The sequence below is a fragment of the Brevibacterium sediminis genome (assembly GCF_024895295.1).
GTDB lineage: Bacteria > Actinomycetota > Actinomycetes > Actinomycetales > Brevibacteriaceae > Brevibacterium > Brevibacterium sediminis.
The window spans coordinates 228,050-285,163 of record NZ_JAHQRN010000003.1 but is presented as its reverse complement, the minus strand read 5'-3'; the positions used below and the strand labels follow the sequence as shown (position 1 = coordinate 285,163).

General features: G+C 65.5%; 52 protein-coding genes (2 of these 52 only partly in view). 12 read left to right on the top strand and 40 right to left on the bottom strand.

Annotated elements, in window-relative coordinates; genetic code table 11:
• From KTJ89_RS08620 to KTJ89_RS08610, 3 genes are all read left to right on the top strand, one after another.
• On the top strand, positions 1-977 hold the 3' portion of the coding sequence (locus KTJ89_RS08620) for an S-(hydroxymethyl)mycothiol dehydrogenase (RefSeq protein ID WP_139909079.1). It extends 115 nt beyond the left edge of the window; only the last 977 of its 1,092 coding nucleotides appear in the window; the start codon falls outside the window, past its left edge; its stop codon occupies positions 975-977.
• Positions 977-1,648: an MBL fold metallo-hydrolase gene (locus tag KTJ89_RS08615; RefSeq protein WP_172171513.1), complete on the top strand. Its 672-nt coding sequence runs from the start codon at positions 977-979 to the stop codon at positions 1,646-1,648. The genes KTJ89_RS08620 and KTJ89_RS08615 overlap by 1 nt, the downstream gene beginning before the upstream one ends.
• Before the next feature lie 171 nt (positions 1,649-1,819).
• The gene (locus tag KTJ89_RS08610; RefSeq protein ID WP_259357398.1) at positions 1,820-3,232 is read left to right on the top strand and encodes an amino acid permease; all 1,413 of its coding nucleotides are present in this window, start codon (positions 1,820-1,822) and stop codon (positions 3,230-3,232) included.
• A gap of 171 nt (positions 3,233-3,403) precedes the next feature.
• On the opposite strand, the gene KTJ89_RS08605 is transcribed toward KTJ89_RS08610, so the two are convergent.
• The 4 genes from KTJ89_RS08605 to KTJ89_RS08590 all read right to left on the bottom strand — a co-directional run bounded on the left by KTJ89_RS08605 (position 3,404) and on the right by KTJ89_RS08590 (position 6,647).
• Entirely contained in the window at positions 3,404-4,567 is a 1,164-nt protein-coding gene (locus tag KTJ89_RS08605) for a hypothetical protein (protein ID WP_259357397.1), read from the bottom strand.
• A gap of 84 nt (positions 4,568-4,651) precedes the next feature.
• The gene (gene ispF / locus KTJ89_RS08600) at positions 4,652-5,137 is read right to left on the bottom strand and encodes a 2-C-methyl-D-erythritol 2,4-cyclodiphosphate synthase (RefSeq protein WP_259357396.1); all 486 of its coding nucleotides are present in this window, start codon (positions 5,135-5,137) and stop codon (positions 4,652-4,654) included.
• Complete coding sequence (locus tag KTJ89_RS08595; protein ID WP_259357606.1) at positions 5,134-6,153, bottom strand: IspD/TarI family cytidylyltransferase; 1,020 nt, start codon at positions 6,151-6,153, stop codon at positions 5,134-5,136. The genes ispF and KTJ89_RS08595 overlap by 4 nt, the downstream gene beginning before the upstream one ends.
• A gap of 11 nt (positions 6,154-6,164) precedes the next feature.
• Entirely contained in the window at positions 6,165-6,647 is a 483-nt protein-coding gene (locus tag KTJ89_RS08590; RefSeq protein WP_025779034.1) for a CarD family transcriptional regulator, read from the bottom strand.
• 352 nt (positions 6,648-6,999) lie between these two features.
• On the opposite strand from KTJ89_RS08590, the gene KTJ89_RS08585 reads away from it, so the two are divergent.
• Positions 7,000-7,563, top strand: a complete 564-nt coding sequence (locus KTJ89_RS08585) for a hypothetical protein (protein ID WP_259357395.1) — start codon at positions 7,000-7,002, stop codon at positions 7,561-7,563.
• A 138-nt stretch (positions 7,564-7,701) separates the two neighbouring features.
• Here the strand turns inward: KTJ89_RS08585 and KTJ89_RS08580 are convergent, their stop codons facing one another.
• Both KTJ89_RS08580 and KTJ89_RS08575 read right to left on the bottom strand, forming a co-directional pair.
• A complete protein-coding gene (locus KTJ89_RS08580; RefSeq protein ID WP_039208435.1) occupies positions 7,702-8,385 on the bottom strand; it encodes a response regulator in 684 nt (227 codons plus the stop codon).
• Positions 8,382-9,803 (bottom strand): ATP-binding protein, encoded by a 1,422-nt coding sequence (locus KTJ89_RS08575; protein ID WP_259357394.1) that lies wholly within the window; start codon positions 9,801-9,803, stop codon positions 8,382-8,384. Before KTJ89_RS08575 ends, KTJ89_RS08580 begins: the two co-directional genes overlap by 4 nt.
• Before the next feature lie 267 nt (positions 9,804-10,070).
• Between KTJ89_RS08575 and phoU the strand changes: the two genes are divergently transcribed.
• Positions 10,071-10,733, top strand: a complete 663-nt coding sequence (phoU, locus tag KTJ89_RS08570; protein ID WP_139468122.1) for a phosphate signaling complex protein PhoU — start codon at positions 10,071-10,073, stop codon at positions 10,731-10,733.
• 99 nt (positions 10,734-10,832) lie between these two features.
• On the opposite strand, the gene KTJ89_RS08565 is transcribed toward phoU, so the two are convergent.
• Positions 10,833-11,777 (bottom strand): EamA family transporter, encoded by a 945-nt coding sequence (locus tag KTJ89_RS08565; protein ID WP_259357393.1) that lies wholly within the window; start codon positions 11,775-11,777, stop codon positions 10,833-10,835.
• 71 nt (positions 11,778-11,848) lie between these two features.
• Between KTJ89_RS08565 and KTJ89_RS08560 the strand changes: the two genes are divergently transcribed.
• On the top strand, positions 11,849-12,766 hold the full coding sequence (locus KTJ89_RS08560; protein ID WP_259357392.1) for a LysR family transcriptional regulator: 918 nt from the start codon (positions 11,849-11,851) through the stop codon (positions 12,764-12,766).
• Between the two features lie 83 nt (positions 12,767-12,849).
• On the opposite strand, the gene KTJ89_RS08555 is transcribed toward KTJ89_RS08560, so the two are convergent.
• Positions 12,850-13,593: a phosphoglyceromutase gene (locus tag KTJ89_RS08555; protein ID WP_139468119.1), complete on the bottom strand. Its 744-nt coding sequence runs from the start codon at positions 13,591-13,593 to the stop codon at positions 12,850-12,852.
• A 167-nt stretch (positions 13,594-13,760) separates the two neighbouring features.
• Here KTJ89_RS08555 and KTJ89_RS08550 point away from each other — a divergent pair, with 167 nt between their 5' ends.
• The gene (locus KTJ89_RS08550) at positions 13,761-14,801 is read left to right on the top strand and encodes a bile acid:sodium symporter family protein (RefSeq protein WP_259357391.1); all 1,041 of its coding nucleotides are present in this window, start codon (positions 13,761-13,763) and stop codon (positions 14,799-14,801) included.
• Positions 14,801-15,508 carry a GNAT family N-acetyltransferase gene (locus tag KTJ89_RS08545; RefSeq protein ID WP_310650280.1) on the top strand — a complete coding sequence of 236 codons (708 nt, stop codon included), beginning with the start codon at positions 14,801-14,803 and terminating at the stop codon, positions 15,506-15,508. Before KTJ89_RS08550 ends, KTJ89_RS08545 begins: the two co-directional genes overlap by 1 nt.
• 13 nt (positions 15,509-15,521) lie before the next feature.
• Here the strand turns inward: KTJ89_RS08545 and KTJ89_RS08540 are convergent, their stop codons facing one another.
• From KTJ89_RS08540 to KTJ89_RS08510, 7 genes are all read right to left on the bottom strand, one after another.
• The gene (locus KTJ89_RS08540; RefSeq protein WP_259357390.1) at positions 15,522-15,902 is read right to left on the bottom strand and encodes an iron chaperone; all 381 of its coding nucleotides are present in this window, start codon (positions 15,900-15,902) and stop codon (positions 15,522-15,524) included.
• Positions 15,899-16,480 carry a YbjN domain-containing protein gene (locus tag KTJ89_RS08535; protein WP_259357389.1) on the bottom strand — a complete coding sequence of 194 codons (582 nt, stop codon included), beginning with the start codon at positions 16,478-16,480 and terminating at the stop codon, positions 15,899-15,901. Before KTJ89_RS08535 ends, KTJ89_RS08540 begins: the two co-directional genes overlap by 4 nt.
• A gap of 50 nt (positions 16,481-16,530) precedes the next feature.
• Positions 16,531-17,955, bottom strand: coding sequence for a glycosyltransferase (locus tag KTJ89_RS08530; RefSeq protein ID WP_139909091.1), 1,425 nt, complete (start codon positions 17,953-17,955; stop codon positions 16,531-16,533).
• Between the two features lie 153 nt (positions 17,956-18,108).
• Positions 18,109-18,918 carry an alpha/beta fold hydrolase gene (locus KTJ89_RS08525; RefSeq protein ID WP_259357388.1) on the bottom strand — a complete coding sequence of 270 codons (810 nt, stop codon included), beginning with the start codon at positions 18,916-18,918 and terminating at the stop codon, positions 18,109-18,111.
• Between the two features lie 73 nt (positions 18,919-18,991).
• A complete protein-coding gene (locus KTJ89_RS08520) occupies positions 18,992-19,303 on the bottom strand; it encodes a DUF2516 family protein (protein ID WP_092010787.1) in 312 nt (103 codons plus the stop codon).
• A gap of 109 nt (positions 19,304-19,412) precedes the next feature.
• Positions 19,413-19,895, bottom strand: coding sequence for an AzlD domain-containing protein (locus KTJ89_RS08515; RefSeq protein ID WP_139468114.1), 483 nt, complete (start codon positions 19,893-19,895; stop codon positions 19,413-19,415).
• A complete protein-coding gene (locus KTJ89_RS08510) occupies positions 19,892-20,668 on the bottom strand; it encodes an AzlC family ABC transporter permease (protein WP_139468113.1) in 777 nt (258 codons plus the stop codon). The genes KTJ89_RS08515 and KTJ89_RS08510 overlap by 4 nt, the downstream gene beginning before the upstream one ends.
• A gap of 66 nt (positions 20,669-20,734) precedes the next feature.
• Between KTJ89_RS08510 and KTJ89_RS08505 the strand changes: the two genes are divergently transcribed.
• Positions 20,735-21,388: a helix-turn-helix domain-containing protein gene (locus tag KTJ89_RS08505; protein WP_139468112.1), complete on the top strand. Its 654-nt coding sequence runs from the start codon at positions 20,735-20,737 to the stop codon at positions 21,386-21,388.
• A gap of 12 nt (positions 21,389-21,400) precedes the next feature.
• On the opposite strand, the gene KTJ89_RS08500 is transcribed toward KTJ89_RS08505, so the two are convergent.
• The gene (locus tag KTJ89_RS08500; protein WP_139468111.1) at positions 21,401-22,549 is read right to left on the bottom strand and encodes an FUSC family protein; all 1,149 of its coding nucleotides are present in this window, start codon (positions 22,547-22,549) and stop codon (positions 21,401-21,403) included.
• 85 nt (positions 22,550-22,634) lie between these two features.
• On the opposite strand from KTJ89_RS08500, the gene pepN reads away from it, so the two are divergent.
• Positions 22,635-25,745, top strand: a complete 3,111-nt coding sequence (gene pepN / locus KTJ89_RS08495; RefSeq protein WP_259357387.1) for an aminopeptidase N — start codon at positions 22,635-22,637, stop codon at positions 25,743-25,745.
• A 363-nt stretch (positions 25,746-26,108) separates the two neighbouring features.
• On the opposite strand, the gene KTJ89_RS08490 is transcribed toward pepN, so the two are convergent.
• The 3 genes from KTJ89_RS08490 to KTJ89_RS08480 form a co-directional block, all read right to left on the bottom strand.
• Entirely contained in the window at positions 26,109-27,197 is a 1,089-nt protein-coding gene (locus tag KTJ89_RS08490; protein ID WP_139468109.1) for a C40 family peptidase, read from the bottom strand.
• A 318-nt stretch (positions 27,198-27,515) separates the two neighbouring features.
• Positions 27,516-28,631 (bottom strand): LLM class flavin-dependent oxidoreductase, encoded by a 1,116-nt coding sequence (locus KTJ89_RS08485; RefSeq protein ID WP_139909098.1) that lies wholly within the window; start codon positions 28,629-28,631, stop codon positions 27,516-27,518.
• A 163-nt stretch (positions 28,632-28,794) separates the two neighbouring features.
• Positions 28,795-30,747, bottom strand: a complete 1,953-nt coding sequence (locus KTJ89_RS08480; protein ID WP_259357386.1) for a DUF222 domain-containing protein — start codon at positions 30,745-30,747, stop codon at positions 28,795-28,797.
• Positions 30,748-30,837: 90 nt separating this feature from the next.
• On the opposite strand from KTJ89_RS08480, the gene KTJ89_RS08475 reads away from it, so the two are divergent.
• On the top strand, positions 30,838-31,110 hold the full coding sequence (locus KTJ89_RS08475) for a hypothetical protein (RefSeq protein WP_180345573.1): 273 nt from the start codon (positions 30,838-30,840) through the stop codon (positions 31,108-31,110).
• Between the two features lie 549 nt (positions 31,111-31,659).
• On the opposite strand, the gene KTJ89_RS08470 is transcribed toward KTJ89_RS08475, so the two are convergent.
• On the bottom strand, positions 31,660-32,319 hold the full coding sequence (locus KTJ89_RS08470; protein ID WP_259357385.1) for a helix-turn-helix domain-containing protein: 660 nt from the start codon (positions 32,317-32,319) through the stop codon (positions 31,660-31,662).
• Positions 32,320-32,428: 109 nt separating this feature from the next.
• On the opposite strand from KTJ89_RS08470, the gene KTJ89_RS08465 reads away from it, so the two are divergent.
• Positions 32,429-33,457, top strand: a complete 1,029-nt coding sequence (locus KTJ89_RS08465; protein WP_259357384.1) for an NAD(P)/FAD-dependent oxidoreductase — start codon at positions 32,429-32,431, stop codon at positions 33,455-33,457.
• Positions 33,458-33,523: 66 nt separating this feature from the next.
• Here KTJ89_RS08465 and KTJ89_RS08460 read toward each other — a convergent pair whose 3' ends face one another.
• The 20 genes from KTJ89_RS08460 to KTJ89_RS08365 all read right to left on the bottom strand — a co-directional run.
• The gene (locus KTJ89_RS08460; RefSeq protein WP_101543775.1) at positions 33,524-33,919 is read right to left on the bottom strand and encodes a universal stress protein; all 396 of its coding nucleotides are present in this window, start codon (positions 33,917-33,919) and stop codon (positions 33,524-33,526) included.
• Between the two features lie 133 nt (positions 33,920-34,052).
• Positions 34,053-35,486 (bottom strand): APC family permease, encoded by a 1,434-nt coding sequence (locus tag KTJ89_RS08455; protein ID WP_259357383.1) that lies wholly within the window; start codon positions 35,484-35,486, stop codon positions 34,053-34,055.
• A 105-nt stretch (positions 35,487-35,591) separates the two neighbouring features.
• Positions 35,592-36,293 (bottom strand): type 1 glutamine amidotransferase, encoded by a 702-nt coding sequence (locus KTJ89_RS08450; protein ID WP_259357382.1) that lies wholly within the window; start codon positions 36,291-36,293, stop codon positions 35,592-35,594.
• On the bottom strand, positions 36,290-37,516 hold the full coding sequence (locus KTJ89_RS08445) for a dipeptidase (protein ID WP_259357381.1): 1,227 nt from the start codon (positions 37,514-37,516) through the stop codon (positions 36,290-36,292). The genes KTJ89_RS08450 and KTJ89_RS08445 overlap by 4 nt, the downstream gene beginning before the upstream one ends.
• Before the next feature lie 112 nt (positions 37,517-37,628).
• Positions 37,629-38,786, bottom strand: a complete 1,158-nt coding sequence (locus KTJ89_RS08440) for a DUF819 family protein (RefSeq protein ID WP_259357604.1) — start codon at positions 38,784-38,786, stop codon at positions 37,629-37,631.
• A 220-nt stretch (positions 38,787-39,006) separates the two neighbouring features.
• Entirely contained in the window at positions 39,007-39,315 is a 309-nt protein-coding gene (locus KTJ89_RS08435) for a DUF3870 domain-containing protein (RefSeq protein ID WP_139468103.1), read from the bottom strand.
• A gap of 48 nt (positions 39,316-39,363) precedes the next feature.
• Positions 39,364-40,164, bottom strand: coding sequence for a serine hydrolase (locus tag KTJ89_RS08430; RefSeq protein ID WP_139468102.1), 801 nt, complete (start codon positions 40,162-40,164; stop codon positions 39,364-39,366).
• Between the two features lie 94 nt (positions 40,165-40,258).
• Entirely contained in the window at positions 40,259-41,389 is a 1,131-nt protein-coding gene (locus tag KTJ89_RS08425) for a S66 peptidase family protein (RefSeq protein ID WP_259357380.1), read from the bottom strand.
• The gene (locus KTJ89_RS08420) at positions 41,382-43,037 is read right to left on the bottom strand and encodes an ATP-binding cassette domain-containing protein (protein ID WP_259357379.1); all 1,656 of its coding nucleotides are present in this window, start codon (positions 43,035-43,037) and stop codon (positions 41,382-41,384) included. The genes KTJ89_RS08425 and KTJ89_RS08420 overlap by 8 nt, the downstream gene beginning before the upstream one ends.
• Positions 43,037-44,020, bottom strand: a complete 984-nt coding sequence (locus KTJ89_RS08415; RefSeq protein ID WP_259357378.1) for an ABC transporter permease — start codon at positions 44,018-44,020, stop codon at positions 43,037-43,039. The genes KTJ89_RS08420 and KTJ89_RS08415 overlap by 1 nt, the downstream gene beginning before the upstream one ends.
• Positions 44,020-45,180, bottom strand: coding sequence for an ABC transporter permease (locus KTJ89_RS08410; RefSeq protein ID WP_259357377.1), 1,161 nt, complete (start codon positions 45,178-45,180; stop codon positions 44,020-44,022). The genes KTJ89_RS08415 and KTJ89_RS08410 overlap by 1 nt, the downstream gene beginning before the upstream one ends.
• A gap of 126 nt (positions 45,181-45,306) precedes the next feature.
• Positions 45,307-47,127 carry an ABC transporter substrate-binding protein gene (locus KTJ89_RS08405; RefSeq protein WP_259357376.1) on the bottom strand — a complete coding sequence of 607 codons (1,821 nt, stop codon included), beginning with the start codon at positions 47,125-47,127 and terminating at the stop codon, positions 45,307-45,309.
• A gap of 183 nt (positions 47,128-47,310) precedes the next feature.
• Entirely contained in the window at positions 47,311-48,822 is a 1,512-nt protein-coding gene (locus tag KTJ89_RS08400) for a type III PLP-dependent enzyme domain-containing protein (RefSeq protein ID WP_259357375.1), read from the bottom strand.
• A 167-nt stretch (positions 48,823-48,989) separates the two neighbouring features.
• Positions 48,990-50,894 (bottom strand): PucR family transcriptional regulator, encoded by a 1,905-nt coding sequence (locus tag KTJ89_RS08395; protein WP_259357374.1) that lies wholly within the window; start codon positions 50,892-50,894, stop codon positions 48,990-48,992.
• A 150-nt stretch (positions 50,895-51,044) separates the two neighbouring features.
• Positions 51,045-51,824 carry a response regulator transcription factor gene (locus KTJ89_RS08390; RefSeq protein ID WP_229663972.1) on the bottom strand — a complete coding sequence of 260 codons (780 nt, stop codon included), beginning with the start codon at positions 51,822-51,824 and terminating at the stop codon, positions 51,045-51,047.
• Positions 51,824-53,317 carry a sensor histidine kinase gene (locus KTJ89_RS08385; RefSeq protein WP_139468095.1) on the bottom strand — a complete coding sequence of 498 codons (1,494 nt, stop codon included), beginning with the start codon at positions 53,315-53,317 and terminating at the stop codon, positions 51,824-51,826. The genes KTJ89_RS08390 and KTJ89_RS08385 overlap by 1 nt, the downstream gene beginning before the upstream one ends.
• 104 nt (positions 53,318-53,421) lie before the next feature.
• Positions 53,422-54,786 (bottom strand): 4-aminobutyrate--2-oxoglutarate transaminase, encoded by a 1,365-nt coding sequence (gene gabT / locus KTJ89_RS08380; protein ID WP_259357373.1) that lies wholly within the window; start codon positions 54,784-54,786, stop codon positions 53,422-53,424.
• Positions 54,787-54,993: 207 nt separating this feature from the next.
• A complete protein-coding gene (gene ygfZ / locus KTJ89_RS08375; protein ID WP_259357372.1) occupies positions 54,994-56,205 on the bottom strand; it encodes a CAF17-like 4Fe-4S cluster assembly/insertion protein YgfZ in 1,212 nt (403 codons plus the stop codon).
• Position 56,206: 1 nt separating this feature from the next.
• Positions 56,207-56,809 carry a heme-binding beta-barrel domain-containing protein gene (locus KTJ89_RS08370; RefSeq protein WP_180345572.1) on the bottom strand — a complete coding sequence of 201 codons (603 nt, stop codon included), beginning with the start codon at positions 56,807-56,809 and terminating at the stop codon, positions 56,207-56,209.
• A 170-nt stretch (positions 56,810-56,979) separates the two neighbouring features.
• Positions 56,980-57,114 carry the end of an ammonia permease gene (locus tag KTJ89_RS08365; RefSeq protein ID WP_229663971.1) on the bottom strand. The gene runs 669 nt beyond the window's last position, so 135 of the gene's 804 nt are visible here — the last part of the coding sequence; the start codon falls outside the window, past its right edge; the stop codon is at positions 56,980-56,982.

Genomic DNA, 57,114 nt, shown 5'->3' with positions numbered 1-57,114 from the left:
GCGGCGTCTGCCACACAGACTTCCACTACCGCGAGGGCGGGATCAGCGATGACTACCCGTTCCTGCTCGGCCACGAGTCCGCCGGAATCGTCTCCGAGGTCGGCGAAGGAGTCACCGAGGTCGCGGTCGGGGATTTCGTCATCCTCAACTGGCGCGCCATCTGCGGCGACTGCCGCGCCTGCAAGCGCGGCGAACCCTGGTACTGCTTCGACACCCACAACGCTTCACAGAAGATGACCCTGCCCGACGGCACCGAGCTCGAAGCCGCTCTGGGCATCGGATCCTTCGCCGAGAAGACACTCGTCGCCGCGGGTCAGTGCACGAAGGTCCCCGAAGCGGACCCGGCCGTCGTGGGTCTGCTCGGCTGCGGAATGATGGCCGGGATCGGAGCTGCCATCAACACCGGTGAGGTCACCCGCGGCAAGACCGTGGCCGTGATCGGCGCCGGCGGTGTCGGCTGCGCGGCGATCGCCGGTTCGGCTCTGGCCGGGGCAAACACGATCATCGCCCTCGACATCGATGAGAAGAAGCTGTCCTGGGCCAGCGACTTCGGTGCCACGCACACGGTGTCGACGAAGGGCATGAGCGAGGACGAGGTCGTCGCGGCGATCCAGGAGCGCACCGGAGGCTTCGGCGCCGATGTCGTCATCGACGCCGTCGGACTTCCCGCCACCTGGCGGCAGGCCTTCTACGGCCGCGACCTCGCAGGCACCGTCGTTCTCGTCGGTGTGCCGACTCCGGAAATGGAGCTCACGGTTCCGCTGCTCGATGTGTTCGGCCGCGGCGGCAAGCTCAAGTCCTCCTGGTACGGTGATTGCCTGCCCGACCGCGACTTCCCGATGCTCGTCGACCTCTACCAGCAGGGACGTTTCCCGCTCGAGAAGTTCGTGTCCGAACGCATCGGCATCGGCGATGTCGAATCCGCTTTTGAGAAGATGGCCAAGGGCCAAGTCCTACGATCGGTGGTGGAACTGTAATGACAGCTATTGAGCATCTCGTCACGTCTGGCACGTTCTCCCTGGATGGAGAGACGCACGACGTCGACAACAACGTGTGGATCATCGGCGATGATTCCGAGGTCATCGTCATCGACCCGGCCCATGATGTCGATGCGATCGCCGAGGCGGTCGGATCCAGAGACGTCAAGGCCATCCTGCTCACGCACGGTCACGACGATCATGTGCGCGTCGTCCGCGACTTCGCACAACGGGTGGGCAACCCCACCGTGTACCTCAATCCCGATGACTATGTGCTGTGGGATATGACCTTTGAGAACTACCGTCCCGACGGACAGATCGCCCACGGCGACACCTGGACCGTCGGCGGAATCAAGCTCAAGGCCCTGCACACTCCCGGCCACTCCCCCGGTTCGACGTGCTTCTTCGTCGAGACCGGTCTGCCGGCTCCGGCATCGGCCGGTGCCGGTCGGGCCGTCGGTCCGGTGCTGTTCTCCGGAGACACCCTGTTCAACGGCGGCCCCGGAGCCACGGGACGGTCGCATTCGAGCTTCGAGACCATCATCGAATCGATCCGCGACGTGCTCTTCCCGCTGCCCGAGGCGACCGTCGTGCTCACCGGGCACGGCGATTCCACGTCGATCGGCGCGGAGAGCCCGGCCCTCGAGGACTGGATCAAACGCGGACACTGAGCCGCCGCAGGCCGGGCTCAGACCGCTCGCCGACTAAGACGCAGATCGCATAGCCGACCTGCCTGCGGTCAGGCTGTGACCGACCAGCGCAACTCGCAGACGCGGGTCGCGACCCACACGGGTTCGCGACCCGCGTCTGCGCATTCCGCCCCTGCCGGATAGACTCGTCGGGTGCCTGAATCACAGTCTTCGCAGCCCGCCGAGTCAGCGTCCGCCTCGGCCTCGGGTTCTTCTGATACCTCGTCCAACGGCCTCAAGGTGGGGATGAAGCCCCGCCACCTGGTGATGATGAGCCTCGGCTCGGCGATCGGCGCCGGTCTCTTCGTCGGCTCCGGTGCCGGAGTGCAGGCGGCTGGTCCCGCCGTGCTCATCTCATACGTCGTCGCGGGTCTCATCGTCATCTTCGTCATGCGGGCGCTGGGCGAACTCGTCGCCGCCGACCCGAATCCGGGTGCGTTCTCGCACTATGCGGGCAAGGCCATGGGCCCGGCCGCGGCCTTCGCCGTCGGTGCTCTGTGGTGGGTCCAGCTGTGCCTCGTCGTCGCCGCCGAGGCCACCGCCGCCGCGCAGATCGCCGCTTCCTATATTCCGGCAGTCCCCCAGTGGGTCATCGCCTTGGCGATCATGCTCGTCTTCACGGCCATCAACCTCACCACTTCGGGCAGCTTCGGTGAGTTCGAGTTCTGGTTCTCACTCATCAAGGTTGCCTTCGTCGTCCTCTTCGTCGTCCTCGGTGCCGCATACCTGTTGGGGTGGACCCCGGCCGAACCGCCCGCGCAGATCTTCGCCGACGGGTTCATGCCCACCGGCATCTCCGGCATCGCCGCCGGACTGCTCGTCGTCGCGTTCGCCTTCGGCGGCATCGAGATCGTTGCGGTCGCCGCGGCCGAGACCGCGAACCCCGAACGCAGCGTCTCCCAGGCGATCAAGACGATCGTGTGGCGCATACTGTTCCTCTACATCGGGTCGGTGGCGATCATCGTCCTCGTCCTGCCGTGGACGGACGACCGCCTGGCGGAGTCCCCCTTCGTGGCCGTTCTCGAGACCGCGGGACTGCCGTTCATCGCCTCGCTGCTCGCCGCGGTCATCGTCATCGCGCTGCTGTCGTCGATGAACGCGAACATCTACGGAGCGTCCCGAATGTCGTTCTCGATGTCGCAGCGGTCCATGCTGCCGCGCGGGCTCGGCCGCACCAATCGCCGCGGGGTGCCCGTGCCTGCGGTGCTGGCCACCTCGGCGTTCGGCTTCGTCGCCGTCGCACTCAACTATTTCTGGGCCGCCGAAGTCCTCGGGGTCCTGCTCAACATCGTCGGCTCCACGCTCATCGTCACCTGGGTCGCCACCCTCGTATCGCAGATCGTTCTGCGTCGTCGCGCCGAGGCGGCCGGCCAGTCCCTGCCGCTGCGCATGTGGGGCTACCCCTGGCTGTCGTATGTCACCTTGGCCGGAATCGCTGTGATCATCGGACTCGGCCTGACCGTCGAATCCGTGCGCTTCCAGATCGTCGGCACACTCATCTTCGTCGTCGCGCTCTACCTCATCGGCCTCATCGTCACGAAGCGTCACCCGAACGCGAAGGTCTGAGCCCGCCGTTCACCGCCACCGAGGCGGCTGTCGGCTTCCGTGCCCGGACCGCGGCAGTCCCCCACCCCCGGACCGCGGCAATCTCCAGCGGCCGGACCGTTGCGATCTCCCTCGCGGCCGGTTGCTCAGTCGCAGCCTTCGTCCAATGCGGGCATCTGAACTCGTCGAGCCTCAATCGTCAAGTGCGTCCAATGCAGCAACGAGCTCCCGCAGGGCGTGGGCTGGATCTGCCGATTCCGCCCAGCCGGCGAGCATGTCCCGCGACTGGCCCACGTGCCGGGCAAAGTGCCTGCCCGCATAGTTCGTCACGTCGATCGGCACGATCCTCTCGACTGCTTCGAGCACGACGTGCGCGGCGGAACCGAACACGGGAACCTGCACCCCGAGGCGGGTCCGCACGGCCTCGCTCGCAGCCTTCGCAGGGCGGTCAAGGTGTGATTTCAGTGCGACCCAGCTGCCGTTGCGGACGCTGAGTTCGGCGACGAAGGGAATGAACACCGCCGGCGGCAGAAGCACGGCCTCCATCGGCACCGGCAGTACGAGTCGACCCAGCCTGCTGACAAGCGCACGCACCGCGGTCGACGGTCCTGCGACGAAGAACCGGGGCGCACCCGCAGGTGCCCAGAACGTCACTTCATGCCCGGGTTCGGCCTTTCTGCCGACCACTCCGTCGAGACCGCCGGTTGTGAGCACACCTCCGTCGGCTTCCTCGGCCCGGTTACCCTCTGTACGCACACCTCCGTCGGCATCCCCGGCACGGCTGCCCTCAGCGCGCACAACCTCAGCCGGCGCGCCTGGGTCCAGGCGTTCGGAGAGGAACGCGGGTCCGAATATGACTGCTTGAGTGCCGGGGAAGACTGCTCGTGCTCGATCGAGGTCTCCCTCGACCTGGCTCGTCGTCGCAATGAACGCGGGCGAGATGTCCCGAATCGCCGAGACCACCTCTGCATCGAGATCATCCGGCCTAGTCGTGAGCACGATGAGGTCCCAGCTCCCATCTGCGGCAGCAGCAGCCCAGTCTGAGATCGTCACCCGTCGAGTCGCAGCTACGCGAGTCACCGACCAGCCATCGATCGAGCCCGCACGCCGGCCTTCAGCTCCCCCGATCTCGCCCTCGTTGCTGCCTCCGGCTCGTCCGCTTCCTTGCCTGCAGCTGCCGTCTCCAACTCCCACCTTGCGCGAATGGGTCGGGTCGAACACGCTCACACGTCGCGGATAGGTCGCCCGCCCATTGGGACCAGCGGTGCGGGAGACGACGGCGACCTCATGGCCATCGGTGAAGAGCGCGGCCCCGGCGATGCCGATGGCGCCGGCTCCTTGGAAGAGGACTCTCACTGCTTGTTCCTTCCTCGGCGCACCTGGCTCGGTTCGAACAGAGAAGTGCGTCTGACTCGATTCTGGTGGTTCAGAGCTGTTGAATCAGTTCGGATGAATCAAGGCGGTGGCGATGGCGGCGATTCCTTCGCCTCGCCCGGTCAGTCCGAGTCCGTCAGAGGTGGTGCCCGAGACCGACACGGGTGCGCCGGCAGCAGCCGACAGCACCTGTTGGGCCTCTGCACGGCGCGTGCCGATCTTCGGTCGATTGCCGATCACCTGGACGGAGATGTTTCCGATCTCGAAACCCGCCGCGCGCACGATGCGGGCCGCCTCGGCGAGCAGCACCGAACCCGAGGCACCGGCGAATTCCGGACGATCGACCCCGAAGTGCTCACCGAGGTCGCCGAGCCCCGCGGCGGAGAACAGCGCGTCGCAGCAGGCGTGGGCGGCCACATCGGAGTCCGAGTGCCCTTCGAGTCCTCGTTCGCCCGGCCACAGCAGTCCCGCGACCCACAGTTCGCGTGCGGGATCGGCGGCGAAGGCATGGACATCGACGCCGGTGCCGATGCGTGGAATGATCTGATTCATCGCGTCTCCTTCGCCGAATCCGGCGCGCCCGGTCCGGGGACGACAGCTCCGGCACGCATCCGGGCGAGCTGTTCCGCGAGGACGAGGTCGAGCGGATAGGTGATCTTCAGCGCCTCTTCGTCACCGTCGACGGCGACAACCTCAACGCCGAGGCGTTCGACGAGCCCCGCATCGTCCGTCGGCAGCACTCTGCCCTGCCGGCCTTCCCCGGCCGTCGGACCTGCCTCTGCAGTCGAGCCCGCGCCGTCGGTTGGGCAAGCGTCATCGGTCGTGACAGTGCCATCGGCCAAGCCAGCCCTTTCTGACGCGCCGACCCAGTCGGCAGCAAACTCGTCATGGGCCCGCCTGAGCACCTCGGCGCGGAACCCTTGAGGCGTCTGGACCCGTCGCAGCTCGGCCCGGTCGAGGTCGCCCCGCACCACTGCACGCCCGCCGGCGCCCACAGCGACGGCAAGATCTCGATTGCCTGGTCGATCCGCGGTGGTTTCAGCGCCAGAATCGCCGTGGATCGACCAAACAATCCCATCGGAAGCGCGCTCCGCACCCGTGCCTGCACCTGAGCTCGAATCCGCACCGACGGTCTCGTGCGAAACGACCCTCCGCACGGTGTCGACCATCGGCAGAACCGGAACGACCGCCTCGGCGCCGGATTGCAGCGCGGCGACCACTCGGGTGAACACATCAGGCGGGGTCAGACACCTCGCCGCATCATGAACGAGGACGTACTCCGCATCTCGGTTAAGTTTCAAGGCTGTTTGCACCGAAGAATTGCGATCACTGCCACCTGCTACGGCTGTAATTGAAATTTCGCATTTCATCCGCGTGGCTGCTTCGGCGATTTCTTCTTGCGCCTGCAAAAGGAAATCCTCGGGAGCGGCCACCACGATTGCGGAGGCGACTCCCGAGGAGATGATCGTCTCGAGGCTGCGGGCCAGAAGGGTCCGACCGTTCACACGGACGAAGGCCTTCGGCTCGCCGCAGCCCAGACGGGATCCCGACCCTGCGGCCGGGACGATGACACAGGTGCTCAGGATGCGAGCACTTCGTCCAGCAGAGCTTCCGCTTCGGACTCTTCCTTCTTCTCGGCCAGTGCGAGTTCGGAGACGAGGATCTGGCGGGCCTTCGAGAGCATGCGCTTCTCGCCGGTCGACAGGCCACGGTCCTGCTCTCGGCGCCAGAGATCACGGACGACCTCGGCTACCTTGATGACGTCACCGGACTGCAGCTTCTCGACATTGGCCTTGTATCGACGGGACCAGTTCGCGGGCTCTTCGACGAATTCGGCACGCAGGACGTTGAAGACCTTTTCAACGCCTTCTTCACCGACGACATCTCGCACACCGACCAGATCGCAGTTCTCTGCCGGAACTTCGATCACGAGATCGCCATGGGCGACCTGGAGCTTGAGATACAGCTTCTCCTCACCTTTGATGGCACGTTTCTTGATTTCTTGGATTGTCGCTGCACCGTGATGTGGATAGACAACAGTGTCGCCGACCTGGAAACTCATATTCTCTTCAAACCCCTTTCGCGGAATACCAGTTTACCATGAGGCTCGCCACAGAAATCGCTCAGGGTAGCGAATCTTCATGCTAGGCTCCGCCTCTGCCGCGCACCGCGATGAGCCCGGCTGCCGCCTCTGCCAGCGAGTACATCGGGAGAGGGCGCATTGCCGCGAAGCTCGGCCGAGATCCTCGACCAACCGCGATGCAGACCGAACTTCGCTGCCTCTTCACCGAAACTTCAACCGCGACGCGCCCGAGCGTCGCGGAACCTCGTCCACTCCGACCACCCGGTTCTACAGCGGGTCAAAAACCGGGTAGTATACAGACTGATCTTGTATTGCCACTTCAAGGAGCATAATGAAACGGCACAACCGCGCGGCTCTCGCCGTTGCCGCACTCGCTCTCGTTATCCCCGTCAGCGGATGTGCAAGCCTGCTGTCTCCCCATCAGACCGCCGAATACCACTACAACGGCGGCGATGGAGCCTCGGGAGCCGTCGGCGACGTCGAGGTCCGTGGGCTCATGCTCATCACGGATCAGGAGAGCTCCGGTCCGGCTCAGCTGTTCTTCACCCTCATCAACAAGGGTGACTCCACCGCCAAGGTGTCCATCGAGGTCGCCGGCACCACGGTGAGCGAATCGATCAAGTCCGGCGACACCTTCGTCCAGGACCCGAAGAGCCCCGAGACCTCGTCCAAGGAAGTCGTCACCGTCGACAGCCTCAAGGCGAAGCCCGGCGACCTCGTCGACATCACCGTCAAGAACGGCGGCGAAGAGAAGGTCATCGAAACTCAGCTCCTCACCGACACCCTGCCGTATTACAACGAGTACGTGCCGTCGGAATCGCCGTCCGAGTCCCCGTCGGACATGCCGACCGAGGATGCCGGTTCCGCGGAGGGAACCGCGACAGCCAACGGCTGATCCGCCTTCCTCGAGCACCGGGACCCGTCCCGCGCGAGAGCACAGAAGGAGCCGCTCACAGATGTGAGCGGCTCCTTCTGCATTCACGTCCGGCCAGCGATCCCGACCTCACCAACCCGGCTTCGCCGGATGGCGCCCTCAGGCTTCGAACTTGTACCCGAGCCCGCGCACCGTGGTGAGCAGACGCGGCTCCGACGGGTTCTCCTCGATCTTCGCACGCAGTCGCTTGACGTGGACGTCGAGCGTCTTCGTATCGCCCACGTAGTCCTCGCCCCAGATCCGGTCGATGAGCTGACCGCGGGTCATCACGCGGCCGGAGTTGCGCACGAGGATCTCGAGCAGCTCGAACTCCTTGAGCGGCATGGACTGCTCTTCACCACGCACGGACACGACGTGGCGTTCGACGTCGATGCGCACTCCCCCGGCTTCGAGCACGGACTCGTCCTCGAATTCCTCGGTCTCGACATTGCGGCGCAGCACGGCTCGCACGCGAGCCAGCAGCTCACGTGAGGAGTACGGCTTCGTCACATAGTCATCGGCGCCGAGCTCGAGTCCCACGACCTTGTCGATCTCCGAATCCTTGGCCGTGAGCATGATGATCGGCACATTGGACTTCGCCCGCAGCTCGCGGCACACCTCGGTGCCGGAGGCGCCGGGCAGCATGAGGTCGAGCAGAACCAGATCGGCGCCGGTGCGGTCGAACTCCGCCAGAGCCTTGAGCCCGTCATCGGCGACCGTCACCTCGTACCCTTCCTTACCGAGCAGGTACGACAGCGGGTCCGAGAACGAATCTTCGTCCTCGACAAGCAGAATACGAGTCACGTTGTGAGCTTCCTTTGTTCGCTTTCTTCGGTCAGTTCCTTGGGTGGGTCGGCGGTCGCCCCGCCGTCTCCATTATCACCGGAGGGCGCGTCGTTGTCGCCGGCCGGGTCGTCCGCGCCGGACGCGGCGGTTCCGTGCCCATCGTCATCCGCCGAGGCGGTCCCCGTGGACTCGCCCTCTGTCGCCGAGGCGGCTCCGGTCGGTTCGTCATCCGCCGAGGCGGTCCCGGTCGAATCCGCGGAATGTTCGATGAGGACCCCTGCCGGGGCCGAATCGGCAGCGGAGGCTTCGGTTGCAGTTCCGGCCAACGGGAGCACGATCGTGAACGTCGAGCCCTTGTTCAGCTGACTCCACACACGCACCTCACCGCCGTGGGTGGCGACGATGTGCTTGACGATGCTCAGCCCCAGTCCGGTGCCGCCGGTGATCCGGGAGCGTGCCGGGTCCACTCGGTAGAAGCGTTCGAAGACGCGCTCGGTGTCCTGGGCGGTCATCCCGATGCCCTGGTCGGTCACGGCGATCTCGATGCGCTCGTCGACGAGGTCGACTCCGACGCCGACGCGGGTGCCCTCGGGCGAGTAGTTCACGGCATTGTCGATGAGGTTGCGCACCGCGTTGACGAGCAGTTCGTAATTGCCTTCGATGAGCAGATCGCTCGGCGGGGAGACCTCGATGTGGATGTTCTTGCCTTCCGCCCCTGTCCGGGCACGGTCAGCGGCATCGTCGACCACCTCGGCGACGGAGATCTTCTCGGTCGTCGCGGGAGCGGCGTGGTCCTGGACGCGGGAGAGGTCGATGATCTCCTGGACGAGCTGGGTCAGCCTCTTCGACTCCCGCTGCATCCGCCCGCCGAAGCGTTCGACAGCGGCCGGATCGTCGGCGAAGTCGGTGACCGCCTCGGCGAGCAGTGCCATCGCACCGATCGGCGTCTTGAGCTCGTGGGAGACGTTGGCGACGAAGTCACGGCGGACGGCGTCGACGCGCTTGGATTCGGTCTGATCGTCGCAGAGGACGAGGACGAAGGAGGTGCCCAAGGGAGCGACGCGGGCGTGGAGGTAGCGGAGCACGGAATCGGAGTTCTCCCGTGTCTGCTCGAGGTCGATCTCTTCGATGAGACCGCGCGCGCGGACGCGGCCGACGACCCGCAGCATCTCGGGCGATGCCAGCGAATGCCCCCTGACCAGGCCGAACGTGTATGCGGCCGGCGACGCCTTGACGACGTCGTCACCGGCGTCGATGACGATCGCGGCCGAGGGCAGAACGGCCAGCACTTCGGCGATGCCTTCGGGCAGGTCGTCCTCGGAATGCAGATCGGCAGCATCGCGGGAGCGTTCGCTGAATCGGAACGCAAGAATTCCCGCTATACCCAGGCCCAGGCCGACGACGCCGGTCAGGACCGCCACGACTAAGAGATCCACAGCCTCAAGCTTAGGCGCTGTCCATCGTCCCGGCGCACCGAATTCACTTCTGCTGGAAGTATTTGCCGAGGAATTCACCTTCCCGTCTGGAGTCGTTCACTCGATCGTGCGATGCTGACGTCTGTGTGCCTGCGCTCCCTGCCGTTCCTGCCTTCTGCTTTCCCCCGCTGAGGGTGCGGATCGGAAGCGCCGGCACCCCTCAAGACACCCAGCACCGCCGACAGTCACTCCAGATTGTCACAATCGAGAGTTAAGGAACCGCAGTTCATGCGCGAAGTCTTCAGAAACGAATTGGACGATCTGGCCACCCAGCTGGTCGGCATGTCCACCAAGGTCCTCGACGCCATCCGCCTGGCCAATCAGTCGCTGCATTCGAATGATCTCGAGCTGGCGGAGCAGGTCATCGAGGCCGACTCCGTCATCGACAATATGCAGTTCACCCTCGATCAGCAGGCCGCCGAGATGCTCGCCCTGCAAGCTCCGGTGGCCGCAGATCTGCGTGCCGTCATCGGTTCGCTGCGGATGTCGGCATCGCTCGAGCGCATGGGCGACCTCGCCCGTCACATCGCCCAGCAGGTGCGCATCCGCTATCCCGAGTCCGCAATCCCCGAGGGCTTCGAATCGACGTTCGCGCGGATGGGCGAGTCCGGTGAGAGGATCGCCGAGGCGACGCAGAGCCTGCTCTCGAATCCCGGCCTGTCCGATGTGCCCACGATCAACGCCATCGACGAAGAACTCGACGAGCTTCACCTGAGCGTGTTCGGGAAGCTCGGCGAAGCCCCGGCCGGTTCGCTGGCTCCCCGTCATATCGCCGATGTCACCCTGCTCTCGCGCTACTACGAGCGCTTCGGTGATCACGCAGTGTCCGTGTCGCAGAAGGTCGAGTATCTGCTCACCGGAAACTGGGAACCCTACCTGTCGAAGAAGTAGGAACCCGGCTCGACGAAGCACGAATCGAGCGAAGCGCCCCGACACTGTCGGGGCGCTTCGCGCATTCTGCGCCAGCGGTTCACTGACGCGACCGAAGCCTCAGCTGGAGGCCGAGACCTCTTCCGGCGCCTGTCTGACGACGATCTTTCGGCGACGTCTGGGCCCGTTCCTGATGCCGCGGGCCAGATTCTTGAGCACTCCCGTCGTCACGGCGACACCGAGGAGCAGCAGAACTCCGCCGATGAGTTCGGCGATGCTCGGGCGGTCTCCGAGCACGATCCAGGCGGAGAGCACTCCGACCGGCGGGACGAGCAGGGAGAACGGCGCGACCTGCGAGGCCGGGAAGCGAGCGAGCAGCGAGTTCCAGATGACATAGCCGACCAGCGATGCCAGTCCGGCGGTGTAGACGACCGAGGCCACGACACCCCAGGTCGGGTGCGTGAGTGCATGGGCCACCTCGGCGGGTCCGTCGATGACCGTCGACAGTGCGACCATCGGAATCGGTACGACGAGAGCCGACCACACCGTCATCTGCACTCCGTTCGTGCCGGGTTTCACGCCGCGCGCGATGACGTTGCCCGTCGCCCAGGACAGGGCGGCGCCGACCGCGACGAGGAAGGCGACGATCGGCACGTTCGCCTGCAGGCTCAGACCGATGACGGCCAGGCCGACGAGGCCGATGAGGATGCCGATGATCTGGCGGCGACTCGGGATCTCGTGCAGCACGAGGGCCGCGACGATGACGGTGAACGCGGCTTGGATCTGGATGACGATCGAGGTCAGGCCGGCGGGCAGGCCGAGCGCCATGGAGGTGTAGAGAAGGCCGAACTGGCCGGCCGACATGAAGGTGCCGATGAGGAGTATGCGGCCGAAGGAGCCACGGGGGAAGCGGACGAAGAAGATCGCGGGCACCACGACGAAGGTGAATCGGGCGGCGACGAGGAGCAGCGGCGGCCAGTCGCGCAGACCGAGGTCGATGAAGATGAAGTTGACTCCCCAGAGAACGACGACGAGGAGGGCGAGCATGTAGTGGACCGAGCGCATAACTCCAGCATTCCAGCCCCGTCGTCAAATTTCCATTGAAAGTCCGTCCACTGTTTCATTAAGATAATTTGATGATCGATACTGTTGCCCTGCGCACCCTCGTCGCCCTCGATTCGCTCGGTTCGGTCACGGCGACGGCCGAGTCTCTGGGATATACGCCGGCGGCGGTGAGCCATCAGCTGCAGAAGCTCTCGCGCTATCTCGGTGCACCGGTGACTGAGCGGACGGGCCGCGGCATTGCGCTGACACCGGTGGGCCGGGAGCTCAGCCGACGCGGGGCCGGGCTGCTGGAGGAGCTGGAGAGTCTGGAGACCGCGGCCCGAGCGCAGTCAGGTGAGCCGCGGGGACGGATCACGGTCGGCGGGTTCTCGACGGGGATCCGCGGACTGCTCGTACCCGCGCTGCCGCGATTGGCCGTCTCGGCGCCGGAGCTGACGGTGTCGAACTTCGAGGAGGAGCCGGACGAGCTCATCGAGATGGTCACGGCCGGCAGGATCGATGCCTCGCTCGTCTTCGGCTGGGATTCGTCCTCGCTGCACCTGCCCGCGACGCTGATCTCGGAGACGATCACCGTGGATCGGGCCGATATCGTCATGCACCGGGATCATCATCTGGCCGCCTGCACCGAGGTGACCCGCAGCGATCTGCTCGGCGAGATGTTCGTATCGGCTCCGCGCAATGCCGTGTGCCATCGATGGCTGACGGCACTGTTCGAGGAGCTCGGCAGCAAGCCGCAGATCGACTACTGGGCAATCGAGTACGACACGCAGATCGAATTCGTCCGAGCTGTCGGGGCGTTGGCGCTCGTGCCGCGGTTGGGTAGGCCGCACCTGCCGGCCGATGTCGTGGCGGTGCCGCTCGATGATCCGAGCATTGCCCGCACGATCTCACTGGTGTGGCGGAAATCGATGTCGGCCTCCCCCGCGATCGCCTTTCTGCTCGAAGAGATGAAGGCGATCGCCGGGAAGACCGACTCGATCGGTGCATGAGTGGGGCCGGGGTTCGGCGTCCGAGTGTCGTCTCGGCGCCCGAGCCCGAACGGATCCCGCCCCGTCTGCGGTGGGGCCGGGGGTCAGCGCCCCTGGTTGGCGACCTGGCCGATGGCGGCCGCTGCCGCTTCGGCATCGAGGTAGGTTCCGCCGGGGGTGACCGGGGTGAAGTCCTCGGTGAGCTCGTAGTGCAGCGGAATGCCGGTGGGGATATTCAGCCCGGTGATATCGGCATCGGAAATCCCATCGAGGTGCTTGACCAGCGCACGCAGCGAGTTGCCGTGGGCGGCCACGAGCACGGTCTTGCCGACGGTGAGTTCGGGCACGAGGGTGTCGTACCAGTAGGGCAGCAGGCGATCGATGACGTCGGCGAGGCATTCGGTGCGGGGCAGCGCATCGCCGAGGTTGGCGTAGCGGGCTTCACCGGCCTGAGAGAATTCCGAGCTGTCGGCCAGGGCCGGCGGCGGAGTATCGAAGGAGCGGCGCCAGGTCATGAACTGCTCTTCGCCGAACTCGTCGCGGATCTCCTTCTTGTTCTTGCCCTGCAGTGCGCCGTAGTGGCGTTCGTTGAGGCGCCAGCTGCGGTGGACGTCGAGCCAGGACAGGTCCGCTGCCTCGAGTGCGATGTTCGCGGTCAGAATCGCACGCTTGAGCCGCGAGGTGTAGACGACATCGGGGATGAGGTCTTTCTCGCGCAGCAGCTCGCCGGCGCGCTTGCCTTCAGCACGGCCTTTGTCGGTGAGGGTCACGTCGACCCATCCGGTGAACAGATTCTTCTGGTTCCATTCGCTTTCGCCGTGGCGCAGCAGGATGAGGTTATACGTCATGGCTCCATTTTGACACGACCATTCAGTCTCGGTCGCCGACGACCGTCATCACCGCCGGTCTCCTCCGGAGGTGGCCCGCCAACACCCAGCCGCTCCTCCTCGCCGATCGGGTCTCAATTTCTGGGCGTGTGTCTCGAATGACAAAATCGTCGGAGTAGCCTGGACCCATGTCACAAACGCCAGCACATCAGGCTTCCGGAGGCACAGCCGCTCCCGCTGCCGATCGCAGTTCGATCATCGCCGTCACGGCTCTGCCGGTCCTCGTCGTCATTGCGGGAGTGCTCGGGTTCCTGCTGCCCGATGCCTTCACTCCCCTGGCGCCGTCGATCACCTGGGCGCTCGGCGTGGTCATGTTCTTCATGGGCCTGACCCTGACGCTGCCCGACTTCGCCCGCATCGCGAAGCGGCCGTGGATTGCGGTGCTCGGAGTCGTCACTCAGTTCGTGGCGATGCCGCTGCTCGGCCTCCTCGTCGTGACCGTGTACTCGCTTCCGACCGAGATCGCCGTCGGCGTCATCCTCGTCGGCTGCGCGCCCGGCGGCACTGCGTCGAATGTCGTCACCTATCTGGCCAAGGGCGACACAGCACTGTCGGTGTCGATCACGACCCTGTCGACGCTGCTCGCTCCGGTGCTCACCCCGCTGCTGACTCTGTGGCTGGCCGGTTCGTACATGGACGTGCCGTTCTGGTCGATGTTCGTCTCGATCTGCCAGACGGTGCTCGTGCCGGTCATCGTCGGCGTCCTCGTCCGCGTGTTCGCGTCGAAGTTCGTCGACAAGATCTCGCCGGTGCTGCCGTGGCTGGCCTCGATCGCCATCGCCTATATCGTCTCGATCGTCGTAGCCGGATCCGCGAGTTCGATCGCCACTGCCGGTGTGCTCGTTCTGCTGGCCGTCGTCACGCACAATCTGCTCGGGCTCGGTGTCGGCTACGGTGTGGCCGCGGCCTGCCGTCTCGACACCCCGACCCGTCGCGCACTGTCGTTCGAGGTCGGACTCCAGAACTCCGGTCTGGCATCGACCCTGGCCACCACGTACTTCTCACCGCTGGCAGCACTGCCCGGAGCCGTCTTCAGCGTGTGGCACAACGTCTCCGGCGCCGTGCTGGCCTCGCTCTTCGCGCGTCGTCCCTACGGCAAGCCGCCGGTCGATGCGGCGGGCCGTGAGCCGGCCACTGCCGGAGCGACCTCCGCTGGGATCGCGGGCTGATGACCACCGAGGCAGCCCCGGGCGAGGGCGAATCGGGTCAGGGCGAATCGGGCCGAGGCTTCGACGGGTTCTCCCGTCAGACCCTGGACCTGGCGGGCCGGACGTTCGTCATCCGCCGCGCGACCGAGGCCGATGTGTCGGCCATTGTTGCGCTCCTGCGTGACGACGTGCTCGGGGCCGCCCGTGAGGCCGACGTCGAAGTGGTCGACCGTGCGGGCGCTGTCGCAGCCTGCGCTGCACCTGCCATCCCCGACGCCGAGGATGCGGCCCCCTATGCTCGTGCGTTCGCGCTCATCGACGCCGATCCCAATCAGCTCCTCGTCGCCATCACCGAAGCAGCAGGACAGGCTGACACGCCAGGCCGGGCCGAGTCAGCCGAACAGGCCGAATCGGCCGATCAGACCCGATCAACTGGCCAGACTCACGACGGCACGACCGTCGTCGGGACCCTGCAGCTGAGTCTGCTGCCCAGCCTGTCTCGCCGCGGCACGCTCCGCCTGCAGATCGAGGCGGTGCGAGTCGGCCCCTCGGCTCAGGGCATCGGGCTCGGCACGGCGGTCTTCGAATGGGCTCACGAGTGCGGACGTCGCTTCGGCGCCGGACTCGTTCAGCTCACCACTGATAAGTCGCGCACCGGTGCTCAGCGTTTCTATGACCGACTCGGCTATGTCGCCAGCCACGAGGGAATGAAGCTGCCCCTCGACTGAGACCGGCGCGCCCTCACATCCACTTCACTCCGTCGACCTCGAATTCGCGGATCCGGTGGGCGATCATCTCGGTCAGCAGCTCGGTCGGAATCTCGCCGTCATAGGGCAGTTTGATCGAGCCCTTACCGGTGTCGAAGTCCTGCAGACGGTCGGCGAAGACGTCTTTCGTGCTGGGAGTGAAGACGACGTTCGCGTGCTTCTTGTACCCGGCGAACACGAACAGGATCGAGCCGAGGGCATAGGCGGGGCTGCCCCATTTGAGGCTCTCCTCGGCTCGCGGTGCAGCGGCACGACTGAGCTCGCGCAGCCGGGTGAGGAAAGCTCGGTGTCGCTCGTCGTCGAATGAGTCGATGTATTCGTCGACGCTCGCCGGCTTGGAGGTGGACGCACTCATGAGCGCGAGCCGTCACTCGCACGATCGGCCGACACCGCCGGGGGTTCGGAATCGGCGTCACCGAAGGTGCCGAGGAATTCGTTGTCATCCCCGCTGAGCACCTTCTCGAAGGCCGCGAGGTTGCGCGTCGACTCGCCCCGGCCGACCCTCCAGGCCCACTCTTTCTTCATTCCGGTGAGGAACCCGATCTGGAGGAGTTCATTGAATGAGGAGTCCGCCGTGGCGAGCATCGCCCCGAGAAGTCCGTCGAGGTCATCGAGCAGGTGCTCTCGGGGCACGCTCGCGCGCAGATAGACATCGCCGAGGCTGTCGATCGCAAATGCCACCGGCCCGGGTTTGAGGTTCTTCAGCAGCAGCCACCGATTGAATGCGGCCGAGTTCTCGTCTGGATGACGGATGACGAACGCCTGCAGATGGGCGGTGCGAGCGAAGACGCTGATCGCCACGTTCGTCTTGAGCTTCTTCTCCCCCGGCAGGGTGACGACGATCTCCGCATCCTCGATCGAATCGACAGGAACGTCGTTGCTCTCGGCCCAGGTGCGCACTCCGGACAGGATCGCCTCGGTGTCGGTGCTCATGCTCTCACGCCTTTCGCTCGGCTCTCGTGCTCACCGCCGACTCTAGTCGTTCAGCACGCTCCCAGCGCTTCCGAGCGCCGCGCAGATACGCCGGAAATGTCCGGCACAGCGTCGAGGACGGCTGCGACGGTGTGGCCCCAGTCGAAGCGTTCGGCACGGTCGACGGCATGGCCGGCGAGTTCGGCTCGCAGCTGCGTGTCAGTGAGCAGCGTTTCGATCGCCGTCGCCCAGTGGTGCGGGTTGTGATCGGCGATGAGCAGTCCCGAATGTCCGTGTTCGACGATTTCCGGGAGTCCTCCCACCGCCGAGGCGATCGCGGGCAGACCGGAGGCGGCCGCTTCGGCGGCCACGAGTCCGAAGGATTCGCTGCGGGAGGGGACGATGAGCAGGTCAGCGGCCCGGTAGTAGTCGACGAGGATGTGGGAGGGAACGGGCGGGCGGACCTCGACGCTGGGTTCGCTCGCGATCGCCGCGGTCAGCTCCCGCAGATACGTCGAGGACGGTCGGACCTCTCCCCCGCCTGCTTCGACGCCTGCCCCCGAGGCGGCTCCGAGGAGGATACCGCGGGTTCGGGAGGCCAGGTGCGGGTTGCGTTCCCGCAGATCGGCCAGGGCGTCGACGGCGACGTCCGTGCCTTTGATGAACTGCATACGCCCGACGTAGAGGACGATCGCCTCGTCCGAGTCGAATCCCAGACGCTTGCGCGCGTCCGACTGTGAGTCCGGTGCGTAGAGCGCGTGATCGACACCCGGTCGGGCGACGACGACCGAGTCGGGGTCGGCGTGGAGCTCCGACACGAGATCGCGACGTTCGGCGGGGGTGGCGGCGACGAGCAGATCGGCCTCGGCGGCGATGCGCTCTTCGGCTTCGAGTCGTTGGGGTCGTTCGTGGCTGGTGTCGGAATCGCGGTTCTTCACGGCCCCGATCGTGTGCATGCTCACCGCGATCGGAGCCTGCGCCGCACGGTCCTGCCCGACCCCGACAACGGCGTCGGCACCGCTGTCTCCGGACTCGGTGCCGCTGTCTCCGGACTCGGCGGCGTTGTCACGGGCGCGCAGGGCCGCCTCGGCGGAGATCCAATAGTGGCTCCAGATGAGATCGGCGGAGCGGAAGTCGGGGTGGGCATTGAGCAGGTCGGCGAGTTCGTCGATCGCGTCGGCGAGTTCGTCCTTCGTCGCGGCGCCGACCGGCAGGTGGTGGAGGGTGATGGATTCGGTGATCTCCAGCCTCGCACTCTGACCCTCGGAGGGGCCCGCGCCGCGTCCCCGACCAGCGCCGGCTCCGTCGACAGCGACTTCTGCACTGCCTCCCGTGCCGTCGAGTCCGCCGGGGTCGGCGGTGAACACGTCGACTCGGTGTCCGGCGGCGGCGAGCGCGCGCACGGATTGGTCGACGTAGACGTTCATTCCTCCGGCGTCGCCCTGGCCGGGTTGGGCGACGGGCGAGGTGTGGAGGGAGAGGACGGAGATGCGCACGGAGACAGTCTAGCCAACGACCTCTGTCGGGTGACCAGCCGAAACCAGCGCTGAACCGAATCCAGAACCTCACCGAAGGACGTGACTAACCGAAGCCGGTGCCTGATGGAAGCCGGTGCCCAACCGAAGCCGGCGCCTGGTCGAAGCCGGTGCCTAACCGAAGAACTCGCCGAGGATGCGCCGTACGTCATGACGGCCGCGCCACAAGATCGATCCGGCAGGGAGCACCTCGAGGCGGGAGTTCGGAATCGCACGGTGGATGGCTTCGGCGACGGGGACCGGATGTGCTGGGTCGTCTTCGTGGGTGAGCACGAGGACATCGCCCGGGAAGGAGCGCAGGTTCCGGGCTGCCTCTTCGGTATCCGCGACAGCGATTTCGAGGGCGAGTCCGAGTCCGTCGGACATGTCCGTGTGGACGAGGTTCTCGGCCTTCGCCTTGGTCCAAGCACGCGCGGGAAGCATCTGGGCCACCTCGGCGGGTTCGCGGGAGAGCATGAGTTCGACGATGCCGTCGATGTTCTCATCGGCGACGAGGCGGCGCAGTCTCTCCAGGTGGGAGCGGTTGGCGGCGGCCACCTCGGCGGGGAACCCGGTGAAGGAGGCGGGGAGGACGAGGGCGATCTTGTCGAGACCGCGGGTCATGGGGTGGGCGATGCTCAGCAGGTGGAGGAGTCCTCCGGCGGACATCGAGACGCCCAGCGCTCGGCTCGCCGAGGTGGTGCTCACTGCGTCGGCGAGCACCTCGGCGATCTGCGGGTAGGTCCAGCCGGGGCCAGGTGAGGGGCGGCCGCCGTGTCCGGGCAGGTGGAGGAAGTGGCGGGTGCCGGTGATGCCGGTGCCGAAGGGGCGGGTGTCGCGGATCGCGCCGGCGAATCCGTGGCCGAAGAGGGTGTGCGGCTCGCCGCTTCCGAACGTGGCGATGAAGCCGGATTCGGGGCCCGGCAGGTTGAGGTCGGTGCTCATAGGGTGAGTCTAGTCAGCGTGTGCTGGGCGCTTGCCGATCGGGTCCGCGAATGCTGTTGCGGCGTCAAGTCGGTCAGCGGTTGCGGTAGCGCGGGTCGACGGCGCGGACCTTCGGGCGCACATCGGTGAGGTAGACGATGCCGGCGACAAGGGCGATGATGTTGAGGAAGATCATGCTCATGCCCATCGGCGGCAGGGCGATGAGGGCGAGCGCGAGTCCGACGCCGAGGAGGATGACCCAGAACTTCTTGCTCTGTTTGTCCACGGCACGGTAGTTCTCGTCCTTGAAGCGGAGGCAGTCGATGAACGCCCAGAGCTGGACGACGAATGCGGCCACCGTCAGGGCAAGAAAGACGAGACGCTGAAAGCCCGCGATGTATTCCATGGTCCCAGCCTAGCAATCTCGGGCTTTCGGGGCAGTTCCGGGCGGGAGATCCTCGGCAATTGCCCACCCGCATCCCACGGCTTTCACAGTGGGTGCCTGCCGTCCCTGCTCAGAGGATCCCGGTGGTGCGGATGAGCGCGCACACGCCCATGCCGATGACGACGGCGAGCAGCATCGGCACGCGCAGAATCGAGGCGAGAACGCCGGCGCCGACGCCGATGAGGCGGGCCGGATCGGCGATGTCAGTGCCGTCGAAGACCGCGGTCGTGGCGAAGACGGCGCCGATGAGCACGACCGTGGCCCGGTCCATCCACATCGTCACGCGCTCGGTCGAGTCGGCCGAATCACCGGCCCCCGCCGAGGCGGCTGTGCCCTGCCCCGCGACCCCTGCAGGGGCGGTTGTGCCCTGTCCGTCCACGCCTGCGGAGGCGTCGGCCCCCACAGAGGAGTCAGGCCCTGCCGAGGCGGTCGCCGGGGTCCGCCGGCGCCCCTTCGTGGCGATGGCCGCTCCCACCTTCACACCGGCGAAGCGCATGAGATAGGTTCCGAGGCTCAGCCCGGCAAGGGCGATGAGGAAGCTGACGGCGCTCATCGGCGGCTCTCCTCTCGGGTTGAGTGCTGCGAGTGGGCGGCATCGTGCGGGTCTGCGCTGTTGTCGCCTGCGCGGCGGCGACGGATGAACCAGCGCACACCCCAGCCGGCGGCGACGAAGACGAAGACGGACAGCGAGGTCACTGCTCCCAGCCCGAGCGGCAGCAGCGGGGTCAGGCCCACGGCGATGAGGATGCCGATGACGGTCAGCGAGAGTGTGACCCGGTTCTTCAGGTCCCCGCGGATGAGGCAGAAGAGGATGATCGGGAAGGCCGCATCGAGTCCGAGCAGGTCCGCGTTGATGACATTGCCCAGCCACTGCCCGACCATGGCACCGCCGGGCCACATGATGGCGATTGCGGCGCCCATGAGCAGGAACGCATGCCATTTCGCCCGGTCGTTGTGCCCGAGGCGCGAGATCGCGGTGGATTCGTCGTTGATCCAGTGGGAGGCGATGAGAGCTCGCCAGTCCTGTGGGAAGAAAGGGCCGACTGCGACGCCGAAGGCGAAGTTCCGGGAATTGACGAGGAGACCCGCCAGCACCGCGAGGATCGGGGCACCGCCGGCGGCGATGACGCCGACGAAGGTGAATTCGGCGGCGCCGCCGAGAGCGAACATCGCCAGCAGCAGAGTCTGCCACCAGGCGAATCCGGAGACCGCGGAGATCGCCCCGTACGACAGCGCGACTGCGATGATCGTGACGGTGACGATGGCGACCGCACGATAGGTCGAGCCGGGGAGCACCCGATCAGCCGTGCGAAATAATGAACCCATGTTCTATACAGTGCACCCCCGGCCATCGTTCGTCAACCCGAACGGCCTAACCGCTATAGTGAACCCATGACTTCTCGAAGCAACGACGATTCGCTGAATGACGCTCAGGGCAGCTCCGACCCCGAGTCCGCTCCCAGCGCCACCGATTCCGACGCCACAGCGCCCGGCCCGTCGCTCTCACCGAGTCAGCAGATCGCGGCGGCGCTGAAACGAGAACGACTGCGCGCCGGACTCTCCCTCTCCGAGGTCGCCAGGCGCGCCGGCATCGGCAAGTCGACGATGTCCGGGCTTGAGACGGGAAGCGGAAATCCGAGCCTGGAGACGATGTGGGCTCTGGCCGCTGCGCTCGACATCCCCCTTGCGCGCCTGCTCGACCCGCCCCCGCACGAGGTCGCCTTCCAACACGTCGGCGATATGCCCAGCCTGCCCTCGACCACCGCGAACTATGTGGCCACCCTGCTCTCGCCGTCGCCGACGAATGCCCGACGCGACGTCTACTTCATCCAGGCCGAACCGGGTGAACCCAGGGAGTCTCAGCCGCACCCGCAGGGCACGATCGAACATGTCATCCTCGGCCGCGGGGCCGCACGCATCGAAGTGCTCGGCAAGTCCTACGAATTGGGCGTCGGCGACTACCTCACCCATCCGGGCGATCAGCCTCACCGGTTCACGGCTCTGGAGCCGGGCACGAACGCCGTCTTCGTCGTCGAAAGCAGCTGACCGCCTCGACGGCTATTCGACAGCCGGTCCGTCTTCCTCATCGGCGTTCACGGCCAGCGGTGGAAGCCGGGACTGGGCCTCCTCACGAGTGAGTCCCGCGGCCTGCAGCAGGTCGACGGCGACAGTCCGCAGGAGCAGGACCATCGACTCGTCGTGGATGTCCCAATCGGGCTTCGCTCGCGGATCCAGAGCCCCCGCCGCTTCGGACAGGGCCGCCTCGGCGAGGGAACGGTCGGTGCCGCGGCGCAGAGCGATCTCGAGCTTCTTCGCACCGTCGGCCAAGGATCCGACGTAGTCGGCGATGACGGGTTTGGCGACGCCGAGCTCGGTGATGCCGACGACGCGGCGGGCGATGACTCGCATGGTCCGCATCGCGCGGTCGGAGAAGGTGTGGGCACGTGACAGGCGGGTGACTTCGGCCGCATGCCGGCGGGCACGTGCGTTGATCTTCGCGGCTTCACGAGAGATCCGCAGGGATGAACCCCAGGAGTCGATGATGTCCTGGGTTTCGCGAGCACGCTCGAGGGCTCGTCCTGCCATCGTCACATCGGCTTCGCGCAGGGCTCGTTTCATCATCCTGAGGACTGCGTCGACCTCCTCGAGCATGTCCGCGGCCAGGCGACGCGGAGCCTTTCGAGCGTCGCGCGGGATCAGCAGTGCCAGGAGGATGGCGCAGACGGATCCGGTGAGAGCGTCGAGGGTTCGCGGGAACGGCATGGTGGTGGCGCTGGCAGGGACTACGACGACGTAGACGGATTGGACGGCGATCTGGGTGATGAAGATGCCGCCGGAGTTCAGTATCGTGCCGATCGTCAGGCCGATGATCAGAGTCAGGGCGAGCTGCCAGATGCCGGAGCCGTAGAAGTTGACGAGTATCTCGCCCACGAGCACCCCGAACGTCGCTCCGATGCCGATCTCGAGGGCGCGGCGCAGGCGACGGTCGACGACGGGGCCGATGCCGACGGCGGAGGCGACCGCGGCAAGGAACGGATACGGGTGGCCGAGCACATAGACGCAGAAAGCGTAGGCGGCGGTCGCGGCGATGGGGATCTGGATCAGCTGACCGGAGTTCACCCACACACGCTTGAGCCCTAAGCGCAGGCGGTGGGCGACGACGTTGAACCCCCGCCGAGGCAGTTCGCTGACCCGATTGTCCGCCATCAGTCCCCTCTGCCGTTCGCCGGTGCTGTACTCAGAATACCGGAAATGTGGCATGCTAAAGTCTGTCCGCCGAGGAGGCTATTGAATGACAACGAATCTCACCCGAAGCGAAGCGCAGAGCCGAACACAGCTGCTCGAGGTCGATTCCTACTCAGTCCATATCGACGTCAGCAACGCCGAAACCGATGCCGACACGTACCTGTCTCGCACTGTCGTCGACTTCTCCGCCCGCTTCGTCGATTCGACATTCATCGACCTCATCGCCGACTCCGTGACCTCAGTTCTGATCAATGGTGAGAGTCTCTCCCCCGCCGAGGTCTTCGACGGCGCCCGAGTCACGTTCCCCGTCCGCGCCGGCCGCAATTCCCTGACGATCGAGGCGCAGGCCCGCTATTCCACCTCGGGCGAGGGTCTGCACCGGTTCACTGATCCGGCCGACGGCAAAACCTATCTCTATACACAGTACGAACCCACCGACGCCCGTCGCGTCTTTGCGAATTTCGACCAGCCCGACCTCAAGGCCGAGTTCATCTTCACGGTCACCGCTCCCGCACATTTCCAGGTTCTGTCGAACCGGGCCGAGGCGCGGACGGAACCGGCCGATGGTGCGGCGGGGGCCGCCTCGGCGGGATTCGAGCCTGCGAACGGATCTGCCTCGGCGGCCGCGGTCACCCATTACTTCGAACCGACGCTCAAGCAGTCGAGCTACATCACCTGCATCACCGCGGGCCCCTACGAGGGGGCGACGGACGAGTGGACGGATCCGCGCACCGGGCAGATCGTGCAACTGGGCGCCTGGACGCGCGCGAGCCTCGTCGACCACCTCGACGCGGAGGACATCTTCGGCGTTACGAAGGCGGGCCTCGACTTCTTCACCTCCGAATTCGACTACCCCTATCCATGGGGAAAGTACGATCAGATCTTCGTTCCCGAGTACAACCTCGGCGCGATGGAGAACCCCGGTCTGGTGACGTTCACGGACAATCTGATCTTCCGGGACAAGGTCACGGACGCGAACTACGAGTCCCGTGCCAATGTCATCCTGCACGAGATGGCGCATATGTGGTTCGGCGATCTCGTCACGATGAAGTGGTGGGATGACCTGTGGCTCAAGGAATCCTTCGCCGATTTCATGGGCGGGCTCGCGCTTGCCGAGGCGACGCGGTTCACCGATGGGTGGGTGACCTTCGCGTTGCGCCGCAAGGCGTGGGCGTACACGCAGGACCTGTATCCGACGACGCACCCTATCGTCGCCGACATCCCCGATGTCGAGGCCGCGAAGCTCAACTTCGATGGCATCACCTATGCCAAGGGCGCATCCGTGCTCAAGCAGCTCGTCGCGTTCGTCGGCCGGGAGGCTTTCTTCGCCGGTTCGCGGCTGTATTTCAGACGGTTCGAATACGGCAATACCGAGTTGGCTGATTTCCTCGAATGCCTCGCCGAGGCGGCTCCCGACCGGGACATCGCGAACTGGGCGGCCGCGTGGCTGGGGACGTCCGGAGTCTCGGAGCTGTCCCTGCAGCTCACGACGGCAGACGGTTCGTCTGGGTCCCCGGATGGGTCGGCAGGGTCCGCGGTCGGGTCGGCCGCGTTCTTGCAGGGTGGGGCCGGAATCGGGGCCGAAGGAGGTTCTGCCGGTACCGATGCCGCCGCGCAGAGCGCGGGACGCGGGAAGCTCGTGGCTTCGAGCTCGGGCGCAAGGCTGCGCAGCCCGGATGCGGTCGGCGACGATTTCGACGGGGCTGCCGGGGACGCTCACGAGGCAGGGCCCGGGTCGAGCGGCAGGACAGAACCGCCTCGGCGACGGTCCGGTTCGGAGAAGGTCACGGGTGCCACGATCACTCAGTCCGATTCGGCCGAGGGCACAGCCCTGCTGCGGCCGCACACGATCGAGATCGCCACGCTCGGGCGGTCGGGGCGGGCGATCGTTCCCCTCGATTCCTTCCGTTTCGAGTTCTCGACCGAGTCTGCCGACGTCGAGCAGCTGATCGGTCGCAGCGCCGGCGTGATCACTCTGCTCAATTACAACGACCTGGACTATGCGCGGGTGCGCCTCGATCCGGAGTCGACGGAGGCGGCGGTCACCTCGGCGTCGCGGATCACGGATCCGCTGTCACGGGCCCTGGTGTGGTCGGCCTTGGACAATGCGGTGCGCGATGGGCTCATGCCGGTGCAGAAGTACCTCACCGCCTATGCCCGCAGCCTGGGCAAGGAGAGTCATGCCGGGATCATGGCGGGGCTCAGCCAGACCGCTCTGACCTGCATCGACCAGTGGGTGGCGGACCGGAATTTCGATGCCGCGATCATGGGGCTTCTGGGAGCGGCGTTGGATGCGTTGGCGGCGGCGAAAGCAGGGTCGGATGCGCAGCTGCATCTGGCCAACCTCGTATTGGCGCTGACGTCGCGGACGGCCCGCTGCGCCGCCGGCAGTTCCGCGGTGGCTATGGGGCGTGGGTTCGCCAGCCAGATCCTGACGGTGCCGGTCGGTGAGGAGATCGACCGGATGTATGCCGGAGCTCCCGGGCAGGCCGGTTCGGCTGATCGGGCTGGTTCAGCTGGGCAGGCTGGTTCGGTGAGTCAGGCCGGTTCGATGAGCCAGTCGGCCGAAGCTTCCGGTGGTGCCCGCACGGGCCGAGGCGCCGAGCATTCAACTGCGACGCTGCCGTTCCGGGGTCTCATCAATGATCATGCGCTGCGGTGGAATGCGCTGACGGCGCTCGTCTGCCTCGGGTGGGCGGATCAGACGGATATCGCGCGGGAGAATCATTCGGATCCCAGCTCTTCGGGTCGACTTCACGCCGAGACGGCCAGTGCCGCACTGCCTCTGCCGATCGTCAAGATCCGTGCCTGGGAGGCGATCCGCGAGGCGGGAGCGCTGAGCAATGATGTTCTGTCGGCGATCATCGCCGGGTTCATCGCGCCGAGTGCGATGCCGCTCATCGAGGAGTATGTCGATGAGTACTTCGATGGTCTGCTCGGGTTCTGGACGGACAATTCGATTGAGATCGCCCGCCGCCTGGTGCTCGGCCTCTATCCCCGATGGTCCGTCGACGAGGAGGCTGTGGTCGAGAAGACCGACGCATGGTTGGCCGCCAACGACGATGCACCTGCGGCTCTGCGCCGGCTGGTCATCGAACGTCGGGATGATCTGGCCCGTGCCATCTTCCTGAAATCGACTCAGAGCTCGCGGCACTGACCGGCGGTCGCCTCGGAGAAACCATACGGCGGTCGCCTCGGTGGGCAAGTTTCGATGAAATCGGGTCGCCGGTCATTCCGGTCGACTCTGCTCGATAGCCGCCTCGGCGGGCACCTCTCCCCAGGCCAGGCCCCTCCCCTCCCCTGGCCAGGTCTCTCAGCAATCGCCATGCTCAGCAGACCTGGCGATGCTCCCCAGCTAGAGCCGTGCTCAGCAACCTTGGCGATGTTCCCAGCTAGGCCCTACTGAAATCATGGATGGCCGGTGCCCTCCTCAGGGCACCGGCCATCAGTGTGTCGGCTGGTCACTCGACTGAACTGGTCAGGTCCTGGTTGGAACCGGGACCATCTGACTCGATCCAGATCAGAGGATGCGGCGGGCTCCGGAGAATTCGTTTCCGGTGTCCCACTTCTTCCAGTCGGTGATGTAGACGTCTTTCGACGCGTTCGGCGAGTGGATCATCTTGCCGTCGCCGACGTACATTCCGACGTGATGGACTGTTCCCGAGCTGGTCGAGAAGAACAGCAGGTCTCCGGGCTTGAGGTTCGACGAGGAGACAGCTTTGCCCGCCTTCGCCTGTTCTCCCGAGTCGCGAGGCAGATCGATGCCGTGGGCTTTGTAGATGGAGTAGGTGAATCCGGAGCAGTCGAATCCGTAGGCGGAGACTCCGGCCCACAGGTAGCGCAGGCCCTCGAACTGCTTCGCGGTCTTCACGAGGTCTTTGCCGCTGGGCTTCTCAGGTTTGTCGCCGACGTCGTAGACATCCACGTCATCGATGTCGATCCAGGCGGCTCCGCCTCCGGGGAGAGCGACGCGGACATCATCGACGTCCTGGGCGATGAGCGGCAGGTCGACGTTGAAGCTGACGTCGGCACCAGTGTCCTTGGTGAATTCGATGCCTTCGAGTTCGCTCTTGGGCTTCGTGACCACTGCGCGGGGCTGGTCTTCGGCGAGCTTTCCGAAGCGGTCGTTTTCGACCAGCTGCTTCTTGGGCAGCCAACCCGGGTAGCCCTTCTTGTTCTTCGGGGTCTTCTGGTCGGTCACGGCGACCTTGGCCCAGCTGCCCTTGGTTTCGAGGACGGAGACTTCCGAACCGTAGGTTGCCTGTGTCTCGGTTTTTCCAGTCAGGCCCCGGCGCACATCGGTGGATTCGAGGTTCTTGTTCCACTTCTTGAGGTCGACGGGGTGCTGGAGCGCGGGCTTGTCGACCTTGCGAGGGGCCTTCGGGTCGGTCCACAGTGTCGCGACCGTGACATCGACGTAGGCGGTCTCGCCCTTTTCGATCTTGCCGTCGGTGATTCGTTCGAGTTCTTGGCCGGGCACGACATCAGCGGAGATGCCGGACGTTTTTGCGGCGTCGGTCGACGACAGATTGCTCGACAGTGCGGGAGCACCGGCGCCGAAAACCAGTCCGACCCCAAGTGCTGCCGAAACAGCAATTTTGGTACGCATTATTTCTCTTTCGGTCTGCAGGCCGGGGCCCGCGTGGGGGAAGTCTCCGAAGGTGCGCGAGCGCATTCGGCGTACAGCATTCGCCTCCGTTTCGACCTCTCCGCAAGGAGCGGCCTCGCCGTAGACGAGGTTCTGCACGGTGTCGATTCTACTGGCTGTCACACGACTGTCAGCTTTCATGACACTGTGACAGGATAACGCGGACTGGTCGTGGATTGAAGTCCACTTGCCCGAATCGATGCTGAGCTGAGACTTCGGCCCGGTGCCGATGGCCGATATCGGCCCCGATCGGAACCGGGGACAGACCTCAGCCAGGTGTCACATATCGGTGCCTGCATCAGCGACGCCGGAAGCTCCGGTGGAGCCGAGGAATTCCGTGGCAAGCAGGTCGATCGTCTGAGTCCGTCCTGGGTCTTCGCGTACGTCTTCGCCTTCCATGGCGCCGGCGATCGGTTGGATCATGATCTCGTCGACCTCGAAGCGCTCAGAGAGTTCCTCGAGCTGCGCGGACACGGATTTCGTGTCGCCGATGATCCAGTTGCCGGAGAGCTCTTCGCCGACCATACGCTCCTGGTCGGTCATCACCGATCGCACGTCGTCGCCGGCCAGATGCAGCTTCTCCATCGGTCCGCCGGTGCGCATTCTGGCCATCTGCAGCATGAATGGCTCCGAGCGCAGCCGCGCTTCTTCCTCGGTGGGTGCTGCGACGACGTTGGCCGTGACAAAGGTCTGCGGCTTGTCTCCGTAAGCGCCAGGCGTGAAATTGTCGCGGTAGATCTTCATTCCGGTGGTGGCACCCGATGCGAAGTGGTTGGCGAAGACATAGGGCATGCCGAGTTCAGCTGCCAGCCTGGCCGAGTAACCGGATGAACCGAGCAGCCACGGCAGCGGCTGCGTTCCCGGAGCTGCCGCGGGCGTCGCCTTGAGCACATGTTCGCGTCCACCGTGAAGCGGAACTCGCATCCCCTCGGGCCGCATGAGGCTGAGAGTGTCGATCACGTGCTGGGGGAACTGTTCGACGGGATCGATTGCTCGTCCTTCACGGTCGACCATCCGTCCTTCACCGAGGTGGCCGCGCATTGCCGCCGAAGTGATCGGGTCCGTCCCCGGTGCGCGACCGATTCCCAGATCGATGCGGTCGCCGTAGACAGCGGAGAGCAGAGCGAACAGCTCGGCGACCGCCAGCGGGGCGTGATTGGGAAGCATGACTCCACCGGAACCGAGGCGGATCTGCTGTGTTCCCTGGCCGAGGTGCATGAGTTCGGGCCCTGGCATCGTCGATGCGATCGAGGGCATGTTGTGGTGCTCGGCGACCCAATAGCGGGTGAATCCGAGCTTGTCAGCCGTGTCGATGATCTGCTTTGAGGCGGCGAAGGAGTCTGCTGTCGTCTGTCCTGTACGGACAGGAACGAGGTCAAGGATCGAAAGCTTCATAACGAGGCAACAGTGCATGTGAGAAGAACATTCCGTTCCCCGCGGACCACGCCGCCGATGAACCGCACCATTGGTCTCGGCCACGTGTCCCGCGAATAACTGTCACATTGCCGGGGTTTTGCCAGCCGAACCCAAGTGCTTGTCAGCTGAACCTAAGTGCTTGTCAGCCGAAGAGAGTCTCTCCGATTTCCCGCGCGATGAACCGTGCGTGGAGCACCGGTTCTTGTGCTGGATCGATGGTCGCCGGTGGCACCCACGCGGGCCGACCGTCGATGAGCATTCTGCAGTCCCAATCGGTGTAATCAAGCAGGTGGTGATGCGCTGAACAGGCCAAAGTGAGATTGTTGACGTCGGTCTTGCCGTTCTGCGCCCATGGGACGATATGGTGCGCTTCGCACCAGCCGGGAGGAGTGTCGCATCCGGGGAACGTGCATCCCTGGTCACGGCTGGCGAGAATTGCCAGCTGTTTCTCTGTGGCCAACCGTCGTTCTGTCGCGAGTGCCAACGATTTCGCTCTTTCGCCCATGAGGTGGAAGAAGACCGATCCGTTCAGTCCTTCCAGAGCAGCGGAATCGATCGGGAACGGCGTTTCGACTCCCGTGACGGCCTTGCCGGTCCGGTTCGCCAGGTCTTCTGCCTTGGCTGTGACGACCAGTGCGTAGGCCGCTCCGGCCTTGATGCGGTTCATTTCGATGCTGCCGATGACGCTGGAGAAACGCTCGTAGATGCGACGCCGGACACTCGGCTGCTCAGCGGCCATCGTCACCAGTGAGCCGTCCTGCCTCACCCCGGCTCCCTGCGGGATCTCACCATTCGCGCCGACCTGCGGCGGGGTGAAGTCAAGCGAAGGGTCGAGACAGTCCGCGCGGTCGCCGCGCAGAACCTCCGTATAGGCGTCGACGACTTCCTGATCGAGGTCGCTCACACTGTCACCGCCGCCTTCGGCTGCGGGGCGGGCGTCGTCGGCAGATCGGGTATCGTCGGTGGCGCTCGCTCCGTCGATCGGGCGTTCGCCATCCGCGGGAGCGGCATCGATTCCTGCCGCGTTCGCGCAGTTGTCCTCGTCCGACTGAGAATCGGTTTTGATGCGCGAAGTCAGCAGGCCGTTGAGGATCCCACCGGTCTCCTCGTCGAGGCGACCTTTGAGGGTCCACGTTCCGTCCTTCGCCTGGCGCAGGTTGACAGCGAAGCTGTCCCGGTCTGCCGCTTCTTTCGGTTCCTGGCCGTCGGGATCGATCCAGCCCAGGATCTCTTCGAAGAGTGCATGGATATCGCAGACGCGAACCGCCTGAGCCTTTTCGACGAGCAGGCTTTCAGCCTTGATCTTGTCGTCCTCCGATACGTTCACAGGCAGGTTCTTCAAGCATTTGGAGATCGTCGACGCCTGGTTTGCCGAGAGCACTCCTTCACGAAGGGCAGCTGCGAGAATCGGAAACTGCGCCTCGATCGATTCCCCGCTCATGCTGGTCCGCTTTCCCAGGCACTCAGCGAGCTGAGTGCGGCGATAGGCCTCTTGTGCAGACAGGTTGAGCCGATGTTGGACCAGCGCCTTCGTCGTCTTCGCCCCGTAGTCGCGGGGCGTGCCGACACGTTCGAACACGGAGAGGGTCACGACCGACAGGGACTCCGTCAGACGGTTCAAGGTCTCAAGACCATCGAGAAGAGTCACCGCGTCATCGGGCCCCATGGGGCGAGTGAAGTCGTGGAGCCCGTCGAGCAGGCCCTGCAGAGCGCAGATGCTTTCTGTGACTTCCGGGGCTGCGTGCTTCAAGTCTGACCAGCGAAACTCGTCGAGCAGGGGATGCGTGTCAGCTTCTGAGTCATAGCGTTCGGCGAGTGCCTTGTGTCGCTCCGCGCGTTCTACCTCAGCGATACGTTCGGCTTCTTTCTGCGCCCGCTTCTTCGCCTCGTACCGCTCAACGTGGGCGTTCCACTCCGCTCTTTCACGCGCGAGTTCTTCGTCCTCTGCGCGAGCCTGCGGGTTCTTCTTCAGATACTCCTCACGCTCCGCAGTTCTCTGTGCCTCACGTTCTTCGCGCTTTGCCTTCATCCACGCGCTTTGGCGTGCTTCGATCTCTTTGATGCAGGCCTGGACCTCTGCCTCGGTCTCCGGCATCGTCGTCCTGCTCGACCAGGGCCCCTGCCCGGCGTGGATAACGCCACCCGGAAGAGCAGGCGCCGCTGCGTCAGCCTCGATAACAGCTGCTTGACTGCTGCCTTCCGCAGCTACGACTCCGTCGACGACTGCATCGCTGCCATCCTCGACGGCGTCATCCTGTCCGTCACCAGCTTGGTCGGCGACCGCCTCGCCGTCGGCCAGGTTGTCGGCGATCCCGTCGAATCTGTCGGCGAGAGGATGACCGGTCAGATCGAATCCGGCCTCAGCGAGCAGCTCCCGGTAAGTCGACCTGGAGGAGTCACTGTCGGCAGACCGGGCAGAAGAGCCGGCCGCAGTTGGAGGGAGGTCACTGGGCGGTGAACCTTGAAGGGGTGGTGCCTGCGAAGCCTTTCCCGCTTCGCAATCATCGTGCTCGTCGTACCTTCGGTCGGGGATGAGAGCCATCTTCTTCGTATCCGTTCATCATCGTTGATGTCTTCGGCTTGGCTCCATTCTAATCCAGGAATAGAACAGAGTCTATAGTTCTGTACGATTTATTTGAGATATTTTCCCTGTCTTACTATTTTGTACTATTTGCACTGGTCAATGGGAGATCTCACTCGGAGTGCGATGTTTGACAATGATCGCTGGCGGCGACCAGAAGAAGGGGCTCTCACCTACGGTGTCGACGAAGTGGGCCGAGACTACTCCTCGCCACTGACGCGAGCACGCGGGGCCAGGGTCCCGCCACAGCCACGCAGGCAGCACCCCGCCGCAGCCACGCAGGGCCAGGGCCCCGCCACAGCCACCCGGGCAGAACTCACGTCCCGCCACGGTCACGCTTGCGGAAGTCACTTCCCGCCACAATCAAGCGCGCGCAACCGACGCCCCGTCGTATCAACGAGCGCCTGCGCCGGCCCACAGCTCCACTCAGCTCTTCATATGAACGCGCTGTCCTTCGGGTCCGAACAGGCTGAGATACTCGACCCCGCCGTCATCGGCTCCCCCGAACCAGTGCGGAGTGCGCGTATCGAACTCTGCGGCCTCTCCAGCACTGAGAACCATCGTCCGGTCGCCGAGGATGAGGGTCAGGCGACCGCGGATCACATACACCCATTCGAATCCGGGGTGAGTCTTCAGCGCACCGAGCTTCGGTGTCTGCCGACCGTCGACGATGTGCTTGAAGGCCTGTACTCCGATCGCTCCGCGGCTGAGCGGCAGGATCGTCTGATCGTGGAACTTCCGCGGGGAGATATGAATGCGCGGATCGCCGATCGGCGGAGTCCCCACAAGCTCATCGAGCGGGAGCCCATAGACCCCAGCCAGCGGCAGCAGCAGCTCCAAACTCGGCTTGCGCTTCCCGGATTCCAGGCGCGACAGTGTGCTCGTCGACATTCCGGCAAGCTCAGCCACCTCGTCGAGGGTGCGCCCCTGCTCCTGCCGCAGCACTCGCAGGCGAGCGCCGACACCCGCCAAAGACTGCCGGATAGCCTCCTGCGCCTCAACCGGGGCGGACCCATCGGAGAGGATCTCCGACATCCGACCCGTCGCATGAGCGGCGCGCTCCCCTGACTCTCTTGGCTCTTCCATGCCCTCAGCATGACACAATTTGCTGTTTCTGCAAACACGTTTGCACTTTTATACGGGCTAGGAACACACTCGAATAGACGCCGACCATCCATCAGCACACAGGAGAATCATGACCACCCAAACTGCACCCGTAAACTCCCAGCCAACTGCGGCCGACTCGTCGGCCGAATCCGCGCAGGATTCCTTCGATGTCGCCGTCATCGGCGGTGGGGCAGGCGGCCTCGCCGCATCGATCGCCCTGGCCAGGTCTCTGCGATCCGTCGTCGTCATCGACGCAGGCCAGCTGCGCAATTCCTCAAGCGCACACGCGCACAACGTCCTCGGCCACGAAGGCATCAGGCCCCAGGATCTCGTGGCGAAAGGCCGCGCCGAGGCCAAAGAGTACGGCGTTGCCTTCATCGATGCGACCGTGCAGCAAGCACGCACGATCGATTCGGAACCCCACCCCGCCGAGGCGGCTCCGCGGTATCGATTCGAACTGACCACCTCGGCGGGGGTCGATGTCAGGGTCCGACGCATCATCATCGCCACCGGTTTGAGCGACGAACTTCCGGACATCCCGGGTCTCGCGGAAGGCTGGGGCGACACCGTCCTGCACTGCCCCTACTGCCACGGCTTCGAGGTGCGCGGACAGCGCATCGGGGTCATCGGCACAACGGCCATGTCATACCACCAGGCGATGTTGTTCTCCCAGCTCAGCGACCACGTCAGCTTCATCCGTCACAACGCTCCCGCCCCTGATTCCGAACAGACGGCAATGCTCGATACGCTCGGCATCGAGTTCATCGATTCCACCGTCACCGAGGTGGCCCGCACCGAGTCCGGCACCGTCGTTTCACTGGCGGCCGCCGAATCCGCGGACGGAGCGGAATCTCTTACCTTCGATGCGCTCACAGTCGGTGCGTATGGTCGAGCGAATGCCGACCTGTTCGCCCAGCTCGGAGGCGAGGTCGTCGCTCACCCGAGCGGGATGGGCACCTATATTCCGACGCAGATGGCAGGGCAGACCGATGTGCCCGGCGTCTGGGCGGTCGGCAACAGCGCAGATGTCTCAGCGATGGTCGTGGCCAGCACAGCCAGCGGGGTGATGGCCGGCGCGCATGTCAACGCCGATCTCATCATGGAGCGGCTCGGCTGAGACGTGCACGCAGCGGACACATGTCAGCCCAGCGAGCCGGGTTGCGTGTGCGCTGCGGTCAAGCCCTCAGTGCGCGGCTTTGACGCACAGCACCGGGGCTTCGGCGTCGAGGATGACCTTCTGAATCGTCGACCCGAGCAGAAACTTCCCGACCGGGGTGCGCTTCCGGGTTCCGAGCACGATCAGTTCGGCTCCCACCTCGTTGGCGGTGTCGAGGATCTGTTCGGCCGGGTCGTACTCGCTGCCCAAGGTCAGTACGCGGAATTCGACGTCCGCCCTGGTCAGGTAGTTGTTGACCGATTTGAGCTCCCCTTCGCCGAGGCGGTAGGAGTCGCTGCGCTGCGCCGACCGTGACGCATTGACGACGACGAGCTCCTTGCCGTCCTTCTTCGCCTGCGCGATGCCGGCATCGAGAGCAGCGTGTCCGGCGGGATTGTTGACGTAACCGACGAGTACTGTCATTTTTCACCTTCGTTGGATTGAGCTGTACAGAACCGAGCGCGCAGGTCGGGAACCCACAGTCCAAGCATATCGAGCGATGCAGACATGGGTCGGCGAGCGGCCCCGGCCGCACCGCCTCGGCGAGGGGATGAGGTCACGACAGCTCTTCGGGATTGCGGAATCGGGTGCTCGTGCCCTTCGTCGAACGGTTCCAGAACCAGGTCACGGCCCACAGGACGACACCGATGCCGACGAGCGCCGCCGCGATCTGATACTGGATGAGCTCTTCCAGGCGGGCCCACGGACCGACGAGGAACACGCAGGTGATGACGCCGATCCACGGCAGAATCGTCGGTGCCTTGAAGTGTTCGGCATTGCCGGACTTGTCCTTGCGCAGGATGAGCACAGCGACGTTGACGACGGCGAACACTGCCAACAGCAGCAGCGAGGTGGTGCCGCCCAGGGACGCGGTCACCGTCTCGGGCAGGATCGTGGACACGAAGAAGATGAGCGCGAAGGCGATCAGCGTCGTGAAGATGATCGACACCCACGGCGAGCGGCGTCCGACCAAGACCTTCGCGAACACGGGCGGGAGCACGTTCTGCTTGGCCATTCCGTAGAGCAGACGGCTGGCCATGAGCATGTTGATCAGGGCCGAGTTCGCAACGGCGAACATCGTCATGAATGGGAAGATCGTATCGATCGGCAGGCCCGGAGCACCCTCCCGGACGACCTCGAGCAGTGGCGTCTCGCTCTCGGTGAGCACGCCGATGGGCACTGCTGCGACGGTGACCAGGGAGACGAGGACGTAGATGATGCCGGTGATCGTCAGACCAGAGAGCATGATCTTCGGGAAGATCCGCGGATCCTTCGTCTCTTCGACCATGTTGACCGAATCCTCGAAGCCGACCATGGAGAAGAAGGCGAGCGCAGTGGCACCGGTGACCGCGAGGAAGACGCTCTTGTCGCCCTCGGTCTCGAAGATCATCACGCGTGAGAAGTCGGCGTCACCCGAACCGAGTGCGAAGAAGCCGACGACGATGACCAGCAGCAGACCGCTCAGCTCGATGAGGGTGAGGACGACGTTGAACCATACGCTCTCGCCGACTCCGCGGAGGTTGATGAGCGCGATGAGAGTGAGGAACGCCAGCGCAATCCACATCACCCCTGTGCCGGAGACGTCCCAACCGAAGCCGGCCACGAGGTTCGCCGCGAAGACATTCGACGCCGTCGATGCCGAGGTGATTCCGGAGCTGAGGACGGCGAAGGCGACGAGGAACGTCACGAAGTGGATTCCGAACGCCTTGTGCGTATAGAGCGCGGCACCCGCGGCCTGCGGATACTTCGTCACGAGTTCCATATAGGAGAATGCGGTGATCAGCGCGATGAGGAAGGCGAGGATCACCGGTGCCCAACCGGCACCGCCGACCTGCCCGGCCACCTTGCCGGTCAGAGCATAGACGCCGGTTCCGAGGATGTCACCGACGATGAACAGAAGCAGCAGCTTCGGCCCCATGACCCGCTTGAGGGTCTCGGGCTGGTGTCCGTCACCGGGGTCGATTGTCGTCGTGGGTTCTTTGTCGCTCACGATTCCTCCGTGTCCAATGCGGCGGCTGTGCCGCATACCTGGCAACCCTGACTGTGGTCAGAGCCTCGCCTAGTATGCCTCAGACACGAGCCTGACACACAAGCTTCAGTTCCGAACCACCGTGAGAAACGCGGAGAACAGGGCCTTCGAATCACGTTCGCTCTCCGGCCCGAGCTCCATCGCTTCTTCCAACAGGGTATCTTTATCGAACCCCAAAGTCTGCAGTTTCTCCGCATCCCAGCGCTCGATGTTCGCCCGCGTCGACTCCGGGTGGAACTGCGTCCCCCACGCCCTGCCGACCCGGAACGCCTGGAATTCGCAGGCCTCGCTCCTGGCGAGCAGGGTAGCCTCCTCGGGGAGGGCGACGATGCGGTCAACGTGGCTTTCGACGAACGAGGTCCGTGGCCGGATCGCGGAGAACACCGGGTCCGCGGCCGCCTCGGCGGTGGTGTCGATCCGCGTGTATCCCTTCTCCGGCGCCCCGGTCCGAGCCTGCACATCGGCCCCGATGACGTGGGCGATGAGCTGCCCGCCGAGGCAGATCCCGAACTGCGGCAGATCCGTGGCCAGGGCATGGCGGACGAGTTCGGCCTCATCGGCCAACCACGGGGCCCGGTCCGTCTCATCGGGCATGTACCCGCCGCCGAGCATGATGAGCCCGTCATAGGCATCGAGCTCCGAGGGCCCGGGCAGGGGTGAGACCCCGCCGATGCGCAGATCGAACTCGACGTTCTCGCTGATCATCCACCGTGTCAGCAGCCCCGGCTGGGATTCGATGTCATTGACGATGACGAGCAGCCGCGTCATGATTCCGCCCCCGCCGAGGCGGCCGAACCATTGCCTGCGGACCCGACGTTGCCGCCGCCGTTCCCCGTCGCCGAGGCGGCCGTGCCGTTGGCCGCGGAACCGGCGTTGGCCGCGGACGGTGCGTCGACCGCCGAGCCGAGGAACGCCGTGTACGCATCCTCGTGCGCGTCGAGGACGCGCATCGCATTGTCGAAGCCGATCTTGCGCAGGTCGGTCTGCGACCAGCCGCGCGAGGCGAGCTCGGCGAACAGGTTCGGATACTGGCCGGCATCACCGAGTCCGGTCGGCAGCTCATCGACTCCGCAGATGTCGCCGCCCAGTCCGATGTGGTCGATGCCGATCCGTTCGCGAACGTAATCGCAGTGGTCGGCGACCTGGGCCACGGTCACCTCGGGGGCGGTTCCCTGTTCTCCGGCGTCGACCCATTCGCGGCGGGCGTTCGAGACGAACGAGGGCACGAACGTCATCATCGCGACTCCCGCGTTGTCGGGCACGCGGTCCAAGACGTCGTCCGGGATGTTGCGCGGGTGCGGGTTGAGACCGTACGCGCAGGAGTGGGTGAAGAGGACCGGCAGGGTGCTCTGGTCCAGCGACTGGTGCATGACGGTGGGCGCGACGTGGGAGAGGTCGAGGATCATGCCGATCCGGTTCATCTCCGCCACGACCTCACGTCCGAAGACGCTCAAGCCGCCGTGGACCGGTTCGTCCGTAGCCGAGTCGGCCCAGGAATGAGTCGTCGACCACGTCAGAGTCATATAGCGGGCCCCGGCGCGGGCGTACGACCGCAGCACGGCGAGGGATTCGTCGATCTGCTGACCGCCTTCGACGCCCATGAGGGAGGCGACCTTGCCGGCTGCGCGAGCCGCACGGACGTCGGCGGCGGTACGGGCGAAGGCAAGTCGTTCGGGGTAGGCGGTGACGACACGCTGGACCGCGTCGATCTGCTCCCATGTGGCCTTGATCGCGTCGGCGCCGGTGATCGAGGAATGAACGTAGACGGACCAGTACTGCGCGGCCACGTGTCCGGCCGCCAGCTGATCCATCGTGGTGAACGGCGAGACGGCCGGGTCGTTGAGCCCCTCCACGCTGTAGTCGCGTTCCTCGCGCAGGTACCAGGCGAGGTCGTTGTGTCCGTCGAAGACGTCGACGGCGGGTGCGGATGCTGCGTCTGGTGCGGATTCGGTGTCGGGTCCGGTTGCGGAGGCTGTGTTGGGTGCGGTCATGGTCGGGTCCTTCCGGTCGGGCGGATTGGGTCGGTGCAGGGGTGCACGCACGGAACGGTACTCTCGCGATGGGGAGGTCGGCCGCCTCGGCGAGGTGGGGTCGGTTCGTTCATCATGCCAGCCCGGACAGGATCTGGGCCGACCACAGGCCGAGGAACGTGCCGAGGAACGTTCCCATCAGCGCGAACAGCACACCGACGGGGACGAGCTGTCGGTTGAAGGCTCCCGCGACGACCGGCGCCGAGGCGATTCCGCCGATGTTCGCGGTGCTGGCCACGGCGATGCTGAAGAGCTCGGTGCGGGTGAGCTTGGCGTAGATGAGCATGATGGCGATGTGGACGACGAGGACGATGATGCCCGCCACCAGATAGAGCGGCGCTTCGGCCAGGGAGGTGAAGTCCGAGCCCGAGGCGATGATGCCGATGATGAGGTAGAGCAGGATCGTCGCGAGCTCATTGGATCCGGCGGTCCTGCCGAACCGAGTCGATCCGATGGCCAGCCCGAGGACGCTGACGATGAGGATTGTCCACGCCGTACCGTCGATGACCGCTCCGACCTCGGGCAGCAGTTCGCCGAGGCGGATCGCCAGGGCCGAGGCCAGCAGTGCGAATCCGATGAGTCCGAAGATCGACGACAGCGTCATCGGCTTCTCCTCCTCGGCCGAGACTCTGTCGGTGAAATCGAGCTTCGACATATCGGCCTTCGTCCACTTGTCGAACTTGTCGGAGACTGTGACGGAGGAGAAGATGAGCAGCAGCCAGAAGGAGTAGAGCACTGTGTCGACGATGAGGACGTAGCCGAACACGTTCTCGGGTGCCTGGAGGACCTCCTGCACCGCGACCATGTTCGCCGAACCACCCGTCCACGAGGCGTTGAGAGCGCCGAGGGCCTTCCACGCTTCCGGGTCGAGGCTGGAGTGCAGGATGAGGTAGCTGATGATGAAGCCGATGATGATGCTCGCCGCGGTCACCGCAAAGGTGAGCAGCAGTTTGGGCCCGAGCTTGATGATCTGCCGGATATCGCACTTGAACAGCATGAGCAGGATCATCGCGGGCAGCATCACCTCGCGCAGGGTGTCGCCGACCACGGTGATGTCTCCACCGTCGTGGTCGAAGACGCCGAACGTGTTGAGCAGCGCCGCCACGATGTAGAGGATGACGAAGCCGGGCACATATTTGAAGAGCTTGAAGCGCCCGCTCCGGTCCGCGACGACGAGGGCTGCGGAGATCGCCAGAAGCAGGCTGATGAATAGAAAACCGTCCGTGATCACTAACGACACTTCCTCATTGAATACGTCCATCCCGGCAGAGGCAGAGCCGACGGTGCCGCAGCTGGCTGCGCCGCACGGCGCGGATGGCAGCAGCACCGGTTGGGCCAGTGGCAGAGCCACGGGCGGCACCGAGGATGTCTCCGGGATGGAGCAATGTGCAGTTGTCGATCGGATCCGGTCCGGTGAGGGCCCGGGCAATCGGGGTGGTCGAAGGCGCTGCCTAAGCGGTGACCTCGCGGTACTTCTTCGCGGCGTTGTTCACTGCTGTGATCAGCGCCTTCTGCGAGGATCCGTGGTAGCGGCGCTGGATGCGCTCTATCAGTCGACCAGGGTCCGTGATGTCGGCATCGACGAACAGGCTCCGAATGAAGTTCCGGGTCAGAGCCAACGTCGCCGTGCAGTCCACATCGAGGATTCGGTGGGTGTCCGGCTGGATCTCGAATGCCACGTAGAACAGACCGAACTGGTTGGTGATCGGGTTGTTCGACGGAGCCTTCGCTTCGCCTGTGAGGTAGATCGTATCGGACATCGCCCACCAGACTACCCCACGGCTCTCGGCGCCGATTCGCGCTCGGGCTCAGAGGAACCGGTGGATCGCGTTGCCGGCCTGCCGCATGATCGGCATGACGTCGACGACGCGGTCGGTGCCCGGTTCCCAGTTCGCGAACACCGCATAGGCGACGCGACGCGTAGGCGTCATCACGATCCCGGCATCGGCCCGGATCGTCCCGTTCGTGCCGGTCTTGTTCCACACCCACACGTCCCGCTGGTAGTTGTAGTGAGCGAGCGGGTCCAGATCGAACGCCGAGGCGACCATCGAGGTGTCCGCGCCGGCTCCCAACCAGCGCCGGAAGACCTCGTTCGTCGACTCGTCCCAGAATTCGTCCTTGGCGTGCCTGGCCATGAAATCACTGAGCTCCGCGGCCGTGCCCGTCGACAGTGTCCGCGGCGCTTTGGCCGGGCGCGGCCAGCGCAGAAAGTCGTGCAGACCCGAGTTCCTGTACCCGAGCTTCTCCACCTGATCCGCAACATTCTCCAGCCCGACCCTGCGGATGAGCACGTTCGTGGCGAAGTTGTCGCTGAACGCCCCGATGAGCAGAGCGACGTCGAAGATGCTCAGATCGTCCTGCTCCATGAGGTACCAGATCCCCGATTCGTCGACCCTCTCCGAAGGCCGCCGATGCAGGCGTTCCTCCAGGTCAAGCGTGCCGTCCTTGTACATCTGCAAGGCAGTGTGGAGGAGGAAGACCTTGCCCATGCTGGCGGTGTCGAGTTCGTCGTTCTCATTGTGGGCGAACACCCGTTCCCCACTGTCGACGTCGAAGGCCAGAGCGCTGAATCGCACTCCGGGCAGTCCATCGAATTTCAGTTCGCTCATCAGCGTGCTCCTGTCAGTCTCGTTTCGTTCATGTCTGCGCGCCCGCGATTCGTTCGCCTCACCGAGCCGGGCCATCGGCACGTGGTCGGCACCATCATGCCTGCCCACCCGCGTGATCCACCCACAGCCGCGGCCGTTCCCCGGGCTCCGCCTTGAGCGTGACGTCGACGCCGAGTGGGGCGCTCGGCGCATCGGGATCGTGGCCGAAGCCCATCTCAGACACGATCGGGATTCCCAGACCGCCGAGGTAGTCGATCATCAGCGCCTCCACCTCATGGACGGGCGCGCAGTCCTCCCACGAGCCGAGCACCACCGCATCCGCCGAGGTGAACCACCCGCCGCGGACCAGTTGCACCATGAGATTGTCGAGCCGGTACAGCTCCTCGTCGACGTCTTCGAGCATGAGGATGCTCGGACCCCGATGCTCGCGTCGTTCCCGCACGTCAATGAGCTCGGGACTGCCCATCCCCGCGGCGATGAGACTGAGATTTCCCCCGCCGAGGCGGCCCCTCGCCGACCCCGGAACCAACGTCTGCGCCCGGCTGAGCGGGCGGGTCGCAGCGGTCTGCTCCGCCGCAGCGGTGCCCTCCGTCGCACGGTCCTGAGTGGTCGAAATGGTCACGTCCTCTGCGGGGAAGCCGAGTTCGCGGCCGCCCCAGGGATGGAACAGCCACGAGGCCACCTCGTCGGGGACGACCGTCGAGTTCTTGAACGGGTCATTGCCGACCATCGGGCAGAACAGAGTCGCGACGCCGAGGTGGTGTTCCCAGGCCTGGTGGAGTGCGGTGATGTCCGAGGAGCCGGTGAGCAGCTTGGGACGGCCGTCCCTGCGCAGCATGTGCCGGCGCATGAGGTCGAAGTCGATGTCGTCGAGCAGGCGCATGGCTCCGAAGCCGCCACGCAGCGCGATGACCGCATCCGTGTCCGGATCGCACCACGCGTCGACGAGATCGGCCCGGCGCTCGGCGTCCGTGCCGGCCAGATACTTCACCCGCGGGTGCCGGCTGCGGACGTTGGCCCCCGGCACGACGTCGAAGCCCCAGGATTCCAGCTGGGCGATGGCCCGCTGCAGCGACTCCTCGTCGGTGGGTCCCGACGGCGCAATGAGGCGAACGGTGTCACCGGGCGCCAGCGGTGCAGAATCGAGATAGGGGCTCGGCTCCCCCGCGCCGGCAGACCCGGGCGCATCGTCGGGCCTGGACTCAACGAACTCCGACTCACTCATTCCTCACCAGACTCTGACTTCCCAATCGGGGAACCGCGGCGAGCAGCTCCTGCGTGTACTCGTGCTGCGGATCGGACAGCACCCTGTCGACCTCACCGTATTCGACGATCTCCCCTCTCTTCATCACCGCCACCGTATCCGCGATGTTCCAGGCCAGGCCGAGGTCGTGGGTGATGATGAGCGCGCTCATCCCGAAGTTCTTCTTCAGCGCGAGGAACAGCGAAAGGATCTCCCCGCGCACCGAGGCATCCAGCGATGCCACCGGCTCATCGGCGATGAGCACCTGCGGGTCGAGAGCCAGTGCGCCGGCGATGACGACGCGCTGCCGCTGTCCGCCGGAGAGCTCCTGCGGAATCGACTCGAGATAGTCCTCGGCCGGGGTGAGCTCGGCGGCTTCGAGCGCGCCGATGACCCTCTCGTACTCCCGGTCCTTGATCCCCTGCACCTTCAGGCCCTCGACCACGGCCTCGTACACGCTGCGTTTGGGATTGAGCGATCCGGCCGGATCCTGCAGAATCATCTGCACCTTCTGCCGAAATGCTCGCAGCTCCTTCGCCTTCTTCGGCAGAGCCTTGCCCGCGAACGACAGCTGCGAACCCGCTTCCACCTCCTGCAGACCGAGCAGCGACCGTGCCAGAGTCGTCTTCCCCGAGCCGGACTGGCCGACGACGGCGAGGATCTCCGCCTTCTGCAGCTGCAGGTCCACACCGCGCACCGCACGTTCACGACCCCGCCGGGTGTCGAAGGAGACACTGAGATCCTTCGCCTCGAGCACTACCTCATCCGTCATGGTGAATGGTTCGGCCCGGACCACCTCGGCGGGTTTGAGTGTTCGGGGATTCAGCCGGGATTCGGGGTCCCCGATCTGCGGAAACGCACCGGCCAGCTGCTTCGTGTAGTCCTCCTGCGGAGACAGGCACACTTCGTCGCTAGGTCCGTATTCGACGAGGCGGCCGTGACGCATGATCGCGAGTTTCGCGCACACGGCCGAGAGCACGGCGAGGTCGTGGCTGATCATCAGCAGGGAGATTCCGCGTTCGGCGACGAGGCGGGCCAAGCCGGACAGGATCTGCTTCTGCACGATGACGTCGAGAGCCGTCGTCGGTTCGTCGGCGATGATGATATCGGGCTCGCAGGCGAGCGCCATGGCGATCATGATGCGCTGTTTCTGCCCGCCGGAGAGCTCGTGCGGATACGCAGTCGACTTCGCCGCCTCGAGGTTGACCTCGGCGAGGAGTTCGAACATCCGGTCGCGGCGCTTCTGCGGGGTCGTCCACGTGCCTTTCGAGTGGTGTTCGAGGGCTTCGATGATCTGGCTTCCCACCTCGCGGACGGGATTGAGAGAGTGCAGAGCGCCTTGGAACACGATCGAGGCCTGCGCCCACCGGACCGCGCGGATCTGGCCGAAGCTCAGCTCCCGGATGTCCTGCCCGCCGAGGAGGACCCGCCCGTCGAGGCGAGCCGACTTCGGCAGCAGGCGCAGAGCCGACATGATCAGGGTCGACTTCCCCGACCCGGACTCCCCCGCGATGCCCAGAGTGGCACCGGCGGGCAGGTCGAGGCTGACGTCTTCCACGGCGACGACGTCGCCGCGGTCGGATGAGGAGCGGTAGGTGATCGAGACGTTCTCGAAATGAAGATCGGTCATCAGCGGCTCCTCAGGGCAGGGTTGATGATGGCCTCGAATGCGCGCCCGACCATCGTGAATGCGAGCACGACGAGCAGAATCGCGATGCCCGGGGTGAGCACGTACCACCAGTAGCCGGAGGTCGCCGCGGACACGTCCATCGAGTTCTTCAGGATCGTGCCCCACGATTCCTTCGACGTGTCCCCGAGGCCGAGGAACGACAGCGTCGATTCGGCGATGATCGCCCCACCGACGGTCAGCGTCGTGTTCGCGAGCACGAGCGGCATCACCGCCGGCAGCAGGTGACGGAACAGGATATGGGAATGTCCGGCACCGAGGATGCGCGCCCTTTCGATGTAGAGCCGAGATTCGACGCTCAACGTCTGCGAGCGCACGATCCGTGCGGTCGACGCCCATGAGGTCAGTCCGATGGCGACGACGATCGTGAAGACACCGCGCTCGAGCACGGAGGACAGCACGATCGCGAGAAGCAGGGACGGCAGGACGATGAAGAAGTCGACGATGCGCATGATGATGCCGCCGAACAGTCCCGTGAAGTGACCGGCGGCCAGGCCCATGATGGTGCCGATGATCATCGACATGACGGTCGCGGCGACGCCGACGAGGATCGACACGCGCGCTCCCCAGAGGATGCGCACCCACAGCTCCCGTCCCAGGTCATCGGTGCCCAAGGGGTGGTCGAGGCTCGGCGGGGCATAGCGCGGCACGTCGAGCTGCTTCGTGACATCGAGCATCGAGGCCGGGGCGATGAGCGGTGCGGCGATCGCGATGACGATGAAGAAGAGGAGCACGACGGCGCCGATGAGCGCCGGAACGTCGGAGCGGAAGAGCGCCCAGTTCTTCTTCGCGTTGTTCAGGCGGCGTTCGCGCACGAGCTTCGCGCCGTCGACGACAGGGATGGATCCCCGTGTTTCCGAACCACGCGGATTCGGTTCGTTCGATGAGGGGCCGGGGGCCGCCTCGGCGGGGGTGTTCACGCTCATCAGGCCCTCCTGACGCGGGGATCGAGGAATCGGTAGACGATGTCGGCGGCGAGGTTCATCACGATGATGATCGCAGAGAACACGACGAAGGTGCCCTGCAGCAGCGGCAGGTCGGGGCCGCGGATGGCTTCGAAGGTGAGCTTGCCCAGTCCCGGCCACGAGAACACGGCTTCGACCGTGACGGCGCCGGCGATGAGTCCGCCGATGTGGAGGAAGACGACGGTGACGGTCGGCAGCAGCGCATTCGGCACGGCGTGACGGCGGCGGACCTCATCCTCGGTGAGTCCTTTCGCGCGGGCGGTCGTGAGGTAGTCCTCGTTCATCTCCTCGAGCAGGGAGGCGCGCATGATCATGAGGAACTGTGCGTAGACGACGGCGACGAGCGAGACGACGGGGAGGATGAGGTGTTTGATGACGTCGATGATTCCGGCCGGTGACCATGGGTCGAGGCCGGGGGTGATCATGCCGCCGGTGGGCAGCCATTGGAGGGTGCCGCCGAAGATCATGAGCAGGATGAGGCCGAGCCAGAACGTCGGCACGGACCAGAAGATCAGCGAGGTCGAGGAGGCGAGCTTGTCGAACAGGGTGTTGCGGCGCCAGGCCGAGATCTGTCCGAGCCACAGGCCCAGGACGATGGCGATGACGGCCGCGGTGGCGGTGAGCAGCAGCGTCGGGCCGAGGTATTCGCCGATGAGCGAGGACACGGATTTCCGGTACACGTAGGACTCGCCGAGGTCGCCGGTGACGATGCCGACGAGGTAGTCCCAGAACTGGACGATCACGGGTTTGTCGAGTCCGTATTGGCTGCGCAGTTCGGCGATCTGCGCCGGCGACATCGGCCGTTCCTTCGCGATCTTGAGCACGGGATCGCCGGGCAGCATGCGGAAGGCGAAGAAGCCGAGCACGATGACGAGGACCATCGAGGTCGCGGCCCCGCCGAGCTTGCGCAGGAAGTAGCGGGTGAACGATCCGCCGGCCGGTGGTTCGTCCATATCGACGGTGGCGGGGTTCGCCGGGTCGGCGGGGTTCGCGTCGGCGGTTGCCGCGGATCCCTTCGCCGAGGCGGGGCTGGGGTTCGTGGGGTCGGTGCCCGGGTTCGCCGTGCCCGGTCCTCGGTCAGGGCGATCCCCGGACTGGGGATCGTGGGTGGGTGTGCTCACTGTGGTGCTCCAGATGGTGGGGACGGGCCCGTGGGCCCGGGTGCCGCAGGTGGTGCGGACTGGCCCGTGAGTCCGGGTGCCGCAGGTGGTGCGGATGGTGCGGCACCCGGACTGTGGGTGTGGGGACTATTCGCGGTCGTCGGACTTCTTGCGACGGCTGAGCAGCCAGCCGCCTCCGCCGAGGACGACGATGACCGCTGCCGCGATGCCGATCCACCCTCCTGCGCCCATTCCGCCGCCGGTGGCTTCCTCTTCGCTGACGGGTTCGACCGAGGAATATCCCCAGTAGCCGACCTGGTTGGCGATGGCACCGCCGTCGCTGGGCTGTTTGGTGAAGTTGTCGAACCGGTCGGAGCGGTAGGCCTCGAGCTGGTTCGGGTACCACAGCGTCACCGAGGGGGCTTCCTCGTAGTGGATGGCCTGGGCCTTCTGCACGAGGTCCTGACGCTTGGCCTGGTCGAGCTCGACGTGCTGAGCCTGATAGAGCTTGTCGAATTCCTTGTTGCACCAGCCGTCTTGGCTGGTGCCGCCGTTGCCGTCGGCGTCGGGGCGCTGACCGCAGGTGTTGATGCTCAGCTGGTAGTCGGGATCGGGATTGATCGACCAGCCGGAGAAGTACATATCGTAGTCGCCCTTGGTGGTGCGTTCGGACACCGTGTCGACGTCAGAGGACTCGTTCTTCAGGTCGATGCCGATGTCCTTCATCCACGGTTTGAGGAACTTCGCGGTGCTCTGTTCGATCGGCGCGTCGGCGTCGGTGAGGAAGCGCAGCTGCAGCTTCTCACCGTCCTTCTCGCGGATGCCGCCGGATCCTTCCTTCCAGCCGGCGTCGTCGAGGAGCTTCTTCGCCTCGGCCACGTCGAATCCGCTGATGACGGAGTTGTCGGACTTGAGTGCCCAGTCCGGGTAGACGGCAGGAATGAAGCTCGTGGCCGGCTGCGCATAGTCCTGCATGACCTGTTTGCGCAGGGTCTCAGTGTCAATGCCGGCGCGGATTGCCTGGCGGACCTTCTTGTCCTTCAGCGCCTCATTGCCGGTGCCGAATTCCTTGCCCTTGGCGTCGGCGACGCCCGGGTTGATGGAGATTCCATTGAAGCGGCGGCCGTTGCCGTCGTTGAGTTCGACGTTGTCCGCGTTCTCCAGCGCCGTGAACTGGTCGGGGCTGAGCCCGGTGATGAAGTCGACTTCGCCGGAGCGGATCGCCTGCACCTGCGCATCTGAGTTCGTGTAGTAGCGGTACTGGATCTCGTCGAGCTTCGGCTTGCCGCGCCAGAAGTTCGGGTTCGCCTTGAGCGTGATCGACTTGTTCGCCTCGTAGCTCTCGAGTTGGAAGGGTCCCGAGCCGACGGACTTCTCATCGTTCTTGAATTCGCCGGGCTTGTCGATCTTCGACCAGACGTGCTCGGGCACGACGGGGATCTCTTGGCCGGGGTTGTTCGCCTGCGGCTTCTTCAGAGTGATCTTGACGGTGTCGTCGTCGGGGGCCTCGACCTTGTCGAAGTTTTCGACGAGGCTGCCGTTGGCCACCGCCATCTCTTCCTTCTCCATCATCTGGTTGTAGGTCCAGGCGACGTCTTTCGAGGTCAGCGGTTCACCGTCGGACCATTTCATGTCCGGACGGATCGTGTAGGTCCAGACCTTGCCCTCGGAGTCCGTGTTCCATTCGGTGGCGAGCCCCTCGGTGATCGAACCGTCCTTGGCGTCGTTGGCCACGAGGTTCTCGTACATGTACCGGAAGGTGTTCGTCGGCACGAGGTAGAAGGACGTGAACGGGTTGAAGGAGTCGATGAAACCGTCGGTGGCGATCCGCAGCACGTTCTCGGAGGCCGGAGCCTCCGAGGTGGCGGCCTGCGCCGGGGAGGCGGCCATCGATCCGGCAAGGGCGAGTGCTGCGACGCCGGCCAGGCACCGTTGCCAGCCTCTGCGCAGTGAGTGTGAAGTGAACATCTTCGTCTTTCTTCTCGTGCGGTGATTCACTTGTCCTCCCCCGACCCGGGTGAATCGGAGTGTTCTCCCGGGTCAGAGCAGATGTGTTCTCCATCACTCTACGTTCGAAGTGACGTGAAAACGGCACAACAACACACAAATATGCCAGCCGGTCACTGTGCAGATGCCACAGGCGGTTCGAAATCAGCTGCCGTGGGCAAGAGGTTCGGCAGCGGTTTCGCGATCGTCCGGGCTCAGCGCGCGGCCGTCCGCGCTCAGCCCGCGGTTCGCCGGGCTCAGTGGGCGCAGTTCGGTCTCGCCCGCCTCGGCGAGGATCTCAGCGATCGTCTGCCCACGGCGGATGATGCTGAACTCGATGCCGCCGTCGGGAGCAGTGCGGTAGCCGAAGATCGGCACCCGCGGGAGCAGATTATAGGAGAACGGATTCGAGAAGTAATAGGCACCTGTCTCGGGCACGGCGACGAGGTCACCCGCGTCGAGACGCGGCAGCATCCGATCCCGGGCCAGGAGGTCGCCGGAGAAGCAGGCGGGTCCGGCGACATCGGTCGGGACGACCTCGGTGTCGGCCTCTTCGGCGGTCTTGGGGTTCCCGTCCGAGGTGAACGGCAGGATCCGCAGGGGCCAGTCGTTCGGGGCATAAGCGGTGCGGGTGGCGACCTGGACGCCGGCCTGGGTCATGACGATGCGGCGCCCGCCGGTGGTCTTCGCGTATTCGACGCGGGTGAGGATGGTGCCGGCCTTGGCGAGGAGGGCGCGGCCGAATTCGGTGACGATGTCGAAGCCGAACAGGCCCGGCACCTCCTCCTCGAGCACCGAGCGATAGTCGGCGAAGGTCGGGTTGATGTCCTCACCGTCGAAGTTCACCGACAGTCCCCCGCCGATGTCGATGCGCGTGATCCGCCTGGTCGAGGCACGGGAGTTGATCTCCTCGGCGAGGTCGACGGCGGCGCGGATTCCGACGGCGGCCTTGTCGAGGCTGATGCCCTGCGAGCCGGAGTGGACGTGGATCTGGCTCATCCATGGGCGAGCGAGGTAGGCCTCGATAAGGGCCTCGCGGGCGCCCGGGTCGGCGAGGCCGATACCGAATTTCGAGGTTTCGGTGGCGGTGCTCAGGGCGCCGATCGCGCCCGTGCCCGACTGCGGATTGATGCGGATTCCGATTTTGGCCGAGGCGGGCGCGGCGTCTGTGACGGCCGTGCTGTTCCGATCCGCCAGGATCGTGTCGAGGCGGGAGAGTTCGTCGAAGTTGTCGGCGTTGATCGAGACGCCGAGGTCGACGGCCCGGCACAGTTCGGCCCAGGTCTTGGCCGGGGAGTCGAAGACGATGCGGTCGGGTGCGAACCCGGCCGAGAGGGCGAGTTCGAGTTCGCCGGGGCTGGCGACCTCGCAGCCGGCTCCCGCCTCGGCGAACCGGCGCAGCAACGACGGCAGCGGCACCGCCTTGCACGCCACTGCGTGGAGCACCTCGCGATCTGATGCGAATGCCGAGGTCAGCCGGTCGAAGGCGGTGTCGACCCAATCAAGATCCATGAGTCCGAGCACAGCCGCCTCATCGGTCAGCGCCGGGACGGAGTTCGATTGCGCGGAAGCGTTTGCCGGCAGTGTGGGCACCGAATCCGATTGTGCAGGAGCCGAATCCGACTGCGCGGAGGCATGTGCCGACTGTGCCTGAGCGGCTGCGCTGTGAGGCGACACGCTGTTCTCCGCGATCGTTCGGATTGCTCGGGCGCGACGGTTCGGAATCGCATGGTGATGACTGGGCATAACGTCCTTCGTTCGAGATCTGTTGTCACTTTAGGACGGCTGACCTCGAAGAACGCACGATAATTCGCCAATGTTCGCGGGGGCTGATTGTAGGTTTCTCACGACCGGTCGTGAGCGAGCACGGAGAGTTCGAGCCAGAGCCGCTCGGCCGGTTCCGCCGTTGAGAGTCCGGTGATCTCCTCGATGCGGCCGAGACGGTGTCGCAGCGAATTCGTGTGCACATGAAGTCGGCGAGATGCCTCGGCAGAGTTGCCGACCGTGGCGAAGTAGACGCGCAGGGTCTCGAGCAGGCTGCCGTTGTGCTGAGAGTCGTGAGCTGCCAGTGCCTGCGCCGGACCGAGTACTCCTGCGCCCGACTGAGCCCGCTGGCCGGTGGGTGCTCGTCCGTCGGCCGGTCCGGGCCCTCCGCCGATCACGCGCTCGTCTGCGGCCAGCAGCGTATCGGCGACCTGCAGACCCATGACCCTCGCTGCCACGTCGCGGATGGTCGCCCCGACGATTCGGCCGTGAGTACTCGGACTTCGGTGCGTAACCGAACTCTTCTGTGGGGTCGGGTCCACGTCCTCGTCGTCCGCGCCAGGCCCCGCCTCGGTGACAGCCTGCACGGCGTCGACGACGTATGCGGCTTCGGTCCACGACCGGTGCACGGCATCGAGGCGGTCGACCGGGGTGCCGACTCCGAAGCACAGGGTCTCCGACTTCGGCAGGGACCTGCGCAGAGCGGCGATGACGTGATCGCGCACCTGTTCGGCGTTCATCGCCTCGCTCATCTGCACCAATGCCGCGAGGTGGACCCGCTCCCCGGTTCCGAATCGACCCATGCTGACATCTGCCGGGCCGACAGGGACAGAACCATGTCCGGCGTGTGCGGCACCGGCAGAGCTCACGTGCGCGAGCACGGCATCGGCAAAGGCAGCCCGCAGATGGAACCGCAGGACGGGCTCTCGGTCGGGGGCCACCTCGGTGAAGGCAAGGACGCAGAAGCTGCCCGAGAACGGCAGCGACAGCAGGGTCGCCGACGGCCCGAGATCGGCCGAACCGGCGAGGATCCCGCCGAGAGCCTCCCGGCGGATGCGCTTCTCGAACGGTGACCGGCGCAGGGTCCGCAGCATCACGGGCAGGGCCGCGCGGGCGGCGTCGCGCAGCACCTCGCGCAGCGGTTCGGGGTCGACCTCGGCCGGGTAGGCCGCCCAGATCGTCCCGATGAGTTCGCCCTCGCTGCGCAGGGCGATGACCGATCGAGCCGGTGATGTGCCTTCGGCGGGACGTTCGACGACATCGGTGGAACGGCGGATCGTGTCGAGGAACCCGGATTCCTCGAGTTCGGCGATCCGCCAGTCGGGAATGGCCCCGGACAGGATCGTCTCGCGACGGATCTCATCGAGTTCGTCGCCGAGGTTCGCATGCGCGAGCACTCGCGAGGCCGGGTCCTCGATCGTGATCGACGCGCCCGTGGTTTCGGCGATGACGGCGGCCAGGGCGCTGAGGTCGTCGACATCAGGCCAGGCCAGGGCGCTCGTCGCCCCCTCGATGAGCTGTCGCAGATGGACGAGGATCTCCGACCACGTCACATGCGGCGATCGTTCGAGGAGGACCGGAGCCCGGCCCGCACTCCCCCGCAGGTCGGCCCCGTCACCGAGGTGGCTGTGCGTTCCGGGCGGGACGACGAGAGCGGCGGCTCCCGCATAGTCGGTCAGCACGGAATCGAGCCCGGCAGGGCTGCGCACCGGCTCGGTGACGAGGACGACTGTGCCGTTCAAGGAGCCGTAGTCGGCGGCCTCGGGGGTCGAAGCCGTGCGCGGAGTGGCGCGTGCAGCGGAAAGCGGAGCCGTGCGTGGAGCAGTGAGCGCTGCGGCCGACGGCTCTGTAGAGGCGGCTGGCAGGTCGAAGCCGAATTCGACTCGCGCGACCGCGACGTCGTCGGCTACCTCCGTCAGCGGCAGGAGGAACCCCTCCGTGTCCCGGATCAGGCGGGACAGTCGCGGACTCGAGGTGTCGGTCATGCTCCCACTGTAGTCAACGACCGACCGTGGTCGGGAGGATCTGCGTCAACGGAACCGATCGCCTCGGTGGGGTGGGATGAACCGGACGGGTCAGCCGCCTCGGCGGGGTGGGGTTGAGTCGAATCAGCCAGCCGCCTCGGCGGGGGCAGATCATTCCGGGGAGAAGAATTTGAACTGGAGAGCGCGGACGACGAGCTGGGCGAGATTGCGCGCCCCCAGCTTGAGACGCAGGTTGCGGGCGTGCGACTTCATGGTGGACATGGCCACCGATTGGTCGGCGGCGATCTCCTCGTAGCTGTGGCCCTGGCAGAGCAGGGTGAGCAGCTCCATCTCGCGGGCGGTCAGCTGCGGTGCCGAGTCGGGGGCGTCGGGCAGGGGATCTCCGCTGATGACGATGTCCTCGGCCAACCCTCTGAGCAGTTCGGGGCTCTCCCCCGCCGAGGCGGCCCGCACGATCGAGACGAGTTCCCTCTCCCCGGCCGTCTTGTTGATCACGGCGAGTGCGCCGGCTTCGAGCCCGCGAGCGATTCCCGGACCAGGCGATACGGTCGTCAGGAGCACAACACGGGCTTCGGGGTCGAGGTCCATGATCGCCGCCGTCGCATCGACGCCGCTCATTCCCGGCGGCATGTTGACGTCCATGAGGACGAGGTCGGGACGCTCGGCGTCGAAAGCGGCGATGGCCTCTTCGCCGGAGTGCACCGGGTCGAGGACATGGAAGGAACCCGCATCATCGAGCGCCGCTGCCACCGCTCGTGTCGTCCACGAATCGTCATCGACGACGAGCACGGAGGTGCGTGCGGCGGAGTCAGAGGTCATGTCGTGGTCGGCCTGCGGCATGGTCGTCTCCGGTCTCACGTGAGGGGCCGCCTCCGAGGTCCGGTGCGGGGCCGCGGTGGTGTGCGCGGCCGTGTGGGAGTGCGACGTCATCAGGCGTCGACCTTGTCCCGGCCGCCCTTCGTGCGGGTGCCATTGCTGTGGCTGCCGCTGCTGTGGCTGCCGTTGCTGAGGCGGTAGGTCTCCTCGCCCGAGAGGTCGGAACCAGCGGTGTCCGTGCCCGTGAGTCGGTCGGGGGCGTCGGTGGCGGCCGACTCAGCAGAGATCGGCAAAGTACCTGTTGCCTCGGCGCTGGTGTCGAAGTCATCATCGACGACGTCGATCATGACCACATTCGAGGAAGACCGCACGGTATGCGATTTCGAGGAAGTCGGCGCGGACGGGGAGACGAAACGGACCGGCAGGGCCACCTCGACGACGGTTCTCCTCCGTTCATCCTCGTCCACCCGGCAGACGCCGCCCACGGCCGTGGCCCGGCGGGACAGCGACCTCGGCGCCTTGGTCAGGGCGGTCGGGGATTCGTTCGTGCTGCGGCAGAGCAGTTCGGCCCGGTCACCGCGCTCACCTCGCATTTCGACGGCGAGGGTGGCGGGGGTGCCCGGAACGGAGTGGCGGATGACATTCGTGGCGAGCTCGAGCATCACGGCCCGGAAATGGTGTGACAAGGTGCCTGTCGCGTGGGGCGGCAACGGGGCGAGCTCGGTGGTCAGCGGAACGGAACCGGCCGCACACCCATCCTCGATCGCGGTCGTCAGCTGCTCCGCCTCGGCGCGGAACCGGACCCGAGAGGTGGCGGAGTCCCCGGAGCAGGCCTCGGTCTCCCACCTGCTCAGGCTCGTCACCAGCTGTCGGAGCCGTTTCGTGGCCTCGGCGTTGACCAGCGCCAACTCGGCGAGGAGACGGTCCGCGGTCTCGGAATCGGTTTCCTTCGCCAGGGTGCGGATGATCGCGGATTCGGTGGTCAGCGAATGCGAGATGGTGTCGTGCATGTCACTGGTGAACCGGGCGCGCATGGCATCGAGTGACTTCTGGTGGTCGACGGCGGCGCGTTCGCGGCGGTCGATCTCACTGCGGATTCGAGCTTCGACGAAGGACGCACACAGGCCGAGGGTCGAGTAGGTCAGCCAGCCGTAGCCGAGGTCGGTGAACCCTTCGAAGCCGGCATCATAGGATCCGAGTCGGGTCGATGCGCCGAGGTAGACGGCCAGTCCGATGGTGCCCAGCGCGAAGCCGATCCAGCGGCGGCGGCTGATCAGGACCGCGGTGGCGAGGATGAGCGCCTCGGGGAACATGTTCTCCAGGTCCGGGTAGAGCATGGAGAACGCGATGCCCAGTCCGGTCGTCGCGATGACGATGCTCAGCGGCAGGAAGCCGGCTAAGACGATGAGTCCGTAGGCGAGGATGAGCAGGCCTGCGTAGCGGGGTTCGGTGATCTCGAACGACCCTGGCACCAGGATCGTCAGCCCCATGATGAGGGCCAGCAGACGGATCGGCAGATCGATGAAGCGAGGCCCCCGAAGGAAGTGCCACACTCGGGCCGGGACGCTCGCTGACGTGCCGGTCGCGCTGTCGATCTCTGAAGTCATGGCCTCTATTGTGCTACAACTGCCTCCCCCGAACTACCTGACGGCGGCCCAGCAACCTCGCGCGAGGTTGCTGGGCCGCCGTCAGGTAGTAATTGGGAGGAGGGTCAGCCGAGGAGTTCGGCGAGGGCTGCCTCGATGACGTCGAAGGCGTCGCCCAGAAGCTCGTCGGAGATCGTCAGCGGCGGCAGGAAGCGCAGGATGTTGCTGAAGGTTCCCGTGGTGAGCACGAGGACGCCGTTCTTCGCGCAGTAGTCCGCGATCTTCTTCACCAGATCCGCGTTCGGCTCGATCGAATCGTGCTCGACGAACTCGGCGGCGATCATGGCACCGCGGCCACGGATATCGCCGACCTCGGGGTACCTCGACTGCAGCTTCGTCAGGCGGTCGACGATGATCTCGCCGATGGCCAGGGCGCGCTCGGGCAGCCCGTCCTCTTCGTATGAGGCGATGGCTCCGAGTGCGGCGGCACAGGCGGCGGGGTTGCCGCCGTAGGTTCCGCCGAGGCGGCCCGGACCGACCGAGTCCATGATGTCCGCGCGACCGGTCACGGCCGACAGCGGCAGACCGCCCGCGATGCCCTTGGCCGTGGTGATGAGGTCGGGCACGATGCCCTCCCACTCGGAGGCGAACATCTTGCCGGTGCGGGCGAATCCGGCCTGCACCTCATCGGCGACGAAGACGATGCCCTTCTCGCGGGCGTAGTCGACGAGGGTGGGCAGGAAGCCCTCGGCCGGGACGATGAAGCCGCCCTCACCCTGGATGGGTTCGATGACGATCGCGGCGACGTATTCGGAGCCGATCTGCTTCTCGATCATCGTGATGACGCGCTTGGCTGCGTCCTCACCGCTGATCTTCGTGCCGGCCGCATCGTTGTCGCGGTACGGGTAGGACATGGGTGCACGGTAGACCTCACCGGCGAAGGGACCGAAGCCGGCCTTGTAGGGTGCTGCCTTCGCAGTCATCGCCATGGTCAGGTTGGTCCGACCGTGGTAGGCGTGGTCGAAGACGACGACGGCGTCGCGACCGGTGTGGGCGCGAGCGATCTTCACAGCGTTCTCGACGGCCTCGGCACCGGAGTTGAGCAGCACGGTGCGCTTCTCGTGGTCACCCGGAGTGAGGCGGTTGAGGGCTTCGGCGACCTCGACGTAGCTCTCGTAGGGGTTGACCATGAAGCAGGTGTGGGTGAAGGCCTCGAGCTGAGCCTTCGCGGCCTCGACCACGCGGGGGTTCGAGTTGCCGGCCGTGGTCACGGCGATGCCCGAGCCGAGGTCGATGAGCTGGTTGCCGTCGGCGTCCTTGAGGATGCCGCCGCCGGCCGCGACCACGTAGGCGGGCAGGCTCGAACCGACACCAGTCGCCACGGCTGACTTGCGACGTTCCTCGATCTCACGGGACTTCGGTCCCGGAATCTCGGTGACGATCTTACGTTCCTGCGGCAGAGCTTCGCCGCCAATTTCCAAAGCTGTCATAAGGGGAAGAATAGGGGTTACCGACGCTTTTTGTCACTTGCCGTCCGAGGGCTGGGCAGAAGCGCCCGCAATGGAGAGACGAACGCGCGGATTCGGACCAGTTCCGGTACGAAATCCGCAGCCGTTCATCGACCGTCGAATCCCCGAGTCGGACCGTCGACACCGAAGGCAGAAGCAGCCCCTGGCCGCGCCCAAGACTCGCTGTGATCAGCGGTTCTGACTGCGGGCGTCGACGTCCCTGTTCCGTTCCGGAAGCACGCGCTCGTGCTCGCGCATCGGCACGACGATCGTCTCCTGAGCACCGATGACGCGTTCGCCGTCGCCGATTTCGAAGCTCAGCTGCACCTCGGGGGCGAGGTTCCGTTTGACCACGGCCAGACCGATCGGCCCGAGCTCCCAGTGCACGGTCACCGAGGTCAGCGTGCCCACGGATCGTTCGGATCCGCGGACCTCGGCAAGCACCTCGGTGCCGGGGTCCGGGGCGATGTGCCCGGACCCGTCGAGATGGACGAAGGTCAGACGCCTGGGCGGCTGACCGAGATTGTGGACGCGTGCCACCGCTTCCTGACCGCGGTAGCAGCCCTTGGCCAGGTGCACGGCCGTGCGCAGCAGGTCGAGTTCGCCGACGAGGGCCTTGTGATCGATTTCATTCCGGCCAGGTCGCCAGGCGGCGATCCGCAGGGCCTCCCAGGCGTCGAAGCCGGCCATGTCGAGGCTGTTCGCCGACAGGCCCTGCAGATCGGAGCGCTTGACGATGCCGATGACGAACGGAGTCTCGAGACCCGGATGGTCGGTTCCGGCGACATCGTGCCCGATGTCGATCTGCGCGTAGGAGGCCGAACCGCTTCCGATGTGCGGCCACGGATCGGACCAGGTCCGGGTGACGGGCAGGGTCTCCGGCAGAGCGGTGATGGCGCCGAAGCACTGATAGTCGTCGCTGAGATCCTCGATCTCGACGCGCATCATGAAGACCATCTTGCGCAGGAAGTCCAGTGTCGCGTCGGTGTTGAGGTCGCTGATCGCCCACAGCGCCTCACCGTCGTCGACGAGCTTCAGCCAGCCTTCGATGCGACCGTTCGGATCGAGCACGAGGGTTTCGGTGGACACTCCGGGGGCCAGGGTGTCGATCTTCTGCGTGGTGATCGAGTTCAGCCAGGTCAGACGGTCGGGTCCGCTCAGACGCAGCACGCGGAGATGAGCGAGGTCGACGAGACCGTCCTTCTCCTCGAGCACGCGCTGCTCTCGCAGAGGAGCTCCGTAGTGGATGGGAGTCTCGGCGAGGTCGCCGGCCCCGAGCACCGCGGTCGAGCTCAGTCCGCGGGCCAGCGACGAGCGCCGAACCGCCTCGGTGGGGGTGTCGGTGTTCTCCGGCGACGGCGAATCGTTGAAGTCAGAATTCGGCGACACGGGATCAGTCATCTTAAGACAGCTTCTTCAATCTGGCAGAGGAGTGGGAGGCGAGTTCGTGGCCCATGGCTGCCATGTCCCAGGCCCACATGAGTTCGCCGCCGACGAGGCCGTACATCCGCGTCGAGGCGGTGTACTCCTTCGCGGTCTTGGTCCTGGCCACCACGTCGGTGGCCAGATCGATGCGCGGTCCTTTGACGGTGCCGGCGTAGAGTTCCATGACTCCGTGCGGGTGGACGATCTCGGCTTCGATCTCGAAGGCGTCGTCGTTCGTGCGCAGGGTTTCGACCGCTGCGGCCGAGGTGAAGGACTGCTGTTCGGTCGGCACCATCATTCCCGGGCCGACGTCGCCGTCGTCGTGCTGACGCACGAGCTGCCAGATTCCGGTCTCGAGAGTCAGGGTCGACTCGAGATCACCGGACTCGCTGAGCAGCCACGCATGCGCGGTGTACTGGAGGAAGGGCGTGCCCTCGTGGGCGACGAAGTCGATGCGCTGGCCGAACTGCTTCTCAGGAGTGTCCGCGTAGCCGACGACACCGACGCCTTCCCACGACCCGATCAGCCAGGACAGAGGGACGAGCTCGGGATGGACCGAGGCATCGAGTTCGATCACCATCAGGGATCAGCGGTTGTCTTTGAACAGCGCCGTGACGACCTTGATCCCGACACCCAGGGCACCGAGAGCGGCAATGCCGACGAGGCTGGAGAAGACGATTTCGAGAGCAACAAGATTATCCATGCTCCCAGTCTACAGTTCCTGACAAAGTGATGTGCATTCAGCCCGGGTCAGGAAGCGACGCGTTCGAGTGCGTAGACGACGACTCCGCCGAGCGCGATCGGGGCGGCACCGAGGGCGAGCTGAACGGCGAAGCTCCGGGCCTTCTCGACGTTCTTCTTCACCTCGATGTTCTGTGAGGCCTC

Excerpts from the sequence above, each read along its gene's own strand:
- KTJ89_RS08585 (WP_259357395.1), top strand. The coding sequence starts at position 7,000 with ATGAAACGGCACAACCGCGCGGCTCTCGCCGTTGCCGCACTCGCTCTC.
- KTJ89_RS08470 (WP_259357385.1), bottom strand. The coding sequence starts at position 32,319 with ATGGAAGAGCCAAGAGAGTCAGGGGAGCGCGCCGCTCATGCGACGGGT.
- pepN (WP_259357387.1), top strand. The coding sequence starts at position 22,635 with ATGACAACGAATCTCACCCGAAGCGAAGCGCAGAGCCGAACACAGCTG.
- KTJ89_RS08500 (WP_139468111.1), bottom strand. The coding sequence starts at position 22,549 with ATGGCGGACAATCGGGTCAGCGAACTGCCTCGGCGGGGGTTCAACGTC.
- KTJ89_RS08385 (WP_139468095.1), bottom strand. The coding sequence starts at position 53,317 with ATGACTTCAGAGATCGACAGCGCGACCGGCACGTCAGCGAGCGTCCCG.
- KTJ89_RS08615 (WP_172171513.1), top strand. The coding sequence starts at position 977 with ATGACAGCTATTGAGCATCTCGTCACGTCTGGCACGTTCTCCCTGGAT.
- KTJ89_RS08395 (WP_259357374.1), bottom strand. The coding sequence starts at position 50,894 with ATGACCGACACCTCGAGTCCGCGACTGTCCCGCCTGATCCGGGACACG.
- KTJ89_RS08550 (WP_259357391.1), top strand. The coding sequence starts at position 13,761 with ATGTCACAAACGCCAGCACATCAGGCTTCCGGAGGCACAGCCGCTCCC.
- KTJ89_RS08450 (WP_259357382.1), bottom strand. The coding sequence starts at position 36,293 with ATGACGCGGCTGCTCGTCATCGTCAATGACATCGAATCCCAGCCGGGG.
- KTJ89_RS08430 (WP_139468102.1), bottom strand. The coding sequence starts at position 40,164 with ATGAGCGAACTGAAATTCGATGGACTGCCCGGAGTGCGATTCAGCGCT.
- KTJ89_RS08370 (WP_180345572.1), bottom strand. The coding sequence starts at position 56,809 with ATGGTGATCGAACTCGATGCCTCGGTCCATCCCGAGCTCGTCCCTCTG.
- ispF (WP_259357396.1), bottom strand. The coding sequence starts at position 5,137 with ATGAATCAGATCATTCCACGCATCGGCACCGGCGTCGATGTCCATGCC.
- KTJ89_RS08445 (WP_259357381.1), bottom strand. The coding sequence starts at position 37,516 with ATGACCGCACCCAACACAGCCTCCGCAACCGGACCCGACACCGAATCC.
- KTJ89_RS08540 (WP_259357390.1), bottom strand. The coding sequence starts at position 15,902 with ATGAGTGCGTCCACCTCCAAGCCGGCGAGCGTCGACGAATACATCGAC.
- KTJ89_RS08560 (WP_259357392.1), top strand. The coding sequence starts at position 11,849 with ATGATCGATACTGTTGCCCTGCGCACCCTCGTCGCCCTCGATTCGCTC.
- KTJ89_RS08520 (WP_092010787.1), bottom strand. The coding sequence starts at position 19,303 with ATGGAATACATCGCGGGCTTTCAGCGTCTCGTCTTTCTTGCCCTGACG.
- KTJ89_RS08420 (WP_259357379.1), bottom strand. The coding sequence starts at position 43,037 with ATGACCGATCTTCATTTCGAGAACGTCTCGATCACCTACCGCTCCTCA.
- KTJ89_RS08485 (WP_139909098.1), bottom strand. The coding sequence starts at position 28,631 with ATGAAGCTTTCGATCCTTGACCTCGTTCCTGTCCGTACAGGACAGACG.
- KTJ89_RS08390 (WP_229663972.1), bottom strand. The coding sequence starts at position 51,824 with ATGACGTCGCACTCCCACACGGCCGCGCACACCACCGCGGCCCCGCAC.
- KTJ89_RS08435 (WP_139468103.1), bottom strand. The coding sequence starts at position 39,315 with ATGTCCGATACGATCTACCTCACAGGCGAAGCGAAGGCTCCGTCGAAC.
- KTJ89_RS08515 (WP_139468114.1), bottom strand. The coding sequence starts at position 19,895 with ATGAGCGCCGTCAGCTTCCTCATCGCCCTTGCCGGGCTGAGCCTCGGA.
- KTJ89_RS08555 (WP_139468119.1), bottom strand. The coding sequence starts at position 13,593 with ATGACGTATAACCTCATCCTGCTGCGCCACGGCGAAAGCGAATGGAAC.
- ygfZ (WP_259357372.1), bottom strand. The coding sequence starts at position 56,205 with ATGACTGATCCCGTGTCGCCGAATTCTGACTTCAACGATTCGCCGTCG.
- KTJ89_RS08490 (WP_139468109.1), bottom strand. The coding sequence starts at position 27,197 with ATGCGTACCAAAATTGCTGTTTCGGCAGCACTTGGGGTCGGACTGGTT.
- phoU (WP_139468122.1), top strand. The coding sequence starts at position 10,071 with ATGCGCGAAGTCTTCAGAAACGAATTGGACGATCTGGCCACCCAGCTG.
- KTJ89_RS08465 (WP_259357384.1), top strand. The coding sequence starts at position 32,429 with ATGACCACCCAAACTGCACCCGTAAACTCCCAGCCAACTGCGGCCGAC.
- KTJ89_RS08590 (WP_025779034.1), bottom strand. The coding sequence starts at position 6,647 with ATGAGTTTCCAGGTCGGCGACACTGTTGTCTATCCACATCACGGTGCA.
- KTJ89_RS08480 (WP_259357386.1), bottom strand. The coding sequence starts at position 30,747 with ATGCCGGAGACCGAGGCAGAGGTCCAGGCCTGCATCAAAGAGATCGAA.
- KTJ89_RS08545 (WP_310650280.1), top strand. The coding sequence starts at position 14,801 with ATGACCACCGAGGCAGCCCCGGGCGAGGGCGAATCGGGTCAGGGCGAA.
- KTJ89_RS08565 (WP_259357393.1), bottom strand. The coding sequence starts at position 11,777 with ATGCGCTCGGTCCACTACATGCTCGCCCTCCTCGTCGTCGTTCTCTGG.
- gabT (WP_259357373.1), bottom strand. The coding sequence starts at position 54,786 with ATGACAGCTTTGGAAATTGGCGGCGAAGCTCTGCCGCAGGAACGTAAG.
- KTJ89_RS08460 (WP_101543775.1), bottom strand. The coding sequence starts at position 33,919 with ATGACAGTACTCGTCGGTTACGTCAACAATCCCGCCGGACACGCTGCT.
- KTJ89_RS08535 (WP_259357389.1), bottom strand. The coding sequence starts at position 16,480 with ATGAGCACCGACACCGAGGCGATCCTGTCCGGAGTGCGCACCTGGGCC.
- KTJ89_RS08405 (WP_259357376.1), bottom strand. The coding sequence starts at position 47,127 with ATGTTCACTTCACACTCACTGCGCAGAGGCTGGCAACGGTGCCTGGCC.
- KTJ89_RS08525 (WP_259357388.1), bottom strand. The coding sequence starts at position 18,918 with ATGAGCACCGACCTCAACCTGCCGGGCCCCGAATCCGGCTTCATCGCC.
- KTJ89_RS08510 (WP_139468113.1), bottom strand. The coding sequence starts at position 20,668 with ATGGGTTCATTATTTCGCACGGCTGATCGGGTGCTCCCCGGCTCGACC.
- KTJ89_RS08425 (WP_259357380.1), bottom strand. The coding sequence starts at position 41,389 with ATGAGTGAGTCGGAGTTCGTTGAGTCCAGGCCCGACGATGCGCCCGGG.
- KTJ89_RS08415 (WP_259357378.1), bottom strand. The coding sequence starts at position 44,020 with ATGAGCGTGAACACCCCCGCCGAGGCGGCCCCCGGCCCCTCATCGAAC.
- KTJ89_RS08505 (WP_139468112.1), top strand. The coding sequence starts at position 20,735 with ATGACTTCTCGAAGCAACGACGATTCGCTGAATGACGCTCAGGGCAGC.